This window comes from Microcoleus sp. A006_D1 (genome assembly GCF_036702805.1).
Lineage (GTDB): Bacteria > Cyanobacteriota > Cyanobacteriia > Cyanobacteriales > Microcoleaceae > Microcoleus.
Map to the genome: position 1 here is coordinate 1 of NZ_JAUBVZ010000014.1, position 57,671 is coordinate 57,671.

A 57,671-nucleotide genomic window follows, 5' to 3' on the forward strand; every position below is an offset into this window, starting at 1 on the left:
AATGCCCAATGCCCAATGCCCAATGCCCAATGCCCAATGCCCAATGCCCAATGCCCAATGCCCAATGCCCAATGCCCAATGCCCAATGCCCAATGCCCAATGCCCAATGCCCAATTCCCAATGCCCAATGCCCAATTCCCAATGCCCAATTACATCGGGATAACTTGAAGATCGACTGTAGCGGTAACATCTGCGTGCAGTTTGATTTCAGCTTTGTATGTACCAGTACCGCGAATTTCGGGTAGGGTGATGCCGCGTCGATCGACTTCTTGACTGGTAGAGTTGAAAATCAGCTCTGCTACTTCTTGGTTGGTGACAGTACCAAAAATCGCGTCTCCTTCGCCGACTTGCTTGGAGATGATGAAAGGCCCGGCTGCTTCCAGGGCGGTTTTGCGGACTTCAGCTTGCTGCTTGAGCTCTAGCTGGCGCAGTCTTTCTTCTTCTCTGCGGCGCGCTGCTTGCTTGAGAATGCCTGGAGTGGCTTTAAATCCCATTCCTTGGGGTACTAGGTAGTTGCGGGCGTAGCCTGGGGCTACTTCTACTACGTCGCCAGCTTTGCCGAGTTTGCTGACATCTTTGTTTAGAACTAATTGGACGCGCTTGGCCATGATCTTTGCTTGTGGGTTTTAACTGCAACTTTCTATAATAGCGAAGTTTGTGTGGCGATCGCAAGGGAGAAGGAAGAAGGTTCGGCAACGGATTTTGTAACGGATTTAACGGATTTAACCCTCCGAAAGTGTCAGCAACCAGGTTAAACGTAGTTTCAGTCTACTGTCTGACGATTAGGGCCTCGATCCCCCCTAGCCCCCCGAAAGCAAGGGGGGGACAAGAAGCGCTCAAAGTCCCCCTTTTTAAGGGGGATTTAGGGGGATCTGGACTCGGATAAAAGCGAGATTTTTCTATAGTTTCAGGCGATTGTTGACACTAATGCTCACTACGAACCTGATTAAGAAGGACTGAAGTCCGATCGATCGAACCTACGATCGATCTTTTGCCCGATCGCCGATCGCACGCACTACAGTTGCAACTAACTCACTCGGATCGATCGGCTTCGATAAGTGTTTGTCAAATCCGGCTTGCAAAACTTGGCGCTCGTTCGCTTCTCCAGCATAGGCCGTTACGGCGATCGCCACCAACTCCCGAGCCTGCGGTGCAAGCTGAGTGCGGATGCTATGGATCAGCATATATCCGTCCATCTCCGGCATTCCGATGTCGCTGACGAGCAAATCCGGTGCAGTTTGGGCGATCGACAGCAACGCCTCAGCAGCAGATGACAGGGAAATCACCTCCGCACCCGATTCCTGTAGCACGAAGGCGACAAAATCTCGCGAGTCCGGCTCATCATCTACTACCAAAATTCTCAATCCAGCGAGCGGCAAAGATGAAATATCGGGACTCAGAGACGAATTGACGACTGCCTCCTCCTGCCTGCTAGAATCATCATTTAATAGTGGCAATCTCACCGTAAACGTCGCTCCTAGACCTTCTCCGGGGCTTTCTGCAAACACGGTTCCGCCGTGAAGTTCGATCAGTTGGCGGACGATCGCCAATCCTAATCCCAAGCCGCCAAATTTGCGAGTAGTCGCGCCGTCTTCTTGTCGAAAATGCTCAAAAACATAGGGCAAGAAATCGGGAACAATGCCTTTACCCGTATCTGCGACTTGAATTTGAACTTCGTGTTCAATTTGTGTTAATCTAACTTCAACTCGACCGTTTTCGGGCGTGAATTTCACCGCGTTTGATAACAAATTCCACACTATTTGCTGCAAGCGACCTGTATCGCCGACAACTTGCCCGACCTGGGGAGTTAAGATTGTTTGAATTTGAATTTTCTTGGTTTCGGCTGATAATTGCACGGTTTCCAAAGCAGATAAGATAATGGTTGCGACATTCACCGGAGCGACGGTTAATCTGAGTTTTCCTTGCAGAATCCGAGACACGTCGAGCAAGTCTTCGATTAGTTGAGATTGCAGTCGGGCGTTGCGCTCGATCGTCTCGTAGGCTTTGGTGGTTTTAGCGGCGCTCAGCTTGCCGCCTCGCAGCAGTTGCGACCAGCCTAAAATCGGATTTAAGGGCGATCGCAACTCGTGAGAAAGCACCGCCAGAAACTCGTCTTTAATCCGGTTAGCTCGCTCGGCTTCGGCACGCGCCGTTTGTTCCAATTGCAGAACCATATCGCGCTCGGTTTCCACTTGTTTGCGCTCTGTAATGTCGATCGCAGAACCGATAAAACCCTCAAATTGTCCGCTTTCAGTAAATCTGGGAGCAGCCGCATCCAGCACCCAGGAATATCGGCCATCCTTGCGCCCCACGCGAAATTCCGTGCTGTAAGCTTCGTGGCGTTCATTGGCCCTCAAAAATACATTCATGGCCTGTTCTCGGTCTTCTGGATGCACTGCGTTTATCCAACCAAATCCCAAAGCTGTTTCCTGAGTTTGACCTGTAAATTCATACCAGTTGTCGCTCCAGAAAGTGCAGTAGCCTGTGGAGTCTGTTACCCAGACCATAAATGGAGCGTTGTTTGCCATATAGCGGAATCGTGCTTCGCTCTCAAGCAGCGCTGCTTCTGATTGTTTGCGTTCTGTGATATCCCGACAGACAATCACTCCGCCTGTCATTTCGTTGCTAGTATCAACCACCGGATAACCGCTGATACTGATCCAGCGATCTTCGGAATTTTCGCGGCGGACAAATACCCCTACATCATTGACATATTCACCTTTGATTGCTCTGGCTAGAGGTAGTTCATTGTCGGGGAAAAGGGTTTTTTGGTCTGCCAAAAATAGTCCGTAGGTGCTCGACCATTCCTCAGAGGATTTTTCATTCGTTAGCTGACCGAACATTTTCACCGCTGCTTGGTTAAACAGCACAAACTCCCCTTGTTGGTTGGCGAGAATCAAACCGTCACCAATACTGTCAATAATTACTTGGAGTAACTTAGTTTGTTCTTGCAGCGCGACTTCGGATCGTTTGCGATTTGTGATGTCGTTGGAAATGCCAATCAAGCCGATGACTTCTCCCGCTTCATTGCGGTAGGGAGCTTTCATTCCCAGGAATGTCCGAATGCCATCGGGAGATTCTTCGACTACTTCTGTTTGGCCAGATTCCATAATCCGCCGATCGTTTTCCGAGACGACGGCTCCCAGTTCAGCTATTGGGTATAAATCGCGATCGCGCCGGCCAATTACTTCAGCAGCAGGTTTTCCCAGTGCCTCAAGCGTGGCTGGATTGGCATAAATAATACATCCTTCTCGATCTTTGACAAAAATTGGCGTGGGCGCTGACTCGTTAATCACGTTCAAAATTGCATTTTTTTGCCGCAGTTCTTCTTCAGTGCGTTTGCGATCGCTAATATCGCTCCAATAAGCCGTAAGTCCTTCGGCTGCTGGATAGGCGCTGACTTCTATATACATTTGGAGCGACGGCGAAAACTCTTCAAACTTGACAGAAACTTGCTCGTTAACGACTCGATGAAATTCTTGATATAGCATCGAATTGGATTCTGACTCGGCGGAGAATAGCTCCCAGATTGATCGACCTAACAAGTCGTTTCTCGATCGACCGAGCAGTCTTTCAGCAGCGCTATTAACGTAGGTATAGCGCCATTGTGCGTCGATCGCGATAAAGGCATCGGTAATACTTTCGATAATATTGCTGACTTGTTGTTTGGCCTCCGTCAGGGCGAGTTCAGCGTTTTTGCGATCGGTGATTCCTTCGCAAAAAATCATGATCCCGCCAATCTCACCGCTGTTGGTTCGCCAAGGGTGAATTTCCCAGCGCAGCCACTTGATCGAGCCATCAGCGCGGAGCAACGGATCTTCTTTGCACATTTCGACTGCTCCCGCCAGACAGCGCTGGTGGATTTGTTTTAAACGATCGGGTAAATTGGGAAAGATGTCGTAATGCGATCGACCTAAAACGTTTTGAGCGCCGAGCCCGTAATTTGCCAGCCAGCGATCGCTCACCAGCATATACCGCATCTGGCGGTCAAACATCGCCACCCCCACAGGCGAATGTTTGACGAATAGCCGCATTTGCTCGGACTGTTGCAGCAGGAGATTTTGTGCCTGTTTGCGATCGGTGATTTCTTGGAAAAGTATGGCGACTTTGCGGCTGTGCGGCTCAGGAGTGCGGAAGGCCGAAACCTCAAACCAGCGGTTCATCACTTCCGAGACGTGTTCAAAGCGCACTGGTTCCCCTGTCAGCACGACTTTGCCGTACATCTCAAACCAATAATCTTCGAGTCCTGGAATGAGCTCTAGCGCCGTTTTCCCCGCCGCTTCTACGAGTCCGGTTTGTCTCTCGAAGGCCGGATTGACTTCCAAAAAGCGGTAATTTATCGGCTTTTCGTTGTCGTCAAACAGCATTTCGATGACGCAAAAACCTTCGTCTAGGGACTCAAACAAAGTCCGGTAGCGTTCCTCGGAGTCGCGCAAAGCTGCTTCTGCTTGTTTGCGATCGGTAATTTCGTACACTGTCACATTCACGCCCAGCACGCGATCGTCCTCGGCTTTGAGCGGATAGAGACTCAACAGCCAATCGCGTTCTACTCCAGGCTGTGCCGAGTTTTCCCCGTGAATTTCGAGCTGTTCGAGGGGAACTTTCGTGGCAATAACTTGTCGGTAAAGCGGCTCTAAATCATCTGCTTGTTGTGATAAGATTTCGCGCAATGTTTTACCGATGTGAGCGGCGGCTGGAACTCCATTAATTTCTGCGAGGCGCGAGTTGATGCGGACAAATCGCAAGTCGGTATCAATAAAGCAAAGTCCGATCGGCGCGCTAGCATAAATCGCCTCGATTTCTGCTAGTTGTTGGTGTGCCGCTTGCGCTTGGGCGATCACAGCAGCCCGATCGGCTTTGTGTTCGGTGACATCTTGAAAATAAACGGCAAGTCCCGATGCGATCGGATAAGCTCGTACCGCATACCAACTATTCAGCGGCGGATAAAAAGATTCAAAACTAACTGTAACTTGCTCCCTGGCGCAGCGCAGGTATTCCTGCTCGAACAAACTGCCCGCAGATTCGGGAAACTCTTCCCAAACGCTGTTGCCAATCAAATCGGACGGGAGTCGATTCAGCCACCGCGCCGCTTGGGAATTAACGTAGGTAAATCGCCAGTCTCGATCCAAAGCAAAGAAGCCGTCGGAAATACTTTCGAGGGTGTCTGACAGTTGTGTAGCGGGCGCGTGAGTGACTGCTTGTGGCTGAGGTTGAGCGATCGCCGTGAAGGTGGTAACTACAGCGTAGGGAGTCGATCGATCTCCCTGAAATAAAGGTTGAGAATTCAGCTTCAACCAAATCAATTCTCCCTGCGGCTGATAGAATCCCATGATGATATTTGAGCATGGCTGCCCGGTTTGCAGCGTCACCATCGCCGGATGCGTCTCCCCGGGAAAATCCGAGCCATCTTCGCGCACAGTTTGCCACGGGCAGTTTATTGAAGAGTTGCCCTGCATCTGTTCTGCTGTCATCCCCAAGAGTTCCTGGGCGCGAGGATTGCAGCCCTGAATGCTGCCGTCTGCCAATTGCAGAACCATCCCTAAATCTGTTGGCAATAACGCGTTTGGATACAGCGCTTTGTTAGAATCCGTTGACACAGAGGGGTCGATTTGCGGTTGGGGTTCAGTATTGCCTGGATTTTGCATCAGTTTCTAACAACGGTCGTTTTAATTGTGGTCTAGGCGATCGCGCTCATCAATAATTATAAGGAGATCGTAAGTCAGGAGAACTTTTGATGTCAGCAGGGCGACAATTCATACTTCAGGGGGATGTCAATTGTCCTAAAGGAATGTAAATTTCTTGAGTGTTTATTTTATACCAGAGTCCGACTTCTTCACCAGTTGCCAGATGCAGCAAAGATGAGGCAATTTTCTGGCTGTTTCAACTCAGAGATCGGTCTCACCTGCTAGGGTGAGCCCCTCGAACTTGCGCGCAGGTAACTAGAAACCCGGTTTCTTGAGAGCCACCTGAGCGACGGTTGTGGCACGGTTATCTTCGTCTGGGCGGTTAATTGGCGATCGGTTTTTATCCCCATCTATGACCCCCTACTTGCCACCGTACTAGCATTTTTGCTAGGTTTGAGTCGGCGCCTTTGACTTTTATTACTTTCACAATATTAATTCAATGCACCTATTCATGGCCGGCGATCGCAACTACATTCTGGGATTGGCAGCACTGCTCAAATCTATAGATCTCAATGTTACCAAATCTGGGGAACACCAGGTAAAAATTAGCATTGTCTGTAGCGGGATAGACGCACAGCAAAAGGAACGGTTACAGAATTGCTGCAAATACGAGATTGACTGGCAAGAATTTCAATCTAATTATGACAAACTTCTGTCACTGTTTGGTTCTAAACTTAGTTACGTGAGATTGGAGCCGGGAAAATATACCCAAGCAACAGAAAGGCTGATTTGGCTCGACACGGACACGATTGTGCTGGGAAGCTTAGAGCCGCTGTGGAATTTAGATTTGGAAACAATGCCGATCGCCGCCGCAGCTAATGTCTGGGGAAATCCCAACAATTCTCTAGATCGAAATCCTTATTTCAATGCTGGCGTTTTAGTTTACAACATGAAGCTGTGGGAGCAAGAGCAACTTTCCGAAAAGCTGCTCCAAAATTCTCATGCAAATCTTTGGGGCGATCACGATCAGGGTGCATTAAATTCAGTGTTAGCCGGAAGGTGGAAGCAATTAGATCGAATGTGGAACAACGACAATACAGAAGATATGTCAACTAAAGTGATGCACTTTATGTCGAAACCGAAACCGTGGGAAAGCTCTACTCCCAATCAATTATGGCTGGATATGTTGTCTCTGACACCGTTTAAGGACGAAATGCCAAAGATTCAAAATAACTCTGATTGGCTGTCGAGCTTTCAGCAAAAATACAGAAGGTTAGAGCCGTGGTTGAGGGAGCCGACAATCAAGTTTAAGAGTTACCTGAAGAAGCAAAAACATTAAGATCAAAATCGATCTTTCATGCCGCGCAATCGAGCGAAGGTTTGGACTGGATCGCTGGTGTTGGCGGCTGATTGGAGGTTGGGAAAATCCCAGCGCAAAAATGGGTTTGTGCTTTTTTCCAGGCCGATCGATGATGGTACTGTAGGTTGCTGGAGGCTGCGGGCTGCTTTGACTTCGCCCCAGCGCCGCTGCAAATCGAGATTGTCGCTGTCTACGCCGATCGCAAATTCCAAGTTTTTCTGCGTGTATTCGTGGGCGCACCAAACTCTGGTATTGTCCGGCAAGTTTCGCAATTGTTCGAGGGAGGCTACCATTTGAGCGGGAGTGCCTTCAAACAGTCTGCCGCAGCCTCCGGCAAATAAAGTGTCGCCGCAGAACAGTTCGCCGGTTTCCCCTGGGTTGCTGGGCGGGAAATAGTAGGCTATGTGAGCTTTTGTGTGGCCGGGTACGAACAAGATGGAGGCGGTTCTGCCAGCAAATTCAACTCGATCGCCCCCGTGTAAAAATACTTGTTGTCCGGGAATTCTGCCTCGGTCTTCGGCGCCGCCGTAAACTTTAAGTTGGGGATAGCGAGCGATCAGTTGCTGGTTGCCGCCTACGTGGTCGCTGTGGTGGTGCGTGTTGAAAATTGCTGTCAATTCGGCTCCGAGCGATCGCACTTGCTGCAAGACCGGTTCTGCTTGGGCTGGATCGACGACTGCTGCTATGTTGCGATCGGCGTCGTGCAGCAAAAAAATGTAATTGTCCGACAGTACCGGAATCCGATAAACCTGCATCGAAAAATGCCTCTCTAGCAAAAATATTATACACTTGAATTAGGGTCAACGGTATCCCAAAGCACAACGCTGAATTCTCAACTCCGCGCATCTATCTTTGGATGTAAAACTCTCAGACATTTCTGCTGTTGAACAAATTGGTGGCGGTGGTATGCACCATTTTGGGGTCAACAACTGCCATCGAGTTTGACTATTGTGACACAAGTGCGATCGAATAAATGCGAACATCTCAAAACAAATCCAACTTAACAATTTCTCAAATGGTCGAGCGGATTGTAGCGTCTGGCAAGATTGCTCGCCGCGAACATTTAGTTTTGACCTCGACCATCCTGTCTGATGATAAAATTTCCGAAGAGGATCGACATCAAATCAATCGGATATTTGATTATATCCAAATTGGTCGCCTCAAGTTTATCGATTGAACTTTTCAGTTGACAGTTGACAGTTGACAGTTGACAGTTGACAGTTGACAGTTGACAGCACTTAATCTGGAAGTCCGAGGATTGAAGCAATGAATAGTCTTCTTTTAATTTCTTCCTCAAAGGGTTCCGGCTTTAAACCAATTCTTTGTGGTAAATTTACAATATAATCGACAGTTGCAGTGACAAAACAACCCCGAATAAAATGAGTACAGAAAAACCAACTATTTTGGTGACGGGCGGAGCAGGATATATTGGATCTCACGCAGTATTAGCGCTAAAAAACGCGGGTTACGGCGTGGTAATTTTAGATAATTTAGTGTACGGGCACCGAGATTTAGTAGAGCAGGTTTTGCAGGTAGAGTTGGTAGTTGGCGATACCAACGATCGCGCTCTGCTCGACAACCTGTTCGCCAGCCACGATATTGCTGCGGTAATGCACTTTTCGGCTTACGCTTACGTGGGCGAATCTGTTACCGATCCAGCCAAATATTACCGCAACAACGTCATCGGCACTATTACACTTTTAGAAGCGATGATGACTGCTGGCGTGCAAAAATTTGTGTTTTCTTCTACTTGCGCGACCTATGGCGTACCTGAGCAAATCCCGCTCACAGAAAACCACCCACAAAATCCGATCAATCCCTACGGTGCTACTAAGTTAATGGTAGAACGGATTTTATCGGATTTTGACGCTGCTTACAATTTTAAGTCTGTTTGTTTCCGCTATTTTAACGCGGCTGGAGCCGATCCGAACGGGTTGTTGGGAGAGGATCACAATCCAGAAACTCACCTGATTCCATTGGTGTTGTTAGCTGCTTTGGGGAAACGAGATTCGATCGCAATTTTTGGCACGGATTACGATACTCCAGACGGTACTTGCATCCGCGATTACATCCACGTCAACGATTTGGCGTCGGCTCACATTTTGGGATTGGAATATTTGCTCAATGGCGGCAAATCTGATTTCTTTAATTTAGGTAACGGCGGCGGATTTTCGGTGAAAGAGGTGATCGAAACGGCTCGCCAAGTGACGGGAAAAGAGATAAAGGCCGTTGAGTGCGATCGGCGTCCGGGAGACCCGCCTGCTTTAGTTGGCAGCAGCGAGAAAGCCATCAAAACCTTGGGTTGGTCTCCAGAATATCCCGACATTAAGGATATTCTAACTCACGCTTGGCACTGGCACAAAAAACGCCATCACGCTTAGTCTTGAGGGTGCGCGCATTACGCGCACCTTAATTTAACAAAAAATATGTTAATCATCTCTGCCAAATCGGGACAACTCGGCAACAGACTGCTGCTGTTCGCTAATTTCATCGCTTGGGCGATCGAGCATAACTTGACTGTAATCAATCCGGCGTTTGAGGAATATGCAGAATACTTTACAGGAACTGCGAAAGATTTATTGTGCTGTTATCCTCCGCCATATTTTACCGCACCTGGCAACAAATTTATCAGGAGTAAATATTATAAGTTTATCAAGTATTTAAGCAATAAGCAAGTATTAAAAATCCAAGAAATTAGCCGAGAAAAACCTTTTAGTTGGAGCAAATATCAAGCCAGCCAACAAATCAAGCCCGGTTCAAATGTTTGTTTTCAAGGCTGGCTATTTCGAGATGGCTGGTTTGTCGAAGATACGCCCCAGTTGTGCAAGTACGCCGACCAAATTCGAGCGTACTTGACGCCATTACCGCGATATACAACTCATCCAGACAATCTGATTTCAAATATCAAAAACAGCGCCGACACAATCGTCGGAATTCACATCCGTCAAGGAGATTACGCGCAGCACCAAAACGGGAGATACTTTTATACAATCGACCAATATATCGAGGTGATGAACGCAATCGCTCAGCTATTTTCACGAAATAATATTAAATTTTTAATTTGTTCTAATCTCCAGCAAGAACCGAGTTTATTTAAAAGTTTTAACTGTGTTTTTGGTAGCGGTGATTTAATCGAAGATATTTATGTTTTGTCAAAGTGCGACTATATTGTCGGGCCGCCTAGCAGTTATACGATGTGGGCTGCTTTTTACGGGGAAAAACCTCTTTACATGATTAGAGATGTCGGCAAAACAATTAACATAAAAGATTTTGTGCAGTTTTATGATTGGCAAGAATTTTTTAATTATCGAGATAACTGGAACGAGAGTTTTTGGGATTGGACGCAGTGAAGGAAGTAAAATAGAATATAGCTAGTTTTCAATCGCATGAAATACCGTAGGGACACGGCACTGCCGTGTCCTGCCCCCTTGATAAATAAGTGCCCAATTGCAGGGTGGATGGAATGAATGAGAGTTTACCACCGATTTATTTTTATATTCCTAAAAGCCAGTGGCCTGTGGGAGATTTGCCGCAAAGTCCTGAGGAATACTGGCAGTGGATGAGTTTTTGGGGCAGCAGGTACGGCCGAGGAAAGTATGATTGGACTCTGCAAACTTATCTTTATTTGAAAGCGGACGGATTGCCGTGTCAATTAATAGATTTTATGCCGGATGAAGGCATCGTGGTATCCCATCGAGATTTTTTATCCGATAATTTACAACCTCTGCCAAATTTGCTGATTGTTTGTATTAAAGTAGATAGAGAACCTCACCCTTATGCTCAGTTGCAATTGGTACAGAACGATCGCGATCCGCTATTTAGTCGATCGCCCAATTTATGGCATTGTCATCCGCTCAAATTTTGGCTGCAACCCGGGTTGATTCCCCGCGACCCCAGCCGGGGCGAAATCTTTGAAAAAGCGGCTTTCTTCGGCGTTGCAGGAACTCTAGCACCCCAATTGCAAGCACCTTGTTGGGCAGAAAAACTCGGCGCTTTGGGTTTGGGCTGGGAAGTCGTGGCGTGCGATCGCTGGCACGATTACAGTAAAGTAGATGTCATCGTGGCTGTTCGCAGTTTTGAGGCTGCACAGACTTTTGACTCGAAACCTGCCTCGAAATTGATTAACGCTTGGCATACAGGCATTCCCGCTGTTCTGGGACGCGAATCTGCATACCGCAGCGAACGCCAAAGTGCACTCGATTACATCGAAGTAGCTTCGCCAGAGGAGGCAATTGCTGCTGTTGAGATGCTGCGGGGCGATCGAAATTTGCGGCGGGCAATGATCGAAAATGGTAGAATCAGAGCGCAGGAAACAGGAAATCCCCAGATTACTTGGCAGTGGCGCAATTTTTTGACAAACGTAGCTGTTCCTGCTTATTACCGCTGGTGTACCGCGTCAATTTGGCAGCAGCAAATATTTTTAACCCGCCGCTATCTAATTTTGAAAGCAAACCGCCTACAAAGTCGCATGAATCAATTTGTCTCTGAGAAATAGCCGTGAAAATTTGCTATTTTATCCAAACCCATCAAAATCCCCAACAAATTTATCGCCTGATTCGCACCATCAAAAAATCGAGTCCTAATTCTCAAATTCTGATAAATCATAATTTTAACAGGTGCGATTTAGACTTAAATCCGCTGCAAGATTTGTCAGATATTCATTTATTGAAAAATCAAAAACATTTAATTCGCGGTGATTTTTCTTGTCAAGTTCAACCCTATTTAAATGCTGTCAACTGGTTGTTTGCAAATAATTCTGATTTTGACTGGCTGATTAATTTGACCGGCCAAGATTATCCGACTCAACCGCTATCAAAAACCGAGGATTTTCTCGCGAAAACTGACGCGGATGGTTTTATCCGGTATTGGGATGTTTTGGCTGAGGGAATACCTTGGGACAAACAGAAGGGATTCAAGCGGTATTATTGCCGTTACTGGCGAATTCCTGGGCGCTGGAGTTACAGTTTTTTGAAAGAGTTTCAGCAATTGCGGGCGGTAAAAACATTGACTCCGCTGCAATTTTACCTGACTTACGGCCCGCTGGTGGGGATACCGCGCCGATCGCCCTTATTTAGCGATCGGTTTATTTGCTACGGCGGCTGGGCGTGGTATACTCTTTCTAGAAAGTGCGTTGCATATATCAAAAATTTTGTGAATAATCGCCCAGATTTTGTGGATTACTACCAAAAAACAGTAGTTCCCGAAGAGTCTTTCGTGCAGACTATCTTGGTCAACAATCAAAACTTAAATTTAGTGAATGACGACAAACGTTATATTGATTATACCAATGCAGTCGCAGGTTCGCCCAGAATGCTGACCGTGCAAGATTATGCGACAATTACTAACGGCAACTTTCACTTTGCGCGCAAATTTGACATGAAACAAGATGCGGAAATTCTGGACAAGCTAGATTCTTTAATTTTTTGATGAAATTAGAAAGCAAGGGATTTATCACTATTTTAACCGGTCTTTACTCGTTCCAAGATTGCATCCATTTTCTGGCTTCTGTCAGGAAGTTTCACAGGGAACCAATTATTATTTTAATCGATAGAGTACCTCAAATTTTATATCCTTTACTTCAGGTATTTGGAAATGTCATATTGAAACCTGCACCCTCTCACGAAAATCCTGTTTTAGCGTCGCGGCAAGCTAAGCTGGCTTTGTACGGGGAATCTGTGTTTGACAAGACTATTTATATGGATTGCGATATTTGTTTGCTGTCGCCAATAGATGAGGTTTTCGACTATCTTGACGAGGTGGATTTGTTGGTGACGGAAGATGTGCAGCCAGCGATTGCTAAAGCAGCCAATTTATTAAGAGTTAAGCAAGATATTCTGTCAACTTTGCAGTCTGTCGGATTGCCGCTAAACGAAAATAGCATTCAATACAATGGCGGATTTATCGCTTTTACGAAAAGTAGTAAAAATTACGAATTTTTCCAAAATTTCCAGAAATATTTCGAGATAGTAGTTGCCCATCAAAATGTGCTACTGTTGAAAGATCAAGGTGCTTTTGCTGCTGCTGTTGAATCAGTCAAACCGAAAATGAAAACTTTATCCCCTGTTTACAACTATTTGGATAAGTGGAAAGATGTTTATGCGGCTACCGACAAACCGATTAAAGTCATGCACTGCACTTATCCCTACCGCCCGCAGTACGCAAAGAACGTCACGCGATCGCTTTTTACTCGAATAGTCGATCGCACCGCTAAAATATTTTTACCAAATCAAATTAATAACCCCTGGCGCTTAAAATAAAAAGACGGCGGTTTCAACCGGTCTCCTACATTTATCTAATGTTTATTTGTACTTAGCTGCCGTGCAACATTATAGCAAAGAATTATATCAATACTTGCAAAAAACCTCCCAAGAATCAGCCAAAGAAATCATTCCGATTCTTTGGGAATTCGTGCAGCCAAAGCGAGTAATTGATGTCGGTTGTGGCACAGGTACTTGGCTGTCAGCATTCCAAGAATACGGCGTTACAGATATCTTGGGAATCGACGGTGATTGGGTTGACCCACAAATGTTAGAAATCCCCGCTGCCAACTTTTTAGCATTAGATTTAACCCAACCTTTGCCGATTGAACAACAATTTGATTTAGTAATTTCCTTAGAAGTGGCCGAACACTTACCCTCTGAATGCGCCCGGGTATTTGTAGAGTCTTTAGTGAAGCTAGGCCCAGTTATTTTATTCTCTGCCGCCGTACCATTTCAAGGGGGAACAAATCACGTAAACGAACAGTGGCCAGACTATTGGGCGAAACTCTTTCAAGCGCAAGGATATGTGGCGATTGACTGCGTGAGAAGTAAAATATGGCAAAACGAGCGAGTTAAATGGTACTACGCCCAGAATATACTTATATTTGCCAAAGTGGAATATTTAACAACAAATCCAGTTTTACAAAAAGCAGCCGAGAGAACTAACGTCTTTCAGCTTTCCTTAATTCATCCAGAGCTTTATTTGCGAACTGCGTCAGCAGCAACCAAATTAAGACAAGAAATCACAGATGCTTTAGCCTTAAAAGATCCGAGGATTTCCCTGAAAAAAGTATTTTTTGCTTTGCTAACCTTGACAAAAGCTCGATTAAGTAGGAGAATAAAGCAACTTTTTTAATAAAAATTGCCAAGTGAAAGTTTCATTAGTGGTGAGCGATTTGTCGGGAGGAGGTGCAATTCGTGCTTTTCTCCTAGCTCAAGTCCTGATCGAGCTTAATTATGACGTTGAAGTTATAGGATTTCTGTTTGGCAAGGAATTGTATGCTATTCCTCCCAGAGGCATCCCGCTACGTGCAATACCGGGGAGAAACTATCCGGGGTTTTTGCTGGATGCTCAAAAAGTTTTGAAAAACATAGATGGGGATATTATTTATGCGGTAAAACCTAAACCTACAAGCTTTGGTTTATCTTTGCTAAAAAAACTAGATACTCGCCGCCCTCTCATTTTAGATATAGATGACTGGGAACTTAGCTGGTTCGGTGGAGATGAATGGAAATATAGTCCTTCTTTTAAACAACTTTATCGAGATATTTTCAAACAAAATGGTCAGTTGAGAAAACCAGATCATCCGCTATATGTCAAGTGGATGGAAAGTTTAGTTTCTCGCGCTGATGCCGTCACCGTCGATACTGAGTTTTTGAAACAGCGTTTTGGTGGTGTATATTTGCCTAATGGCAAGGATACTGAAATGTTCGACCCTGCTAAATACAATCCTGAATTGAGCAGACAGCGTTATGGCTTGTCTGGGTATAGAGTTTTGATGTTTCCCGGGGCGCCGCGACCTCACAAAGGTGTTGAGGATGTTTTGATGGCCCTGGAACAGTTAAATGAGCCAGATTTAAAATTAGCGATCGTCGGCGGAAGTCCTTATGATGATTATGATGATAAACTTGTGAAACAATGGGGGCGTTGGATTGTTAAACTGCCAAAGTTTCCTGTCGAGACGATGCCTGAAGTTGTGGCGGCGGCTCACGTTGTCGTTGTTCCTCAGCGAGAGACTCTCACAGCGGTGGCTCAGTTTCCGCTCAAGCTGACAGATGGCATGGCAATGGCTAAGCCTGTTTTGTCTACGCGAGTGGGGGATATTCCAGCAATTTTAGGGGGAACCGGTTATTTAGTCGAGCCGAGTTCTCCTGCTCAAATTTCCCAAAAAATTCAATGGATATTTCAACATTTGCCATCGGCAAATTTGCAAGGAATGAAAGCTCGGGAAAGATGCGTGAAAAAATATAGCATTCAAGCAATGGCACCGATACTTTCAGATATAATTGCAGGTATATTGATGTGACATTTAAGCGACTGAATGGAGAAAGAAAAACTGGCTGTAATTAAAGAATATTTTGAGATGCCGTACTGTTTAGCTGGGAATGCTTCATGTCTGCCAATAAGCTACTCCTAAAATTTGCCAGACGATATCCCGGCAGGATTCTGTCAACTGTGATGCTGGGCTTTTCTGGGGCTTTATTCAGCGGTATCAGCACTACTCTGATTGTACCAGTGCTTTTAAGTTTTTTGGGTGAAGCTATCGAGCTGCGCGGCGCTCCACCTCTAATTAAAACTTTGATGTATCCCTTTGAGGGAATGCCCCAAAATCAGCGTTTGATGTTGATGACAGGGGCGATTGTTCTCACAATTATTTTGAAAAATATTGCGAGTTATATCAATACTTTAGTAGCTACTTCTCTGACACGCTCTCTGACTTTTGATTTGCGAGAAGCAGGTTTGCGGTTGTTGTTAGAAGTAGATTTAGATTTTTACTCTAAAACTAAAGTCGGGGATTTAATTAATAGATTGGGCGGAGAAATTAGCCGGACTGCTGGTGCAGTTGGTACGGCGACTGGAATGTTTACTACCTCAATCACCGTTTTGGTGTTTGTGGGCTTGCTGCTTTCTATTTCGTGGAAACTGACGGTGACAGCTACAGTTCTGCTAGCGTTAGTTGCTTGGACAAATCAATATATTATTAACCGTTCCAAGTATTTTGGTCATCTGCTTTCTGAAATGTCGAAAGATTATTCGGTTAGGGTGCTCGAAACCATGACTGGGATTCGGCTGGTCAAGTCAACAGGGAACGAGGAAAGGGAATATCAGCGGATCAAGCATTTGATTCAAAGGCGAGAACAAGCGGATTTTCAGGCTCAGGTAAACTATGCGGCAATTGCCCCAATTAACGAAGTTGTTAATTTGATAGTTATTATTTTGATTGTTTTTATAGGTCGCACAATATTTGCAAATGAAATCGAGTCTATTTCTACTGTTTTGCTGACCTATTTATTGGTACTTTTTCGATTGATTCCTTTGATTTCTCAGTTGAACAGCGGGCGCAGTCAATTTGCAAATACGTCGGCTAGTGTAGAGGTGGTCAATGATTTTTTGAGCTGCGATGATAAGCCGTTTATGCTGAACGGTTCTGTGCCATACACTCATTTGCGATCGGGAATTCATTTTAATAAAGTATCTTTTAGTTATCCGAATCACAAAACTTTAGTTCTGCAAGGAATTGATTTATTTCTACCTCACGGCACTACTTTGGCTTTGGTAGGAACTTCGGGTTCTGGTAAGTCAACATTGGCAGATTTACTGCCGAGATTTTACGATCCTACTGAAGGTTACATCTCAATCGATGGTATAGATTTGCGCGAATTTGAGCTGAAAAGTCTCCGAAAAGCGATGGGTATTGTTAGCCAGGATACGTTTTTGTTTAATGCTTCAGTGCGCGAAAATATTGCTTATGCTAGGCCCCAAGCGACTGAGGAAGAAATTGTGGAAGCGGCGAAGGGGGCGAATGCTTATGAGTTTATTGAACTGTTGCCGGAGGGGTTGGATACTCAAATTGGCGATCGCGGTGTGATATTATCGGGAGGGCAGCGTCAGAGAATTTCCATTGCTAGAGCTTTGCTGCAAAACCCGGAAATCTTAATTTTAGATGAGGCTACGAGTTCGCTGGATACGGTTTCGGAAAGATACGTGCAATCGGCGATCGAGAAACTGAGTTGCGATCGCACAACCTTAGTGATCGCCCACCGCCTCTCCACAGTCCAAAAAGCCGATAAAATCGCCGTGATCGATCGCGGACAAGTAGTAGAAATTGGCTCCCACGAAGAATTGCTCGCAAAAGGAGGTTACTACACTCGCTTGTATTCAGTGCAGTTTGCCGAAGAAACCGCCCGCGATGAAGCTTTAATTAGAGGTTCTTACGAAATTCGCACTCGCCTGACTCCGATGATAGCTTACCTGAAATTGCTAGTAGATGAAATGGTAGATTCTCCCGAAGAAAGAGATGAGCTAATCAGAGAATCATATCACTCGGCTGCTAATATTTTCAAGACTTTAGAATTTATAGAAACTACGATTAAGCGTCAGACAGTTAACAAGTAGAAAATCAGTTAAAAATTCATGTCTAAATATTATGTATTTTTTACCAGAAACGTTTTACCGCAACCCAATGTAGCCAGCTTAGTTCAAGTTACGCACTCTGCCAATGCTGCCGCCAATCTCGGTTATCCAGCAGTTTTGGTATACCTCCGCAAAGGCTGGAGTGCTTTGAATCCGGTTGATTGGCTTTTTCCTTTTCGACCAAGAAAACCGGACGATCAACTTGCCAAAATCTACAATCTTCAGGACAAGTTAAGAGTAGCAGATTTGCCCGTACCGTGGCCGATAGATTTTTGGGACAGCAAATGGACGAGTGCGAGTACAATAGTTTGCAAATACTATTTACCGATTCACCTGCTTAAATCCACTAAAATCGTGCACACCCGCGACTGGAATTTTGTCAAAGCTGCCATTAAAAATGGAATTCCCGCTATCTACGAACAACACCACCACGAAGATAAGAAATTTGAGCCAGAAATCGTTCGCAATCCTCTATTTCAAATTGCAGTAACTGTTGCAGATACTGTGCGACACAGCATGATTCAACATGGGATGCCGCCGGAAAAAGTAATTATGCTGCACAATGGTTTTAACCAGTTGTTTCTGGCGAGACAAACAGCAGCAGCCCAGAATTGGCGGCAGCAATTATTAGCAGGTGACAGACAGCATTTAGCCGTGTATGCGGGCGGACTTTACCCGTTTAAAGGCGTGGATATGCTGGTGGATGTGGCGCAGGAGTTGCCGGAAGTTCAATTTGCGATCGCGGGTGGCAACAAATCGCAAGTAACAGCCTACCAGCAGTTAGCCAAAGACAAGCAAGTTAACAACATTAATTTTCTCGGCTACCTGCCTCAAAATCAACTAGCCAGCTTGTTGCAAGCAGCGGATGTTTTGACTCACCCTCACTGTTTGACAGAGGCCGCGACGTTCACATCTCCTTTGAAGTTCTTTGATTATATGGCATCGGGAACTGCAATTGTAGTGACGGAGATTCCATCTTTAATGGAATTCAAATCGGGAAATATCGCAGCAATTTGGTGCGAACCGGATAACCCATATAAGTTCGCGCAAAGCATTCGAGATAGTTTAACCAAATATCCCAGGAAAATCGAAGGTTATGCACAAACATTAGATTTTGTCAAGCAGTTTTCGTGGGAAAATAGAATTGAGAAAATTTTGGGTTATGTGGATGCGGATGTGCGATCGCAAATGATGAATTAGTCCTATTCCAATAATTTTAAAATCCCGTAGGGGCGGGTTTTACCAACAATCATCGCCTCAAATAAATCATCTCATAAACCCGCCCAGCCCACACGCGAAAACCAGATTTATTATTAGATATGAACCCAAAAATCATCGGCACAATCACCACCTACCCCGGCATGAATCAAAGCGATTGGCTGTGGCAACAAACCCCTCACAACTTTGGGAAATGGGGCAACATTCAAATGCTCGCCAACCACCCAGAACCCGACTTTTTACTCATGTATCAATTCGACTTTCCCCGACAGCCCAAACAGCAGTCATGGCTCGACAAAATACGCCAATATAGGCATCACAACCCAGAAAATGATATTCAAACAAAATTCCGTAACGTCCCCAAAGAACGGATTATTTACCTAATAAGAGAACCGCCTTTAGCAGAAGTAATTGAGATTACGAAAGCCAACTACGAACAAGCAAAACTTGATTGCGGTTACGTTTCCGGCCCTGACGATTTTGCACCCAACCCCGATTATATGCCCGCGATTTGGTATCACTCTAACTCATTTCGAGAACTCAACGAAATGCCACCACCAAATAAAACTAAATTCTGTTCTTGGATAACTTCAGGCGTTAGCCGCACAACCAATCATCGGCGCAGATTAAATTTTATCAAATTGCTGCAACAACAAGAATTAGATTTTGACCTTTACGGGCGAAACTTGCCAACTTGGGCGCAGGGAAACGGCACGGTTAACAATAAATGGCACGCCCTCGCGCCTTACTATTACAATTTGGCTATTGAGAATTATGCAGAAAATGATTGGTATGTCAGCGAAAAACTTTGGGATGCTTTGTTAGCTTGGTGTTTGCCGATTTATTACGGCGGTGCGGCGGCGGATAAGTTGTTGCCGGCGGGAAGTTTTTTGCGCTTGCCTAGTTTGGATGAGAAGGGAGTAGAATTTATTAAAGAAGTAATTGCTACGCCGGATTATTGGCTGGAAGCGAGGCAGAAAATTGCCGAAGCTAGGCAAATCATTCTCCACGAATTAAACCTGCTGAATTGGCTGTCCAATTTTGTATCTTAGGAAAAAGTTAAAATTTTGGTTCGTAGTGAGGACTTTAGTCCTTCTTTGATTGAGGCGGACTAAAGTCCTCACTACGAACCTTTTATTAGGGTCATTTGGTGGAGATAATATGAATGGAATTTGCACGCTAGCCAATGATACGGTTTCCGATCAATTAATTGCTTTACTTAACAGTATTGAAGTAATTTTAGGTTCAAATATTCCTGTTTGTATTTATCCTTTTGATGAGGATGTGCAGCAAATTCAAGCTGAAATAGCTCGGCGTCCTAATGTTTTTATGTATGAAGATATCGCGTCAATTCAGCGATGGGATAAATTTATGGAGGCAGCCGCGCCTGAACGCTTGAATCGCCAAAAGTTTCGGCTTTATGGCGCACACCGTCGTTTTTGCGCTTTCGATGGGCCTTTTGAAAAGTTTATTTATATGGATGCGGATACTTTAGCTATGAACTCGCTTGATGCGGTTTTTGATAAGTTAAATGAATCCGATTTTGTGGTTTATGATTTCCAATTTACCGCTCCAACTAAAGTATACAATTTTTTGTCTCCGAAACTGCTACAAATATTCGACCAAAATCGCATAAATTCAGAAATCTTTTGTTCGGGTTTTTACGGTAGCAAGCAAGGACTTTTTGAGCGCGATACTAGAGAATGGCTGTTATCTCAACTGCAATCGGGCGAGGCGGAAATTCTCTATGCAGGTGCGGGAGAACAGCCGTTGCTCAATTATATGGTGATGAAAACGGGGATGAATAGCTATAATTTTGCTTACAGTCTCCCGGATGGCGAAAAAACTGGGTGCAGCGTCACTTCCAAACATTTCCAAGCACGAGATAACATTTTGTATGATAAGGGAAATCGGCTGACTTATATTCATTATATTGGGGTGCAGCCGGATTTGATTCGGAGGGTTTGTGCTGGTGAAAATATTGAGTTTCCCTATCGCGATTTGTTCCTGCACTATCGCTATCTGCGGGAACCGTCCAAGCGGCCGATTTTTACGGAACCGCTAATGTCTTATGCTGATATTTCTTCGCTTAATTTGCTACAAAGAGTGTTGAGAAGGTTGAGGATAAGTTGATGAATCGTGGTATTTATATTGTTGCTAATGATAAGGTGATCGAAAGTGCGATCGCCCTTGCATCCAGCATACGTCTGTACAATTGTCAAGTACCAATTTTTTTAATCCCGTTTGACGACAATTATCAGCAAGTAGCGGCCGCACTCAGCAGCATCTACGGGGTGCAATTGTTCCCAAATCTGGGGTTTGTCGAACAGTTTACCAGAGAAATTGGCCAAACGTTCGATCGTACTTTTTTAGCCCTTCCCAACAAAATGCGGAAACTCTGCGCGTGGTTTGGCCCCCTCGACGAATTTCTGTACATCGATACAGACATCATCGTTTTTGAAGACATCGCAGCCAACTTAAACAAACTCTCAGAAGTAGACTTTTTTTGCTGCGACTATCACCACCTCAGCGAAAAACTGCGAAATATATTTTCACCTGTGGTAAAAGAACAAAATATCTTTACAGACTCACAACTTCAAGATGTATTCAACAGCGGTTTCTGGGCTTCGAGAAAAGGAACTATTACAGAATCGCAAATGTATGAAATTTTGCGAGAATGTTCCCAACATCGAGAATATTTTGACTTTACTCAAAATGTTACCGACCAACCTATACTCAATTATATGATTCTCAAGTTAATTCCCAAGCGCTGCAATCTTGTTAAAAGTTCAGCAGCAGAACCTGGAAGCTGGGCGGGTTCTCAACATTTTGAAGAAATAGATTATGTGCTTTATGACGGAGGGAAAAGGTTAAAATATATTCACTGGGCTGGGATACCAATTAAATCTGGTAGTCCTTATTGGAAACTTTGGCAACATTATCGTTATTTGCATGAGGAAAAACCTAATTTAATGCAAAGAATCTTTCGGGCTTTCAGTAGGTGAGAATAAACTGATATGTTGTATAATCAACAAGCTTTTAGGAACAGGCAAGATGCCTGTTCCACAATTAATAATTTTGATGGTTTTGAGCTCAAACCAGCTTTTAGGAACAGGCAAGATGCCTGTTCCACAATTAATAATTTTGATAGTTTTGAGCTCAAACCAGCTTTTAGGAACAGGCAAGATGCCTGTTCCACAATTAATAATTTTTCTTGTGGTGTGGGCATCTTGCCCGCACCTAAACAGTTACTTATTAACTAAAAAACTATGACTGATGGCATTTATATTCTGGGAAACGATGTGGTTTTTGACCACTTAGTCGCTTTATTGAACAGTCTCGAAGTCAACGGGGCGAAAAATATTCCTGTTTGCATCATTCCATACAATGATAACTTGCAAAAAGTGCGAGTAGAAATTGCCTCGCGAACCAATGTCACCCTGTTTGAAAATACCGATTCAATCCAATTCTGGGAAGACTTCGCGACTCAAGCTTGGACATCTCACCAAAAAGCTCAAAAAGTTTGCCAAGCAAAAGGTTGGCCGCCAGTTCGCTGTTTGGGAATGCACCGAAAATTTTGCTGTTTTGACGGCTCTTTTGACAAGTTTGTCTATTTTGATGCGGACACTCTGTCAATGGGTTCTCTCGATTACATCTATCAAAAACTCGATGAATTTGATTGGGTAGTCAACGATTTTCAATACAAATCAGACTTCAATTATGTGTTTGATTTATCATCGGAAAAACTCGCCGAAATTTTCAATCTTGAACGACTCGACTCTCAGATTTTTTGTGCGGGTTGGTTTGCTTCAAAAAAAAATATTTTAAATCGCCATAACTCAACCGAACTCTTAAACAAATTGACTTCGGGAGAAGCAGAAATTATGTCATGGCGGGGAGCAGACCAACCTTTATTTAACTATTTAGTCGCCCGCAGCCCTATCTCTTTTTATAACTTTGCTTATCATCAACCTGCACGAGTAACGGGCAATCATTGGTCTTCTCAATTTGATGTGATAGACTATGTTCTGTACGACAAAGGACGGCGGCTGACTTATTTGCACTACATGAGTATTGCGGCGGCAAAGTTTACTCGATTGTGTGCTGGCGAAGATGTTGATATTCCCTACCGAGACGTATTTCTGCACTACCGCTATTTGCATTCGCCGGAAACACAGCCAAAACTCGCGTCTCCAAATTTGCTGGTTCGCTTGCAGAGATATCTCAAAAGTTGGGCAATTCAAAAGTTTAATAATGTTCGATTGAAGTTGCGAAATTTCTGGGATAGATAATTTTTAACTGTACAAAGACTGAATCCACTCCCATTCACGCCTTAAACCTTGTTCTAAAGTAACTTGCGGCTGATAACCTAAGATTTGCTTGGCTTTAGAGACATCAGCGCTAGTGTGGCGCGCGTCTCCCCTGGCGGCTGCTGCAAAATTAATCCGAATTGGTCGATCGACAATCCTCTGTATTGTATCAACAACTTCCTTCAAAACTACCCGACTGCCGCCACCAATATTAAAAACTTCCCCCGCCGCTTCAGCAACCTCAGCCGCCGCTAGATTTGCCGCCACGCAATCGCTGATAAACGTAAAATCGCGGGTTTGCAATCCGTCGCCAAAAATTGAAATCGCCTCGTCAAACAAAATCGCCTTAAAAAACTTGTGAAAAGCCATATCGGGGCGCTGTCTCGGCCCGTAAACGGTAAAATAGCGCAGCGAAGTAGTCGGAATACCAAAATTTTTGTAATAAAGTCCGCACAAACGTTCGCCCGCTAACTTCGTAATTCCGTAGGGAGAAACAGGCTGCGGACAAGCATTTTCACTCGTAGGGAAAGCTTCAGCATTACCGTAAATTGAAGACGAAGAAGCATAGACAAACTTTTGTAAATTCGGCGCATCTTTTGCCGCTTCTAACAATACTTGAGTGGCGTTAATATTGCGTTCCGTATAACTGCGGAAACCGTCTCCCCAACTGGCGCGGACTCCCGCTTGCGCCGCCTGGTGAAAAATTACTTCTGTATCGGATAAAAGCACTCGCCAATTCAATGATAAAATATCACCCTCAATCAAGTCAAAACCGGGATATTTTTCTAATTGTGCAATATTCTTTCGCTTCAAAGCCGGATCGTAGTAATCGTTGAACTCGTCAACGCCTATTACCTTGTCCCCTCGATTTAACAGAGTTTCTACTAGATTAGAACCAATAAATCCTGCTGCACCCGTAACAATAAAATTACCCATTCGATTTGATATTTAAGATTTGATATTAGAATTTATCTACAGAAATTATTGCCTAAGTTGTGAGTCTCTTCTTTCTCTTCCTCTGTGTTCTCTGCGCCCTCTGCGGTTCAAAAAACCTCAAATTAAGAGCGTCTATGAGAAATATCAACCCCCCTTGTTTGTCAGAAAAGAGGGTTGATACTTAACTCTCATCCTTCAAAAGAATCCAGATCCAGCGCTTGGGAACCTCCGCGTTCTAGCTCGATCAAAAGCTTGCCTAGCTGAGTCCAAACCAGCCAGGCCGTTAGTAGCGTCAGGGGCAAAGCTAGAGCATAGGAAAGTAATTTTGGGAAGCCGAAAATCTCCATCCCTGAAGCTAAAAATATGCAAATTCCCCCGGCCATTCCCAGAAAAGGTAACTGCAATTGTAGACCTTTTAGGTTTGACAAAGTACGACTAGAACGATTTTTAGACCAGAGTTGCACGGCTTGTTTTAGCGTTGCTTCAAAGGCTAAGCCGGAGGCCATACCTGCTAATAATCCAGCAGTCATTAAAAAATAGGGAGGTTCTGGAAAATAATACACGAATAATTCCTTAATTTTTGGGTAATTGAAAAGTCAGTAGTCAGTGGTCAGTAGTCAGTAGTCATTGGTCATTAGTCATTAGTCGTTAGTCGTTAGTCATTAGTCATTAGTCGTTAGTCCTTAGTCCTTAGTCCTTAGTTAGTAGTTAGCAGTCAGAAGGAATTTTCGCCTGTGCTTTCTGCCTTTGGAAATCCTCGTATCCGGGACTTCCCTGTGGTCAAGAAAGGTAATTGGTAATTAGTAATTATCTTTTGACCAATGACCAATGACCAATGACTAATGACCAATGACTAATGACTAATGACTGATGACCAATGACTGATGACCAATGACTGATGACCAAAAATTAAAGCCGAGTCAGCGCGGCTGTTCCTGCTGTGGAAAACTCTGTCAAAGCGCTGAGAGCAACGTTGAACAGGCGGCTTGGTTGCAAGTCTTCCTTGATTAAGTTCCACAGGCGACGAACTTCTTCGGTGTGGAGCCGATCGTCCTCAATCAATGCCAATATCAATTGGCGTCTCAAAAACGACCCTTCCTCTGACAGCAAAAATTGCAAGCCTAGTTGGGCGGTGGGTAGCAGGTCGAAACTGCGATCGGATCGGGCGATCGCGATCATGTCCTCTAACCTATTCCACTGAAATTTGCCATCCTTGAATAATACCTCAATCAGGCGACGGCGCAATGCTGGAGATTCCCCGTTCAACAAACGGCGCGCGACGTAAGGATACGCCACCTCGACTATCTTGAAATCGGGATTCAACGTCAGGGCTAAACCTTCTTCTGTTACCAGAGACCGAATAATTAAGGCAAATTTTGCTGGCACTCGGAAAGGATAATCGTACATCAACTCCGAAAACTGGTCTGTAATCGTCTTGAAGTTAAAATCTCCGACATTTTCGCCGACAATATCACCGAGGACAGATTCCAATGCCGGGACGATCGGCATAATATCTGTATCTGGTGTCAAAAAGCCAAGTTTGATAAAATCCCGGGCTAACTGTAAATAATCTTTGTTAATCAAATGAACGACAGAATCAACTAAATTTTCTTTAATTGTTTCCTCCATCTGATCCATCATCCCAAAATCAATGTAAGCCATGCGGCCGTCAGCTAAGGCAAACAGATTTCCCGGATGGGGGTCAGCGTGAAAAAATCCGTGTTCCAGCAACTGCCGCAAACCGCTGCGGACTCCGACTTCAATTAAAGTATTGGTGTCCAAACCTGCGGCTTTTACACGTTCCATATCTGTCAGCTTGATGCCGTCAATCCATTCGAGAGTCAGAACGCATTTTGAAGTATAGCGCCAGTAAATACTCGGAACTTTTACGGTTGGGTCATCGGCAAAATTTGTCGCAAATTTCTCCGCATTTCGCCCTTCATTGATATAATCAATTTCCTCAAATAGTTTAATACCAAATTCATCGACTATTAAACAGAGGTCGTGACCGAGATTCAGTGGCAGCAAGGGGCCAATCCATCCAGCAGCCCAGCGCATTAAGTAAAGGTCAAGGCTCAAGACTGGCAGCAAATTCGGTCGCTGAACCTTAACTGCGACTTCTTCTCCGGTGATTAAACGGGCTTGATATACTTGACCGAGACTGGCGGCGGCGACGGGTTCGGGAGATATTTCGCTGTAGGTTTCGCTAATTTTGCGATCGAGTTCTGCTTCAATAATCTCGAAAGCTCGCACGGAGTCAAAGGGCGGCAACTGATCCTGAAGTCTGATCAGTTCTTTGAGAAAGTCTTTGCGGATTAAGTCTGGTCTAGTAGAGAGTGCTTGGCCGACTTTAATGAAAGTGGGGCCCAAGCGAGTGAGTATTTGTCGCAGGTGGACGGCGCGTTCCGGCTGGTGTGCTGCGACTTGGTGCTGCCAACTGTCCCACAGCATCCCGATGACGAAGCCCGCAAATGACCAAATAACGGTAATTGCTCGCCAAATTGCTTTCCAAGGACGGTTGCGGTAATATTGGGCGATCGCTTGTGGATCGTAGCGTCTAGCCTGAGTGAATTGATACTGAGGCACTCGTTTATTTTCCTCTGATTTTATGAAAATTACAGGTTAAAGTGAGAATTGGGCATCGGGCATCGGGCATCGGGCATCGGGCATCGGGCATCGGGCATCGGGCATCGGGCATCGGGCATCGGGCATCGGGGATTAGAAGTCGAAAGTTCCAACATTCTTTATTCTTCCTTCTTCCTTCTTCCTTCTTTATTCTTCCTTCTTCCTTCTTCCTGAAATCCGTTACATCCGTTACATCCGTTACATCCGTTACAGAATCCGTTGCCGAACTTCCTTCTTCATCATTGACCGATCGCATTGCAAGTTTTAGGCGAGCGGAAAATGCACCCGTTCGAGGCGGATTGCTAGCCTAAATTTGTTTCTTTTCATTAAATATAGTACATAAAAGTACAAGTGATCAGTCAAAATACTTAACCTCTCTCCCTGACCGCTGCACATTCTCACAACCCTGCAACCCTGCAATTCTTTTATCCTCCTGCGTTTGCCGTAGCTGTTGCCCTCGCACGAAGCTACTAAATCCTATCCGCCCTGTGCCAAACAATCTTTCAGCCCATAAATCGCCCGCTCTTGTTGATCCCTGGTCAGTTCCGGGAACATCGGCAAAGACAAGACCTCGCGACAAACTTGCTCAGCCACAGGCAACTGACCAGCTTGATAGCCCAAAGATTTATAAACAGGTTGCAGGTGCAAAGGTAGCGGATAGTAAACCATCGAACCGATGCCGCATTCCTGCAACTTAGTCCGCACCGAGTCTCGGAAATTGCCAGAGGGATTTGGCCCGTCTACTGCGCTTGTCAGCCGGATTGTGTATTGATTCCAAACACCTTTGGCTGGCGGCAACTCTTTGGGGACAGCAACTCCGGGCACGCGGGAGAGAAATTCGCCATAAACGGCTGCGATATCGCGCCGCTGGGAATTCCAACTGTCGAGATACCGCAATTTAATGCTGAGAATCACCGCTTGCAGGGCGTCTAAACGGCTGTTGCAGCCGATTTCTTCATAAAAATACCGAGAAGATTGGCCGTGTTCTTTGAGCATTCGCATGGAAGCTGCGAGGGCTGGGTCATTTGTCGTCACCGCGCCGCCGTCACCGCAAGCGCCTAAGTTTTTAGTCGGATAAAAGCTGAAACAGCCGACATGGCCGATGCTGCCGACTTTTCGAGACTCCCATTCAGCGCCGACAGACTGGGCGCAATCTTCGATTACGGCTAAATTATGCTTGGTGGCAATGTCCATCAACCGAGTCATATCTGTGGGTTGTCCGAAGATGTGAACCGGCATAATTGCCTTAGTTTTTTGGGTAATTGCCGCTTCGATGAGTTCGACATCCAGATTCAAAGTCGCGCTGTCAATATCGACAAACACGGGAGTTGCACCCACAGCGCTAATTGTCTCAGCCGAAGCGAAAAAGGTAAAAGGAGTGGTAATCACTTCATCGCCGGGGCCAATTTTGAGGGCTCGCAAGGCCAAAATCAGCGCATCGGTGCCCGAGTTGCAGCCAACGCAGTCGGAAACGCCGATGTAGTCGGCAAACTCTCGCTCAAAACTCTTGACGGCGGGGCCGCCTACGTAGCCGCCAGAGGCGAGCACTTTTTGTACCGCAGCGCCGATTTCGTCGCCAATCTGGGCGTACTGCTGGGTTAAGTCGAGGGGGGGAACATTATTCACTCTTGACACCACAAATTGCAACCATCATCAAAGCAAATTTTTACAGTAAAAATGTTTTTCAGAAACCATTATTCAAATATCTTATAGTTGGACGGGCAAACAATCACTTTATCGAAAGGGTGCGCGTGTGTTAATTCAGCTAGATTTTATGGATTTGGGTTGGGCTTTGGGGATGGTGGCGATCGCGATCGGGCTTTCGGCGTGGCAGGGATTGGGCTTGGAAGGGGCGCTGGCGATCGCGGCGGGGCGCACCCTGATCCAGCTCATCGGAGTCGGCTACGTGCTCGCTGTCGTGTTTGCCCCGGAGGGAAAAAATCCTTGGCTGGTGGTAGCAGTTTTAGCAATCATGCTGACAACGGCTAGCATGGTTGCCACTAACCGCATCAGCAAAAAAATCAAGCACCTACTGCCGTTAGTTTCTGGCTCAATTTTTATCAGTACGGCCTTGACTTTGGGCTATACAAACTTGCTAATTTTGCAACCTGACCCCTGGTACGAACCGCAGTATCTGATTCCCTTAGCGGGGATGATTTTGGGTAATGCGATGAACTCTGGGGCGATCGCGGGCGAAAGACTTGTGAGTACAGTTAACAGCAGCCAGTTAGAAATAGAAACCCATTTAAGTCTAGGTTCAACCCCGCAGCAAGCAGTAAAACAGTACCGCAAAGATGCGATCAAAGCTGGATTAATCCCGACATTAAACACAATGACAGTCGTAGGAATCGTCACATTACCGGGAATGATGACAGGTCAAATGCTGAGTGGTGTCAGTCCTCTCGATGCAGCATCTTACCAGATTTTGATTATGTTTGTGTTAGCGCTGGCAACATTAATCGCCACTCTGTTGTTGACTGAGGGATTGTGTCGCAGGTTTTTCAATCAAGATGCACAGTTGATAAAATGGTAATTGGGCATGGGGCATTGGGAATTGGGCATTGGGCATTGGGCATTGGGCATTGGGAATTGGTAATTGGGCATGGGGAATTGGTAATATGATGTAGGTAGGAACTTGCATTTGGCATGATTTTTTTGAACAGGCAAGATGCCTGTTCCACAAAGAGTGAGCTTATCTTGTGGGGTGTGCTTCTAGCCCGCCCTGCCCTAATTCAGGAGAATAACCATGATTCAAATAGCAACTAAAACACTAACGTTTGAAGAATTTGCGGAATGGAAGCCCGAAAACGGACGTTATGAACTGCACAATGGAGAGATTTTTGAAATGTCACAGCCAATAGGAGACCATGAAGAAGTTATCAGTTTTTTAGGCTCAGAGTTAAATGCTGAGTCCAGAAGGCTAAAACTTCCGTATATTTTCCCCAAACAAGCATTAGTTAAAAATATCGAAAGTGGCTCTGCTTATTCTCCAGATATTTTGATATTAAATCGCCCCAACTTAGCATCAGAACCTCTGTGGCAAAAATTCTCCACTGTGACTCAAGGAGCATCAATTCCGCTGGTTGTGGAAGTCGTCAGTACGAATTGGCAAGATGACTACATCAAAAAAGTAGGTGAATACGAACTAATTGGGATTCCTGAATACTGGATTGTGGATTATCTCGGTTTGGGCGGCCGCAGATTTATTGGTAATCCTAAGCAACCGACTATTTCGATTTATCAGTTGATTGATGGCGAGTATGAAATTAGTCAATTTCGGGGAGATGACAGGATTGAGTCGCCAACTTTCCCAGAGTTGAATTTGACGGCGCAACAAATTTTTCAGGCTGGATTGACTACGGCTGAAATTTCTGGAAATACCGATATCGGGTAGGGACACGGCATTGCCGTGTCCTGTATTAACTCTTTTACTCAGCAGATTCAATGATGGGAATTAATCGTTCCTCGATTTCATCAATATAGGCTGTTAACCCTGTCTGAACACCTTTTTTTCGCAGAATTTCCAGATCCGTTTCTTCCCAGCACTGTTGTTCGCGTTCCATCTTGCCACCTGTGAGCTTTTCCACAACAATTTTAGGATTTCTAATGCGATCGGGTTCTTCCAATGAATTAGAGCGTAATCTGTGTGATTCTTCGCAAGAATTAAACGTCAATTCGGTGGTTATCTCTTTAAGGATTTGTGCTTCCTCTTGATTAGATGGAACAAACCCATTCAAAACCCAGGATTCCCGCATTCTGTCGGCTGTACCAATAATAATGGCTAATTGAGTTTGTTGATTTATCTGTTCTGAACGTACTTGATCGATATATTTTTTTCGCTCAGGTTGATTATCTAAATCATGCATAAAAATAACTGCTTTAATCTCTCTCTTTTGTTTATGTTGTAGAAAGCTGATTAATTTTATGATTTTATTAGCTGATTGACCATCACTTTTGAATTGGCCATTGGATCTGATGGTGGGAAACTTGAATTTATCGGCAAGACGTTTAGTTATATCATCGATGTTTTTCCAGCAAGAATTCTCTGTGCCAGCTTCTAAACCACTCCATCGATATAGATGTTGCAGCATCTCAGCGTCTAACCAGTCAATTTTTTGCACTAAAGTGCGATCGGCTAATTTAGTAGCGGTGCGTGCGTCGGCGCTACTTTCGACAATCACCACAAACTCAATCATTGATTTCTGCTGCAATCACCCAATCTTCTCCCTCCGCATCCCAGAATTCTCCGGTGGTCAAAGTTTGTTTTGCCCATTCGACATCAGGATGTTCATCTAATCTTTTACAACGAGTCACACCGGAGTTGTTGTTACTTAATACATGGACTTGAGACGGAATAAGTTCATCGACAATGTAAGGAGAATGGGTAGAAAAAATAATTTCCAGGTTGTTGTTTTGTTGAATATTTTCCTTAAAAACAGCGATTAATTCTCGTTGCGCTTTTGGGTGGAGTCCCTGTTCGACATCATCTAGTAACACTAAATTAGGTTGATTGGGATTTATCAAAACAGTCAATAATCCGAGGGCGAGCATTGTTCCTTCGCTAATGGCATGGGCTGGAATGCGCTTACCAGTATTCATGTCTAGGACAACTTCTTGCCCTGTCATTTCCTGACTTTCTTCGTAGGAGATAGATTTGCCATCGACTTCGATTAAGCGTTGGCGATTTACCATAACCTTAGCTCGTTTCACGCCTATTTCGTGTACACCTGGTACAATCCGTTTCAACATTTCTTGTAAAGATTGAAATTTATCTGGAGCTTCGTCACGAAGATAGTCTAAGGTAGGTGCTAAGCCTGAACCATCGAACTCAACTCGCGGGGTAATTGCATCGCTGTAAGCTGCTTTAGCAAGATTAGTAGCTACTAGCTTAAGATGAACTGAGTATCTCAAAGATTGACGAATGGACTCGGGAGCATACATGAAGGAACTTGCCTCTCCTTGCATACTTTCCGGCTGTTTATCTGCCTCCCATAATAGTCTAGGAGACCAATAATCATTAACTATTTGTCTCCAGTCATAAGAAGCTTCCCAATCATTTCTATCTGGGTTTTTCCAAAAACCACTTGCAGTAACAGACATATTATTTTGCCCAATTGTTGTAATAAATTGAGGCGCTCTTTCATACTGAAAAATATTTGCAAATGATGAATTAGCAAGCCGACTGAGATAATGCAATGCTTGCAAAACTGATGTTTTACCAGAACTGTTTTGTCCTACGAGTGCGTGTAAGCGTGAATTGTCAAAATTAAGTTCTGTATCTTGATGACTTTTGAAGTTATGAAGTTTTACCTTTTCTAGCATTTGATTGCTAACCTAATTTTATACTTTTTGATCGCCGATATTGTAGTTTGTGTTAACGAAGTATAACTCAATACGTTTCAGATAAAGCCGATCCCCCCTAGCCCCCCTTAAGAAGGGGGGGACAGGAAGCGATCGACATTCCTCCGTCTTAAGGGGAGCCACAGGAAGCGCTCAAAGTCCCCCTTGCTTTCGGGGGATTTAGGGGGATCTGGCCTCGCATCAAAGCGAGATTTCTCAGCGGATGTTCTACTTCGGTTCGTGACTAGCAATCCGCTTACCATCGCCATCGTAAACCTGCATCGGAATTTTCGCGTTTTCGGCGATCGCCTCCAAGGCCTTTTGCAAAGTTTCAACGTGCTTTTCCACAGCTTGGCGACTCTTCACAGCATTGTTGTTATTTGCTTGAATGAAAGTTTGTTGCAACTTCTGCACGTAATCGGGAGTCATCTGCACCGCAATCAAACCGTTGCTAACAGTATAGTCGCAAATTTTGGGATTCCCTTTGCAAGTTTTATCCAAATCCGTGCGCGCTTTTTGCAAGTTTCTTTCTTCCCGCAACTTTACTTCTGCTTGCTGCAATGATATTTTGTAGGAATCAATCAGCGGCTTAGCTTTCTGGGAATATGAAGTAGCCGCCGGAACTTGCTCCGCGTAACTCAAAGCTCTGCGCCAGTATTCCGATGCTTTAAACCAGCCGTTTTTGCCCTCAAAAATTCGAGCTTCCGCTGCTAAAGTCACAGCTTGAGTGTACGCATTTTCCGAAATCCCTTCAACATTTTTGCGCTCCCGAGCTTGTGAAAGCTTGGTTTCGTATTTCGGAACTAACAGTTTACCTAGTTGATAAGATTGCGTATTGCTGGGAATTTCTGCTAGCGTGTCCAGGGCTTTTTCCCAACCTGCTTGCACTTGTCCCCATGTCTCGGCTGTCTGAGCTACTGCTTCGCGAGCTTCTGCTATTTGAGCTGTACTTTTGGCTGCGAGCAAGATTTTTTCGGCTTTTGTTTCTGTGCCCAGGAGCCGATTTCCAGTTGCTAAATTTTTCCGGTATTCCTTCGTCTTTTTCTGAGCATACGGATAAACTAAGCTGTCTTTGGGGATTTCTCCGAGTTGGGCGATCGCACTTTGCCACAGAGCTTGTGCTTCCTGACCGCTCTCGGCAGAATAAGGCGGATTTTGGGTTTTTTGGGCGGCTGATTGTGCGAGGCGCGCTGCATCGATCGCAGACTGGACATTTTGACTTTGCTCCCGATATTTTTCCATAGCGGTTTGAGCCTCACCGCGATGAATTGACCAAGCGGGAATCGGTTCCAAAAGGGCGATCGCCCCTTTTAGCTGTTCCTGCGCTTGGAGCGGGCTGTTAGCAACTTTTGACGTTTTCAGAGTCTTCGCCGAATTGTCGCTTAACTGTTTAGCATTAGCTAATGCAGTGCATTCTCCGACGACGCAAGGGCGGCTCAACAGGTAATAACCGCCTGCCAAAATTACCGCCGCCAGACTGACGATTCCGGCCGCAGCCAGCATCGCAAGCGGTGAATTCTTGGGTGTTTGGGAGACTGTTACCGCTTCCATATCCAGCGGACTGAAGGGATTGTCTGCGATATCTGCCGGGATTGCAGCTACCTTAAAAGATACAGGATCGGAATTGCTGGAACTCTCAGAAAAATCGGGCAAATATTCATCGCCGCCCGCATTTTCAACATCCGTTTCTAACGGCATCTCCTCCACTGCATCCGCCGTCTCTGCGGCATTGGCTGCTAGCACCATCCCCGTTTCTGCTGCGGGAATAGTCTCCGGTTTTTTCAGCACCTGCACTGTTCTTGGTCTTGACAAAACCGGGTGGTGCATGGTGAAAGAATGGAAAGCATAAGGCTGTTTTTGCCCGGTAATTTTTAGGCAAAGTCCAATCTGTTGAATAGCTTCTGGTTCTATTTCCAGAATCGCTGCTTCTAGCACTGTAAAAGTCGGTTTGGCTTTGAGAACTAAACTGCGCGGGTGTTCTCCCACCACCGTTAAAGATTCATCTTGAAAATCGCAACTGATATAAAGCGGTAAATTTTTAAATCCGGCTGCTTGCAAATATTTCTGCAACTTTACTTCTAAAATTTGTGCCTTGCTTTGTCGCGCTGCTACTGTCATATTTTCTCCTCTGTCTACTTTCACCACGTTCGATTTTAGATTTTAGATTTTAGATTTTAGATTGCGAAATTGTCGGTTTTTTTTGATTTATTTGAACTTTTGCACCGACCAATCCAAATCTTAACTCTTAAATCTCAATTTGCAAATTTTATTGCGATTTTAGACTTTATATTCTCAAACGCGAAATTGTCGGTTTTTCTCATTTGTTTGAACTTTTGCACCGATTCAGGCAAATCTCAAATCTCAACTTAACTGCTTCCTAGACTATGAGCCTGGTAACGAGTAATCTAAAATCTAAAATCTAAAATCTAAAATGATATCACCCCAAGCCCAACTCGCGCTTGAGCAAATTAATCGACTTAGAGCCGATGTAATTTTCGCAGCATACCAGTTGCGGGGGACGAATAATATCCTCTCTGGCAGCGTTAATCGCCGCTTTGACTGTAGCAACACTCGGTTGGTCGCAGAAAATTGTTCTCGCCGATCGCACGATCGAGTTAATCTTGTAGTCATCGGACAGCAAAGCCGTCATCACCAGCAAATCCTCACCCCGGAGGCTGTGAATGATGACTTCGGTCGATCGCAACATTCCCGGGCTCAGGCTGACTAAACCCAAATAACTATCCTTCGGCAAACCCGCCACCAACTGAATTTCCTGAACATAATCATAGATGTCTACGGGAATCACCCGCACCGAACGCGGTGCCGAAATCAATTCTGCTTCTCCGATAAAATAGCGGCTAGTGATCACAGTTCCCGAAGAAATTTGATCCAGAAAAGTACCTAACTCTTCCATCGGTACCAACTGTATAGGAATCCGCAGAGCTTGTTCGAGTTCTTTCGCCATCAGCTCGCCCACACCGATGTCTTCTGCGGGGGCTGTAACCACCACTCGGGCGCTGCACCGGAGACGCCAGTCAATTTCTGCCAAAAATAATTCCCTCGCTTGGTTGAGCGTACAGCCCTGTCCCAGCAGTTGATCCATACTTTCTTGCACTATTTTGTTGGCAAGGGGATATTCATCGAGGATCGCAGATTTTAGTTTGTTGCCGCCTTCGTGGCCTTGAGCGCGGACATAAATGCCCGATCCGGCTTGGGCTTCTACGAGTCCGGTATTTTCGAGTTGTCGATATACTTTGCTGATCGTGTTGCGGTGCAAACCCGTCTGCATGGCTAGCTGTCTGGTGCTGGGCAAGCGGTGCCCGGGCGGAAACTGGCGCGAGGCGATCGCAAACCTGATTTGATTGAATAATTGGGTAGATGCTGGAATATCGCTATCTGTTTGAATATGAAATTGAACCATATTAAAGGCTCCGACGACTTCTAATTAGTTTTTTTATAGGGTCGAGTACCGAACCTAGGATGGTTCGGATATCTCTGTCTATAGCATAATCTGATTTGGTTCATCTGCGGCGGGGGTTTTTGTTGCCTTGCGATCGGGGCTGATTGGCGATCGATCGCAGCCTCCCGAATTCCCCTGAATATTCAGGTACTTTCAAGTCTTAATTTTATAGCAACCGCCATCATCGTGAGGACGTTCTTAATTGCTGAAATCCATGCGGTAAATTCCCTATTCCCTCTATCCGTGACATCCGTTAAATCCGTTAACAAATCCGTTGCCGAACTTCCCTCTATCCGCGACATCCGTTAAATCCGTTAAAAAATCCGTTGCCGAACTTTCCGCTATCCGCGACATCCGTTAAATCCGTTAAAAAATCCGTTGCCGAACTTTCCGCTGCTACATTTACTCTCCGATTTCCATCTCGCTTCCTATCTTTCTACCCTTCAAGAAATAAGTCCGCATTTCGCCTTTACCTTTAATCTCAATCAAGCCCCGCTCTTCAAATTCATATTTATCTTGCAGCAAATCATAAGTATAAAAGCTAACTTGAATGCGGCCGGGTATGCCGTGAGATTCCATGCGGCTGGCTGTATTTACAGCATTTCCCCACAAATCATAAATGAATTTTTTAGTACCGATTACCCCCGCTACAACCGGGCCGCTATTAATCCCGATACGGAGCTCAAAATTCGCGTCTAGCTTCACATTCAATTCCTGAATTGCTACCAGCATATCCAATGCCATTTCGGCGATCGCCTCTGCGTGGTCTGGGCGTTCAATGGGAATCCCACCTGCTACCATGTAAGCGTCCCCGATCGTCTTAATCTTCTCTAACCCGTGCTTATCAGTCAATTCGTCGAAAGTTGAGAAAATTTCATTCAGCAAGTATACTAATTTGGTTGCGGGCATGGTGGTAGAAATTTGGGTAAAATTCACCAAATCAGCAAAAAGAATTGTGGCTTTTTCAAACTTGTCGGCAATTACCCCCGGTTCCTGCTTCAACCTATCTGCAATAGCTTCTGGCAAAATATTTAGCAGTAAACCCTAAGTTTTCCTCTGTTCTTTCCTGAGTGCCGATTCCATCTGCTTGCGCTTACTGATGTCATGAAAAAACACTGAAATACCGTCATGAGAAGGAAAAGCCCGCACTTCCAGCCACACTTTTAAGGGACGATAATATTTTTCAAAAGTCACTCCCACTTGTTTGGCTACAGCTTCATGATACTCTTCATAAAATACCGTATTTACAAATTCTGGAAACTCTTCCCAGAAATTTTTCCCAAAAAGTTCTTCCGGCGATCGCTGCAAAAATTGCGATGCTTTATAATTGACGTAAGTAAACCGCCACTGGGGGTCGAGAGCAAAAAAAGCATCGCTCATTCCTTCTAAAAAATTGACAATTTGCTCGTCACTAGAACGGAGTTTTGCTTCAACTTGTTTCTGCCGGAACTGCGCGCGCTTTAATTTAGCATAATTAATTCGCAACTCCATTTGGCTAATAATTTGCCTTCCTAAAGTCCGCAGCGCTTCTAGCTGTTCTGGGGTGAGATTGCGAGGAACTGTATCTATGGCGCACAAAGTGCCGATCGGGAAACCGTCAGGAGTTACCAGCGGCGCTCCAGCATAAAACCGAATATTTGGATTGGAAGTTACTAGGGGATTCCCCGCAAAGCGATCGTCTTCTAAAGCATTGGGTACAACTAGCAATTCGTTGGGATTTAAAATAGCGTGAGCGCAAAAAGCTACCTCTCTCGGAGTTTCTGGCGCTTCAGTACCTACTTTTGATTTAAACCACTGTCGGTTAGCATCTACTAAGCTGACTAAAGCAATAGGAGTGCCACAAATATAGGATGCTAAAGCTGTTAGGTCATCAAAAGCTTCTTCAGCCTCTGTATCGAGAACATTGTAGCGGTGAAGTGCTTTTAGCCTCTCCTCTTCGTTGCTGGGCAAAGGTGCAGATTGCATCGGGGGCGGCGCGACTACACGTTTGCGAAAAAGGCGCGCAAGTCTCCGTGCTGCGAATTTTTGGACTTGCGCTGCCAGTTTTTCAACGAGTACAAAAAGACCTATTTGCCAAGCTTTATTCATATTTCTTTATGTTAGTCACAAATGATGGAACTGCGGGCAATCGATCTAATGCGATCGATACTTATGCACTTACCGCAACTAACTCCTCAATCTCCAGAGCTTTTGTTGGCAATTTCCCTGTTAATACTTCTCTACCCCCTTCGCTGACAAGTATATCATCTTCAATGCGTATTCCCCGCACATCTGCGAATTTTTCCAACTCGTCCCACTTTACATAATCTTTATATTGGGCGCGAGTTTCTGGGTTATTTAAGATTGCTGGAACTTGATAAAATCCCGGTTCGATCGATACCAGCATTCCCGATCGCAAAACTCGATTCAGCCGCAAAAAACCCAACCCAAACCGACTGCTTCTCGCTCTCCCCGCTGCATAGCCAGCCAAATCCCCCAAATCTTCCATATCGTGAACATCCAAACCGATTAAATGTCCGATTCCATGCACAAAAAACAGCGCGTGAGCATCCATTGCTACCAAATCTTCAACATTCCCCCGCAAGATGCCCAAATCTACCAATCCTGACGCCATAATCCGAGCAGCTAACAGGTGAATGTCTTGATATTCCACCCCCGGACTAATTTTGTCAATACAAGCATCATGGGCTGCCAAAACCACATCATAAATTGCTCTTTGAGTCGGCGAAAACTTACCAGACACAGGCCAAGTGCGAGTCACATCAGCCGCCCATCCCATTGATGTTTCGGCACCGACATCTGCTAACAGCAAATCTCCTGCTTGTAGCGGATGGTGATAATGCTCGCTGTGCAGAACTTCCCCATGCACCGTCACGATACTGGGATAGGCATAGGTCATATTTTCCGAGATGATAACACTTTCCATTGCAGCGCGCACACCCGCTTCAATCTTAGCTGTTGGAGTTGCAGCCATCCCCGCTTTGTGAGCTGCCACGGTGACAGCCGCAGCTTGACGCAATTCGACCAAACTGGCTGCATCGTGGCTCAGGCGCAGAGATATGACTGCGTGAGTTAACTCTAAATCGATACCTGTTGGCGATTTGGGCGGTGCTAAAGGGCGATCAAGAATTTGAGACTGTTGCAACAGAGTCAAATTATCCTGAAGGGCGATCGTTGCTGCATTTGTGGATCGCGCTTTCAACTCACTCATTGTCCAAGCAGCATCAGCGCCAATTAGTTCAGCAATTTCTGCTCTTTTGGGCATTTCCCCGTGCCAAAGTGTGCTGCTAGGATCTGCGTCATCTAAGAACAGTTCTAATTTGCCCGATTCTAAGCGAATCGCGGCGTTTTCTAAAGGCAAACCAGCAAAATATAGAAAGTGACTGCTGGCGCGAAATGGATAAGTAAGTGCTGGATAATTGCGAGGAATGCTGCGCCCCGACCACAAAATTACCGGAAAATTAATTAAACAGGCCAGTTTTTGCCGCCGTTGGTGTAGAATATTTCTTAGCAAATCGTAGTTTTTATTTTTCATCAGTTACCAGTTAAAATTTTGAGTTTGGTTCGTAGTAAGGACTTCAGTCCTTTAATTCTCCGCACTAAAGCACTAAAGTCCTAACTTCCAACTTAGCAGCCATTTTCGCAAAAAGTCTAATCTTTATCTTATTTCCTGCTGTCATGTTTTTCACAGTCTTTTTTATCGTCTTTGCCGTCATCTCCAGCATGATTTTGTTCAGCATGAACTTTGCCAGACTGCAAGCAAAAAATGCTGAAAGCATTACTGCTAAAGCAATGCAGCAAGGATAATCCCCCCGCGAGCGGATAAATTCGTTGGTCTGGTTTTTGTTGATTTGGTGACAAGGGCGATCGCCTCTATTGACGGTTTTATCTTTGAGACTTTAAAGTATAAGTAAATTCACTGAAAAAAATATGAAAACTTCTCAGAAAGCTCCTAAAACTTCCGTGCAAATACGGGACTGGCCGATCGAACACTTACCGGGTGTGAGCAATGAAAACCAGTCTCAACTGGAAAACTGCGGCATCACCACAACCGCCCAACTAATTCGCATGACGAAAACACCCGCTGCGAAAGTGTTGCTAGCACATCAATTACAGATTGACATTCGATATGTTAATAAATGGGTAGCGATGGCAAATTTGGCTCGAATTCCGAGTGTAGGCTGTCAGTATTGCGGGCTGTTACTCCACGCGGGCGTTGCTTCTGCGGCTCAATTGGCTCAAATGCCCGTCGAAAGATTGCACCAACAAATCTTAAGACTGCACGTAGCGACAATGCAGCGCAATGACTTGACTCCTTCGGTCGATCGCGTGCAAAAATGGATTCAACAAGCTAAATTAGTCATTAGTCCTTAGTTATTGGTTATTAGTTATTGGTTATTGGTTATTTGTTACTTGCGGTGCCCTGAGCCCTTCGGCTACGCTCAGGATAAACTCCGCCGAAGGGTTATTAGTTATTTGTTATTTGTTATTTGTGTTGATTCTAATGCCCAATCCCTCCGCTTCGCTTCGCCCAATCCCTCCGCTTCGCTTCGCCCAATGCCACATTTCCCATTCCCAAATATTATGTCAATTCAAGTTTACGGAATTCCCAACTGCGGCACCTGCAAAAAAGCTTTCCAGTGGCTCACAGATAGTGGTGTTACTTACGAGTTCATTAACACAAAAGAACAGCCGCCCACTCGCGAAACAATTCACAACTGGGTAGCTGCGTTAGGTTTTCAACCAATGCGAAATACCTCCGGTCAATCTTACCGCGCTTTGGGCGACGAGAAGAAAGATTGGACTAGCGAACAGTGGGTGGAAGCTTTTGCTAAGGATGCAATGCTGCTGAAACGTCCTCTTTTTGTTAAAGATGGAACGGCTGTTTTAGTAGGTTTCAAAGCAGAAGTAATTCGAGAAAAATTGGGGCTTTGAGTTGGCTGAATTCAGGGTTTTAGCCGCCGCATATACTTCATTTCTCCCACGTTACTCGTGAAACCCCAACGCTCGTAAAATGGTATCATTTTCGGTAAACAGTTAAGACTAATATTCTCCACGGATTGGAGTTTGGGATGATTAGCAACTGCATCCATCAACACCCTACCCAGTCCACTCTTTCTCTGTGTCGGGTGGACAATCACATCAAAAATCATCGCCCTGTACACAAAATCGGTGATGACGCGGGTAAAACCAATTAGCCGTAGCTCGCGGGGCGGGACGCCATCGCCCTCATCGACCAAACCAATGGTAACATCAGTAGCGGCCAGCATTCTCACCACATCCTCCCGCTTCCGGTTGTCGCACCAAAACTCATTTTTGTACAAATCCATCAAGTCAGAAACCTGATTTTCGGTCAAAGTTGCGACTATGCGGTACTTATCCATGTTGTCGGTCATACTCAATTTTACCGTAATCTAGTTTAATTGCGCGATCGGCTAAATCAAAATAGCGGTCATCGTGACTGATGACAAACACCGTTTTCCCTCGCCGCTTTAACTCCGGTAACAACTGCTTGTAAAAAATATCCCGAAAAAACGGGTCTTGATCCGAAGCCCACTCATCAAACAAATAAATCGGCCTATCTTCCAAATAAGCAGTCAGCAAAGCCAACCGTTTTCGCTGTCCCTGAGACAAAGCAGTAGTAGACAAAACACCATCTTTCACCTGAACTTTATTATCCAAATGAAACTCTCGCAGATATTCAGCCGCCTGATTGTCCAAATCGTGATTAGTCATCCCCAAAAGCCTTTCAAACAGATAGAAATCCGAAAAAATCGCCGAAAAATGTTGCCTGTACCACTCTCTATTTTCATTGCCAATCGGCTGTCCATCTAGGAGAATCTCTCCCGATTCAGGAATGTACAAACCAGTAAGTAACTTAGCAAAAGTAGACTTACCGCTGCCATTACCACCGACAATAAACACCAATTCACCCGGATGAAATTTTAAACTAATTTCGCCCAAAACAAAATTACTGTCTTCCTTATCTCCCGGATAGCTGTGAGTAGTCCCCTGCAACTCCAGCATTTTCCAATCAGCATTTTTCACTGGTTGAAGCGCAGCAGTTATCTCAGATTGACTCGCCAAAGCCAATCCCATTTTTTCAATCTTCTCCACAGAAGTATTAGCCCGAAAAATCAGTGGCAACCTTTGCAAAATATTCTGAAACGGAGACATCAAATAGGTACTTGTCAGAATATAAGCTGACAAAACAGAAGTAGAAACTGGCACAAATTTCGGCAAAGCAAACAATAGCAAACCAATTAGCATGAAAAATAGCAATTGTCCGACTCCCGTCGCCACTGCTGCGGTATTCAGCGCCTGCAAATTGTAATTCCGAGAATCAGCAGCACTTACCTGCAACTCTTCATCAAAAAACTCCTGACGGCGCAACGAATGCAGTTTCAGTTCCTTAATTCCTTCAGTAATGCTCCGAAAATGCTTGAACAATATATCTTGTTCTTCCCGCGCCAAATCGAAGAATTTCCGCATTTTGTTGAGCAGCAACTGCACCGTGCCAATCATCAATCCTAAAAAAGCAAATACGACAACAAAAACCGCGCCCGAAATCGTACTTAAATAAAATAAACAGCCGACAACAACGGCCATATCAACGCAGATAAAAGGAATCAGAAATATAGTATTAGAAAGCGTTCCCACGTCATCTGTGAGAGTAGCCAACAAGCGGTTAGCGCCCAATTCTTCCAAGTGCCGCAAAGGAGAAGACAGAATCCCTCGGCTCAAACTCAGCCGCAGGTTGTAAACAGCTTCTTGAGAAAGGTAGATTAACAAAAATTGGGAGATAACGCCGGTGACGAGAGCCAAAACTGCTAATCCGGCAAAATACCAGACTAAATTCTGATTTGAATTGTCGCTGATGGCGCGGTTGATGAGAGCAATTAACTGAGCGCTGCAACCGCCGCTAATTAAGCCGGTGAGGATGGCGATGGAAACATTTACCCAAGAAGCTTTTAACAGTAGCCAGATTACATTCATCCGATTTTATTCCTATTTGGTAGGTGTTTGTAGTGAGGGCTTTAGTCCTCTGTAAAAGAAGGACTTTAGTCCTCACTACGAACCTATTTTGTTTTTTTGTTACAGGGTTTGCTTTTTCTGAGGACTAAAGTCCTCACTACGAACCTAATTACTGCTGCACTTCTATTTCCTCGGTTTCAAATACTACTTTATTGTAAATCTCGCTCATAGACATTTGCACTCCCAGCGCTGCGAAAGAAACTATTGCCGCTTCTCCCTCATATTCCTGAAACAACCATTGATTAGATTCATTTTTAATATACTGTGCGACTAAGAATTCGGATTGATTGACTAATACATACTCGCGGAATTCAGGAATCGATCGATAAAACCGAAACTTATCCTCTCGATTAACATCCTCGCTATACTTAGAAAGCACTTCTACAATCAACACAGGATTTAGTATTTCATCATTCCGTCCTTCCGTCAAAGCAGGTTCTCCTTCAATTATCATAATATCAGGATAAGTTCCCTGTCGGTATCGAGGAATCCACAACCGCAAACCGCTGATAAATACTTCTGCATTCTTCCCCTGCAAATCAGTATCCAAACCAGCAAAGATATTGCCTTTAATCTGGCTGCGATCAATCGTGCTGCCTGCAATTGGTACAATTTCTCCATCGCGGTATTCATTTCTAAACTCAGCAGTTTCCTCTAACAGTCGATACTCATCTGGAGTATAAAACTTTGGCTGATTTTTTACTAACATTTTTGCCTCATGCAGCACCGGAAAATTCACCGAATTAGCAATAAAACAAACATGATGTGCGTTGTCATGCAAACTGCGGGCTTTTTCCAAATCGTCACCAGCTTCAATTGTGACGATGGGATGCAAAATCACTTCAGTAAACCGAATCTTGCCATTTTTTTGTGCCATCTTGCCCGTCGCTGCATCCGAGTAAGAAATCACCCGAATCCCAGCACGAGCGCATAAAGCAAGATAGCTTAACATATGGCAAGCTGACAGTGCCATCAAAAGCAAATCTTCGGGATTGTACAGCGCAGCATCGCCCCGAAAAGTCGGGTCTGCTGAACCCACAAATGGCGGCTTACCTTCAATATTTATGGCATACTCGCGAGAATAAGCCTCGTAAGATGAAGTAGAACCTTGAGTGGCACCAGTCCAAACAGTATTGATGCGGTATAGGTGTTCTTTAGTCATTCTCAATTACCCACTTTTATCGGCGTTAATCTGCCTACATCTGCGGTTAAAAATCATAACTAACAGTATATCACAACAATAAAAAAACGCCCAACTTCACATAGTTAGGCGTTTTTAAGCTTTCAAAACCAGGTAAAATTAATCCTGGCTAGAAAACGAATTAGATTCGATTTTCGCAGCAGTAGCTACAACAGGTTGGACGTGACTCAATGCCGACTGCAACATGGGAGTTTTGGTAACAGCATCATTAGCCAAATTAAACAAAGGATTCGACAGAATACCCGCCAAAGTTGTCGCAACCAAAGTCAGTACAACGCTGACTTGCAAAGGCCGCATTCCTTGAAGGTTCCAGCGAACTTCGGGATAATTCTTCACCGCGTCCGACATCTCTTGAGGTTCTTTTACTACCATCATCTTGACGACGCGGATGTAGTAGTAAATCGAAATTACGCTGGTAATTAATGCCAAGATAACTAAGCCGTAAAGTCCAGCTTGCCAGCCAGCCCAGAACAGATAGATTTTGCCGAAAAATCCAGCCAAGGGCGGAATTCCGCCGAGAGAAAGCAGGCAAATACTTAAGGCTAAAGTTAGCAGCGGGTCTTTTTGATACAAACCCGAGTATTCGCTAATTTGGTCGGTTCCAGTCCGCAGGGAAAACAGAATGATGCAGGCGAAAGCGCCCAAGTTCATAAACACGTAAACCAACAGATAAAATATCATGCTGGAGTAACCGGCTTCTGTGCCTGCAACTAAACCAATCATCACAAATCCGGCTTGGGCGATCGACGAATAAGCTAAAAGCCGCTTCATGCTAGTCTGGGCGAGGGCAACCACATTGCCCAACACCATGCTGAGTATGGCTAAGGCTGTAAATACGAAGTGCCACTGTTCGATAAGTGCGGGGAAAGCTGTTGTTAACAACCGGATTGCTAGGGCAAAACCGGCGGCTTTGGAACCGACAGAAAGGAAGGCGACAACGGGTGTTGGCGAACCTTCGTAAACGTCTGGTGTCCACTGGTGGAACGGAACTGCGGAGATTTTGAAGGCGATACCGGCGATCGCAAAAACCAAAGCAACCACCAAACCGAGAGATTGACCGCTATTAACAGTAGAAAGGTTGGCTGCGATCGCACTTAGCTTAGTTTCACCACCAGACAACCCGTACAGCAGCGACAAACCGTAAAGAAACACCGCCGAAGAAGACGCACCAATTAACAAATATTTCAAAGCAGCTTCATTGGAACGCGGATCGCGTTTTGTGTAACCCGTCAGCAAATAAGACGAGATACTCAGAGTTTCCAACGAAATATAAATCATCACCAATTCATCAGCGCCGCTGAGGAACATTCCCCCCAAAGTAGCGGTGAGCAAAATGCCGATAAATTCCGCTAAAGCAGTACCCGTTTGTAGTACATAGCGGACGGATATCAAAATAGTGACAGCCGCAGTCAAAGCGATAATGCCGCGAAACACTAAACTCAAGGCATCGCTGTTAAAACCGCCCAGAAACGAGATGGTATCAACGTTATCCCACTGCAAACACAAGGCAGCGACGGCGGCCAGCAAACCCGCAACGGCAACGTAGGGAGTCCAATTAGAGGAACTGCGGCCTACGATTAAATCGCCGACGAGAACCACCAAGAGGGTGATGATGACAATTCCCTCTGGCAAGATAGTTCCAGCATTTAGCTGGGCGGCAAGAGTAGCAAAATCCATATTTTCACGCAGGTTGGGTAGTACAGGTCGAAACGGCTGTAATGGGCAGTGAACTTGTAAAAATTCTTTACCAAACTGGATTGTAGCGGATTACAGCTTCCCGATCCCAGTTGGGCGGGTGTTTGTTGCCGGGGAGGTGGCGGGCCCTGCGGTGCAGGAGTTCACAGGTGGCGATCCTGGGCTGGCGCGATCGCTCAACAATATGTATTAACAGTGGACAGTTGACAGTGGACAGTTGACAGTTGACAGTTGACAGTGGACAGTTGACAGTGGACAGTTGACAGTGGACAGTGGACAGTTGCATAACCCGAATCAAATCATTGATGCAGTAAGGGTATCGGCTCTATTCATGAAGTTATTTATGTCCTCACCGACGTGGCGGTTGCTATATCAACAGGAAGCAGCAGAGGTTGTCACCCAGGGTGCACGCTGATTGTGCCGTGTCTGAATATATCGGCGAGCGACGAATTTTTGATTTAAGAGCTTGCTCAACCACAGATGAAGCAGTTAAAAATCCTATATAATTGTAAGCTAATTAGCATTTTAATTTAGGGTTAATGCACAAGTTCGCGGCGGCTTCGGAGCATGAATTAATTGTGTTTGGTGCGGCAAAACCGGGATACCGCGATGAGGAAGTTGCTCGATGGATTGATTTTATGCGGTGCCAGAAGGTCGATCGAGTTTGCTGCTTGCTTCCTCATCGTAAGCTCATCCGCTACTCAGACTTGCTGGGAACCTACCGAAAAATCTTTGGGTGCGATCGCATCTGCTGGGCACCGATCGCAGATTTTGAATTGGCCGATCGCGAAATTTTAGTCGATCGCATTTTACCGTTTTTGGCATCTGCAAATAGCACGGGCGATCGGGTGGTAGTTCACTGTGGCGGTGGGATTGGGCGCACAGGACACGTCTTGGCTGCTTGGTTGGTCTGCGGGCGGGGTTTTTCTAACCAAGAGGCGATCGCGGCTGTCAAAAAAACTGGTAGAAATCCCTATGAAGCTGCAATTTTTGCTGTTTTCAAAGGTCGAAATCCGTGGAAAGTTGCTGAAAAACTTGATGCTTTGTTGGATGATTGCCGGATCGGTTTTGGGAATGAGTTATTTGAATAGATAAATCTTCGATCGATCGGTCAACCGCAGATGAAGGCTGACTAACGCAGATAATTTCAATGGACTTATGACGACTGACAACTGACAACTGACTACTGACTAATCAAGGCCGCTGTCACGGCTTCCGCGAAGGGAACAGGCGCATCAAGTTGCAACCAGTGGCTGGTTTCTGGTATGACGGTGGTGGCAATTTGGGGGCGGAGTACGTGGAGGCTGAAAGGCCAGGAGTTGGACGGCGCGAGGACTGCTGAGATTTGGGTGCCAGGAGTTACAAGGATGCGATCGATCGCACCGACGGCATCGCAGGCAAACATACCTTTGTACATACCGATCAGGCGATCGCGCGGCGTGGCTGCGAGGCGTGCGATCGTGGTTTCGCGCGTCGCAGGAGTACCGCCTTCGAGGGCTTGGGCGAATTTTTCCTCTGCTGCGGCGCGGTAGCCGTCGCCCGCCAGCGCTGCGAGGAAGGGAACCATCTGTGCTTCGTACACGGAGGGCGGCAGGTAGTTAAAGTCACCGGGAGGATCGGCGAGGATGATGCGCGTCACCCGCGTTGGGGCGGCGGCTGCGGTGGCGAGGACGACAAGGGCGCCGAAGCTATGCCCGACAAGGGCTACTTGCGGGATCTCCAGCTTGTCGAGGACGGCGAGGATGTCGGCGGCGCAGCTATCGGGGGTGTAATCGCCGTCTGCTGGGGGATCGGAGGCGCCGTGGCCCCGGAGGTCGATCGCCAGAATGCGCTGGTTTTGGCCGAGATTGGCGCGCAAAAGTGCGATCGTCTCGTTCCACACTCCGAGATCGTATGCCATACCGTGTACTAACAGGAGGGGGACGGCTGGTGGTGCTGCGCTGCTTGCCGCGCCCGTGTCGGTGAGATTGAGTCGCCCCGTTGGGCCGATCACAGTTGCAATGTGCATAAAATATCTGGACTTGAAGGTTGTGTTCTTAAAACGGTTTGTAGTGCGTCCTGGTGTCCGCTCTCCGGTTGCGGACTGTGATCGGGCACTACGAACGCACCGGTTTGTAGTGCGTCCTGGTGTCCGCTCTCCGGTTGCGGACTGTGATCGGGCACTACGAAATAGAAACGCGGGGTATTAATAATTGAATGTCGGCGCTCAACTTATTTTACTCAACTATCGCCTCATTTAAGCAAACTTTTCTTAAGTCTGCTCTCCCTAAATTTGCACCTCTTAAATCTGCATTTTTAAAGTTAGCATTGCTTAAATCTGCATAACTCAAATCTGCACCTCTGAGATTGGCATCTGATAAATTAGCTCCCGCTAAATTAGCCCTAACAAATTGCGCTCCACTCAAGTTGCTGCCACTCAAATTTGCTACTTTCATCTGTGCTGCTGTTAAGTTTGCTTTGCTTAAATTAGTGCCGCCCAGGTCAGCCAAATTCAATTTGGCATAACTCAAATCAATGTTTTCCAAGCAAACTTCACGCAATTGGGCGCATCTCAAGTTAGCATTAATAAAAAATCTTTCTCCCAGGGCGTAACGGCGCAGAAATTCGTCAACAGGCAGCCGAACTAAAATTGTTTCGCAAGCATTTTGGTAGCACCACGATGTCTCCAGCAAACTAGCGGCTGCTTCAATTGCTACCTTGTCACATTTAGGAAGAACCAAACTATTGCACCCATCCCACTCACCGTTGAGCATAAATGCCATGTCAGAAGCTGCTGCAATTGAGTGGCACAGCAAAACGGTTTCTGGTTTGGGTTGCAGCCAGTTGATCAAACCGAGCAAACTCTGGTTTTTCACTGTATATTCATGATTTGTTTGTCTTTGTTAATTATAGGTGAAATTATTTTTATAGCAACCGCCACATCGGTGAGGACATAAATAACTTCATGAATAGAGCCGATACCCGTACTGCATCAATGGTTTGATTCGGGTTATGCAACTGTCAACTGTCCACTGTCAACTGTCAACTTATAATATCTTGAAATGGGTAAGGTGCGCAGCGCGCACCTACCGTTAGAGTTCTGGGAATTAGTCCTAGATATCGCCGCAGGCAGAAGGCACTTGTCAGAATCTGACTGATGAGTGATGACTGATGAGTGACGACTAATCCGTTGTACTTACGTGGTCGATTCTCTCTAATTGCCAGAGAATTTGGTTGCCCTCGCGGCGCACCCGCGAAACTACCCAATTGCGCCAAACCCAGTTGTCTCCGCGACTGGTGACAGCGCTGGCATTTACATCCATCAAATCAGCCAGTTCAGAACTGGTAATCAAGTAGCCTTTGGTGGCCACTTCATCGGCGATGTGCAAGGTTTCGATCAGATTGCGAAGTTCCTGAACCCTCACCTCGCGGGGCAAGTTCTCCAGGGTATCGGCAGTTGAATCCATCATGGTAGAGTTGGAGATCGGAAGGTCAGAAGTTATGACATAGGATTCTATCGTTTTGTTACCAGTTGCGTCCGTTTCTGCCAAAACAATTGGGTTTTCCGAACCGAGGGGCGGTGTCGCCGCGCTCGCCCCAGCCTCGTCTGCTGTTGGTGGATGCTGTTGCAGTTGGGGAGTGAGATTGTGGGAGAAGTTGCGGGCGATTTCGTCGCACCTGTCGTTATAGAAGTCGCCGGAGTGGCCGCGGACGTGTTCCCACTTGACTTGTCGCGAATTCAGCTTATCTAGCAGGTGCCAGAGGTCTTGGTTGACGACATCTTTGCCTGTCGAAGTTTTCCAGCCTTTATTTTTCCAGCCTTGAATCCATTTGGTGATGCCGTTTTTAACGTATTCGCTGTCCGTGTAAAGGGTGACTGGTTCCGTTTGACCGGAATTGGCAAAAAATTCGAGGGCAGCGACGGCAGCCTGCATTTCCATGCGGTTGTTGGTGGTTTGAGGGTCTGCGCCCCCGAGTTCGTGACAGTTGCCGTCGGCGAAGCAAACGACTGAACCCCAGCCGCCGGGGCCCGGGTTGCCAGAACAAGCGCCGTCTGTGTACAAGCTTTTGATTTTGGGAGTTGTCATGAGCAATTAATTTGTTACTTGCGATTATTCTGTTCGCGGGTGCGATAATTGAGGAAAATTGCGATCAACTGTAGCTGCCATGAAAAACGCCAACTTAAAGATTAAAAAGGTCGGGCTATTTATTTGTCCGTTTTCTTTGTTAATTTTTAATACTTTCGCGCAGGCGCAAACAGTCGTGCCTGCTGCTGACGGTACTGGCACGGCTGTCACCCGCACCGGCAACCGCTACGATATCAACGGCGGCAGTTTGTCGGGAGACGGGGCGAATCTTTTTCACAGTTTTGGGCAGTTCGGCTTGAATGAAGGTCAGATTGCTAATTTTTTGACTAATTCGGCTATTCAAAATATATTAGCTCGCATTGCTGGCGGGAACCCTTCGCTAATTAATGGTTTAATTACTGTCACGGGCGGCAATTCTAATCTGTTTCTAATTAATCCTGCGGGGATTGTGTTTGGGCCGAACGCGAGTTTGAATGTGCCGGCGGCTTTCACTGCGACTACTGCTAATGGTGTTGGTTTTGGTTCTAATTGGTTTAATGCTGCTGGTACAAATAATTTTAGCGCGTTAGTTGGCACGCCAAATGCTTTTTATTTTGGAGGGACTCAACCGGGAAGTATTGTTAATGCTGGCAATTTGGCTGTGAGTCCGGGGCAGAGTTTGAGTTTGCTAGGCGGTACGGTTGTGAGTACGGGGCAGTTGTCGGCACCGGGCGGGCAAATTACGGTTGCTGCTGTTCCGGGTGAGAATATTTTACGGATCAGTCAACCGGGGCATTTGTTGAGTTTGGAAATAGCAACGGGCGGAAATTTTGGTAATTCTCAACAAACTTTAAATCCTGTTTCTTTGCCGCAGTTGCTGACAGGTTCTGGGCAAAATCAGGCGGCGGGTGTTGCGGTTGCTGCTGATGGTAGCGTGCAGCTTGTGGGTTCTGGTTTGCAGGTGAATTCTGGGGATGTGGCGATTGCTGCTGGGAATATGTCTGTGCTGCCGCAGGTGAATGCGGGAAGTGCGAATTTATGGGCTGCGGGAAATCTCACGTTAGCGGGTGCTAGGCTGCAAACTGCGGGGGATTTGAGCTTGTTGGCACGGGATGCGGTGCGGGTTCGCGACAGCGTGCAGAATCCGTTTTTGGCGAGGGCTGGGGGGAATTTAGAGATTAGGGCCGATCGCGCGATCGACATTCTCACCGTAAACGCCACGGGCGGCTTATCTCTTCCCGCGCAATTTCAAAGCGGTGGCAATTTGAGTTTAGTTAGCAACGGCGTGATTTCGGGGGATACTCACTTTGCTTCGAGGGGCAATTTTTCGGTGCGCAATCTGTCAGGAATGCCGGGAAATTTTGTGAGTTTATTTGACCCGATTATCAGTTCCGAAGGTGATGTTTTCTTTGGAGATTATACCGGGGTTTCGCTGAAAGTGGAGGCGAGGGGGAGTATTATTGGTGAGGATATTACAATTACTGGCCCGGATGTGGCATTGCGGACTGAAAATGTCAATTTCGACGACCCGGATATTGCGATTTTAACCAGGAGTCCGGCTTTGATTCTGCGGGCGGGTGTGGCAAATTTGACAAACCCTGTTAATGTTTCTCCTGACAGTTTAGGTGAGGATACAAATTTCACTGCGGAACCTGTTTTTAACAGAAATTTGATTGCTGTGGAAAATATTGTAGCAGGCGGGCCGGTTATTTTGTCGGCGACGGGAGATGTGGCGACTAGAGATATTAATGGCGGACAAATTAGCCTCGAAAGCAGGGAAGCTGGAGTAGTGGTTGGGGGCAGATTAACGTCGAGTTCGACAATTAATATTCAAGCTGTTAACAATATTATATTGACAAGTGACATCTCTCGCGGTGATATCAACGGCAATATTACTCTGAATACGACTGGGGGTAATATCGTAACGGGTGCGATCGACACTGGGAATGCTGGGGCGATCGACATTACAGCAGCCGGCAATGTGAATTTTGGGACTTTGCAGGGTTCTCAAGTTAATGTTACCAGCAACTCGGGCGCTGTGGGAGTGTTGAGAGAACCCAATACAATTGTCCCCAATACAACACCCGTCAACGTTACAGCCAGCGAGAATCTCACTTTGGCAGCTTCGGGCGACTTAACCGTAGGGGATCTCAGGGGTGCGACTGTCAGGGCTACCAGCAGCAACGGGAGTGTCGCTACGGGTGCGATCGCAAGTACGGGAGATGTGAGAATTTTAGCAAGACAGCAAATCAGCACAGCGCCAATAACTGTTAATCGGGCCGCCGGAAGTGCAGTTAGTGCGATCGTTCCGACAGTCAATCTAGACGCACAAACTAATATTAACGTGGCATCGGTTAATGCTCCCACTGCTACAATTGCTTTGAGAGCAACCAATAACTTAAATGCCGGAAATTTGCAAGGGGGAGCCGTTGATGTTAGCAGCAATACGGGGAATATTACCACTGCGAATACTTCGTCAACGGGAAATATCAATGTCAGGGCTGCGGGAAATGTAAATTCTGGAACTTTGCAGGGTATCGGAGTTAATGTTGCCAGCAATTTTGGAACTGTTGCTGCTGGTAATACTAATGCTACAGGTAATGTGGATTTGACCGCTTCTGGCAATTTAAATGCAGGGAATTTGCAGGGAGTTGGGATTAATCTTAATAGCACTACCGGAAATGTCACCGCTGGTAATATAACCGCTTCCGAAAAACTTGTAATTTCGGCGGGGAACCAAATTCAAGCAGGGATAGTTAATATCACTCGCGCCCCCACAGGCGCAGTCAATCCCCTGTCGGCGGTAACTCTGAGCGCCCAAAATAATATTAGCGTGGCAGCGATTGATGCTCCTGCTGCCAGTATTGTTGCGAGAACATTAAGTAACTTTACTGCTGGGGATTTGCAAGGGGTTTCTGTTGATGTTAATAGCGGTGGAAATATTGCGATCGGCAATACTTTGTCAACGGGAAATGTCATTTTACAAGCTGCGGGAAATGTGACTGCGGGTAATTTGCAGGGAGTTGCTGTTGATGTTAATAGCCGCCGGGGAAATGTCACCACGGGGAATATAAATGCTGCGGAAGTTGTGGGGATTTTAGCGGGAGGGCAAATCAGAACTGAGGCAATAAATGTTAATATTTTTGGACGCAATCGTACTTCTACGGTAAATATTAATGCTCAAAATGATATTAGCATTGCATCGGTCAATGCTCCGGGCGGTACGGTGAATATCGGGACTCCGGGTTTAGTGCGAGTGACTGGTACTTTTGACCAAAATGGCACTCCTGTGAGTATCTCAACGCTTGGCGGCAATCAACCCGGTACTGTTACCATCCGCCACGGGGGCGGCGATGTCAATCCGCCGATACCTTTTGGGGTGGGAGATGCGACGGTTAACGGGACTGCTGGGGCGATCGCCAGCAATACTTCTGGTACGATTACTGAGGGTCAATCTTTCATAAATTCTTACACTCAGGGCAATAGTGCGATCGTCACTACCAACCAACCAACTATTCCCGGCAATCCGAATAATCCCGACAATCCGAATAATCCCGACAATCCTAACAATCCCAACAATCCGAATAATCCGAATAATCCAAATAATCCGAATAATCCGAACAATCCGAACAATCCGAACAATCCGAACAATCCGAACAATCCGAATAATCCAAATAATCCCAATAATCCCAACAATCCGAATAATCCAAATAATCCCAATAATCCCAACAATCCTAACAGTCCGAATAATCCAAATAATCCCAACAATCCGAATTCGCCATCAGATAGAGGGCGGATTTTTCCCGAACCCAACCAACCCTTTACCCCCGAACAGCAGCAGAACCAAAATAGTATATCGCGAGATATAGGAAAACCCGGAGAAAGGATGCCGCCGGAAAGAATGCAATCTCCGAGAGGATTGAAAAATTTAATCGGTGCAAATGCCAGAGAACCAGTTTTTCAATCAGCATTTCGCAGCGACATCGCCAAGAACATTGATGCTGGCAAAATATCGGCAGCTTTGTCTCTGCTGGACAAATCTTTTAGCCAAGAATTCCAGGAATATTTCGGCCTTAACAGCAGCGACGAGTTGCTGTCTCCAGACGACATCAAAAAAAAGTTAGCATCCGTGGGCGCAGAAACGGGCACGAAACCTAGTTTAATTTATCTGTTTTCGCGATCGGACAAATTAGATTTAATGTTAGTAGATTCTTGCGGTGCAGTGGTTCACAAAAGCGTGTCGGAAGCAAACCGGGAAGAATTGCTGAAAGTTGTCACTGAATTCAGGGGTGAGATTACTAAGCCTGGGGTGCGGGCTACTACGAGTTATCTACCATCAGCCCAAAAGCTTTATAAGTGGATGGTTGAGCCTTTGGAGAAGGATTTGACCAAGTGCGAAACGGATACTATTTCCTTTGTGGTCGATCGGGGTTTGAGAGGTATGCCGTTTGCTGCTTTGCACGATGGAAAGCAATTTTTGGTGGAAAAATACAGTCTCAGCCTGATGCCCAGCATTAATTTAACAGATACTCGCTACGTAGATATCAGAAAATCTGAAGTTTTAGCAATGGGCGCGTCGCAATTTTCGGAGTTGAATCCTTTACCAGCGGTTCCTGCGGAAATAGCAGCTATTTCGCGAGAGTGGCCTGGAGTTAGTTTTCTAAATGAGGGTTTCACTTACGATAATTTGAAACGACAGCATCAAAGCCGACCTTTTGGGATTATTCACTTAGCTACTCACGGCGAATTTCGGCCTGGTGCACCGACTAATTCTTTTATTCAGTTATGGGATAGTCGGTTGAGGCTAAATCAATTGCCTGATTTGAGATTGAATAATCCGCAGGTGAATCTATTAGTTTTAAGTGCTTGTCGGACTGCGGTGGGTGATGCACAGGCGGAGTTGGGTTTTGGGGGATTGGCGCTGCAAGCGGGGGTGCAAACGGCTTTGGGGAGTTTGTGGTATGTTTCGGATGAGGGTACTTTGGGATTGATGAATGAGTTTTATCAGCAGTTGAAAACTGCGCCAATTAAGGCGGCGGCGCTGCGACAAGCGCAGATTGCGATGTTGCGGGGAGATGTGCGTTTGGAGGGCGGCCGATTGCGGGGTTCGAGTCGGGGTGAGGGGGTGGAGTTGCCGCAATCTTTGCAAGGATTTGCTGATTTGAAGTTGTCGCATCCTTATTATTGGTCGGCTTTTGTGATGATTGGGAGTCCTTGGTAATTGGGTTTGTAGCGGTTGAAGACGGCGATTGAAAAAGATTGAAATAGAAGAGTTGGCGGTTGAAGATGTCGGTTGAAGATGCGATTGAAGACGGCGATTGAAATCGCGTCTACACAGACAAAACCCGCCTCCGCGGGTTGAAGAGTGGGCGGTTAAAATTGGCCGTGTTATCTACGAACCTGTTTGATTTTGGTCGTTTTTTTTCGGTTTAGTCACGCACCAAGTGATGCCGGCTGCGAAAAGGGCGATCGCACAACTCAATAAAAACGAGAATGCAAACGGATGCAGGTGCATGACAACTGGGATTTGATGGTTTTGGACTGTCTCGAAGAGTTTGTCTGTACCGCTGGATGCTGCGATGCCTCCGGCTGCTAAACCTACGCCGATCGCCTGTACTGTGCTTTCTAGGCGATCGTCCCGATCTTTCTCTTCTTCCTCGCTTTTGCGGAGTGCGATCTGGTTTGTGCGATCGTTCTTGGCTTGTTCTATTTCTACTATGCCGCGGATTGAGGCGATCGCCTGTTCGATTAAGTCTGTCCCGTGGCGGAAGTATCCTAAATCTCCTGCAATTTGCGATCGGAAATAAGGAGCAGTTTTTATACTGAAATTATTTAATATAGATAGTTCTTCCTTATCTATTTTTATACTGACATCATTTAATATAGATAGTTCTTCCTTATCGGTTCCTAGTATATCACAAATTTTCTGCAAAATGTCAGTGTAATTGTTAAGATTTATCGCAATACAATTATCATAATCTTCAAGTTTTCGCAGCAGGCGAGTATATGACAAGCCTTTGCGGAGGAGAACTTTTAGCTGTTCCTTAAAACTCTGCAATTTTTCCGGTGCCAATGAACTGAACCCTTGGGTGAGTTGCTGCTGGAGATATTCTATATCGTCCTCTATTTCGGCGTATTCGCGATCGAGTTCATGGTAAACTTTGCGGCTGTCTTGAAAAGCTTTGATGATTTTGTTGCGGTGAAAAAACAAATCTAGTATTTCTTCTTGACAGGTATTAAAATCCTTATCTGTTTGTTTCTCGGCTAGCAGCCAGACAATCAGGTGGCGGTAATTCGCAATATCGGCAATTGAACCGTATTCAAAAATTGGACTACCGAATAATTTACCCGAACGGTAGAATGGAGGTAGTGAATTACCTTGGAATAAAGCATTGCGGCATTTATCGGCGAGGGGTTTTAGGAGTTTTAAATCATCCGATGAGTTTTCGGGAAGCCATGCGGTGATGAGGAGAGTTTGACCTAAAAAATTGTCATCGCCGCTGATAAGTAAAGCTTGATTTGGGTTGAATTCCTTGATTAAATCGACATCTTCATTATCAGCCGTGCCGTCTTCCGGGCAACCTATATTTAAGCAGAAAGCATAGCTATCTTGAATTTGTAGCGGCTGGACAAAACCTTCTATGGGCGGATTGCTGGTGAATCCCAGGAGGACATTTGGCAGCAAATCGTTGCGGTAGCTGTGAGATTTTTGGGGGAAAACTAGATTGGGCGTTACCGTTTTATCCGTGAAGTTGGCGAGGATGTTGTCGCAGTGTTTCCACAGAGGATTATTGCTGCCCTTACTGTCATTTTGCAGTTGGAAAGCGTATAAATAAACATTGGGGGCAGAAATTTTGTAACTCATGTTATTGGCACAGTGGCTAGGATTTGGGAATTCGTTTTTTTAGATTTTCGGGTAATTCTGGGTAGCGGTTTGATAATCTTTCGTTTTGTCCTTCTATTTTGGTGGCTTTCGGCTGGAGTTTTCTATCTTTTCCATCTTGTCTATCAATTAAAATGATCTCATTTGTTATTTCAGGATAGTCTTCACACCAATTGCCAATGGCATCGGCTACTTCCTGATTGGATGAATCCGCCATCTGGGATATCGTGTTGTTGAGATTTGCTAAAGCGTCAACCGCCCCGAATTGTTCAAATAATTCGGGTTTAGTTTCAAAGACTTGCAGGAAACCTGAAATAAACTTTTCGTCGTCTGTCATGGTTGATTTCTCTTTGAATTATAGTAAGGTTATCGTTTTCTAAATTTAGCACTAAGGTCAAAGAAACCGGGTTTCTTGCGATAAATCTCAAGTGGAACAGAAAATCTAGGAAGAAACCCGGTTTCTGAATCCTGGTGAGTAAGCCCTCAACTCGGTGGCCAAGAAACCGGGTTTCTTGCGATAAATCTAAAGTGAAACAGAAAATCTCGGAAGAAACCCGGTTTCTGATACCAACGCTTATTGTCCAACCGCGCAGAAAGGTGCCCAGTACATAGGAGATTGGTAAGGTTGATAATCCTGTTTGAAACCGCGCCTGTATCTGTTTTGAATTTTCTCCTTGTGTGCGCTATTCAGCAACTCCGAGGCTGCTACCCATTTTAGCAAATCTCCGACGCTTAAATCCCGCAGCCACAACTGAGACTCGCGCAAAGCGATAGACACAGCGGGCCGACTTTCTGAACCCAAAAGTTCATAAAATTTTATCATTAAAATCGCCGTAGATACGTCATTGACAGCCCACAAAGTGCTGAGTACACTCGTCGCCCCGGCATAGAAAAAACCGCTAGTCAATCCGATATACTCATCTGTGGTATTTCTAGCATCGGTTAACGCTGTTTCGCAGGCAGAAAGCGCTACTAAACGGCACTTACTTAACTGCAAATCAAAGATTTCTGTCAGAGTCAGGCATTCTGTGATGTCGAAGGTTTCGCCTCGGCGGGAACGAATGTAACTTTTATTCTCGGAGGGAACCCCCCCCAGCCCCCCCTTGCTAAGGGGGGGAGTTTGATTACCTTCTGTCTCCTCACTTACCAAGGGGAAATCTTCTGTTGTATCGCCACTTACCAAGGGGAAATCTTCTCTTGTCTCCCCCCTTACCAAGGGGGGATTAAGGGGGGTTATCTTTGCGCCGGCTAGGATTAATGCGGATTTTTCGGGATTGAGAAAGTCGAAGAAGCCGTGACAGGAAAAGTGGGCGATGTCGGCATTTTGCAAGCTGGCAATTTGTTGTTGCAATCCTGTTTTGCTGGCGTTTTGCCTACTCAATACTTCGGCGGGAGTGAAGGATTTGGCAATGGCTTCGACTTCGATATCGGTGAAGTCTAAATCTTCTGTGGGGTTTTGGATGGCAAAAAATTTGCGGGGTGATGTGTCTTCTGCTGTCAGCTTTACCCGCTGAGATAATTGCAAAAGTTGGCAACTGGGAGT

General features: G+C 45.5%; 47 protein-coding genes and 1 pseudogene (1 of these 48 running past the window's edge). 23 read left to right on the plus strand and 25 right to left on the minus strand.

The window, feature by feature from the left end:
* Positions 1-149: 149 nt before the first annotated feature.
* Together rplI and QUB68_RS22035 are read right to left on the minus strand one after the other, a co-directional pair.
* Positions 150-608: a 50S ribosomal protein L9 gene (gene rplI, locus QUB68_RS22030; protein ID WP_332996434.1), complete on the minus strand. Its 459-nt coding sequence runs from the start codon at positions 606-608 to the stop codon at positions 150-152.
* A 369-nt stretch (positions 609-977) separates the two neighbouring features.
* Positions 978-5,645, minus strand: coding sequence for a PAS domain S-box protein (locus QUB68_RS22035; protein ID WP_442923114.1), 4,668 nt, complete (start codon positions 5,643-5,645; stop codon positions 978-980).
* A gap of 478 nt (positions 5,646-6,123) precedes the next feature.
* Between QUB68_RS22035 and QUB68_RS22040 the strand changes: the two genes are divergently transcribed.
* Complete coding sequence (locus QUB68_RS22040; protein WP_332996438.1) at positions 6,124-6,963, plus strand: glycosyltransferase family 8 protein; 840 nt, start codon at positions 6,124-6,126, stop codon at positions 6,961-6,963.
* A 2-nt stretch (positions 6,964-6,965) separates the two neighbouring features.
* Here QUB68_RS22040 and gloB read toward each other — a convergent pair whose 3' ends face one another.
* Positions 6,966-7,739 carry a hydroxyacylglutathione hydrolase gene (gene gloB / locus QUB68_RS22045; RefSeq protein WP_332996440.1) on the minus strand — a complete coding sequence of 258 codons (774 nt, stop codon included), beginning with the start codon at positions 7,737-7,739 and terminating at the stop codon, positions 6,966-6,968.
* A 218-nt stretch (positions 7,740-7,957) separates the two neighbouring features.
* Here gloB and QUB68_RS22050 point away from each other — a divergent pair, with 218 nt between their 5' ends.
* The 15 genes from QUB68_RS22050 (at position 7,958) to QUB68_RS22120 (ending at position 22,889) form a co-directional block, all read left to right on the plus strand.
* The gene (locus tag QUB68_RS22050; protein WP_332996442.1) at positions 7,958-8,161 is read left to right on the plus strand and encodes a hypothetical protein; all 204 of its coding nucleotides are present in this window, start codon (positions 7,958-7,960) and stop codon (positions 8,159-8,161) included.
* A gap of 202 nt (positions 8,162-8,363) precedes the next feature.
* Positions 8,364-9,365 (plus strand): UDP-glucose 4-epimerase GalE, encoded by a 1,002-nt coding sequence (gene galE, locus QUB68_RS22055; protein WP_332996444.1) that lies wholly within the window; start codon positions 8,364-8,366, stop codon positions 9,363-9,365.
* Positions 9,366-9,410: 45 nt separating this feature from the next.
* Entirely contained in the window at positions 9,411-10,334 is a 924-nt protein-coding gene (locus tag QUB68_RS22060; RefSeq protein WP_332996446.1) for an alpha-1,2-fucosyltransferase, read from the plus strand.
* A gap of 113 nt (positions 10,335-10,447) precedes the next feature.
* Positions 10,448-11,479 carry a glycosyltransferase gene (locus QUB68_RS22065; RefSeq protein WP_332996448.1) on the plus strand — a complete coding sequence of 344 codons (1,032 nt, stop codon included), beginning with the start codon at positions 10,448-10,450 and terminating at the stop codon, positions 11,477-11,479.
* Between the two features lie 2 nt (positions 11,480-11,481).
* Positions 11,482-12,411, plus strand: a complete 930-nt coding sequence (locus tag QUB68_RS22070) for a beta-1,6-N-acetylglucosaminyltransferase (protein ID WP_332996450.1) — start codon at positions 11,482-11,484, stop codon at positions 12,409-12,411.
* Positions 12,411-13,241, plus strand: coding sequence for a hypothetical protein (locus tag QUB68_RS22075; RefSeq protein WP_332996452.1), 831 nt, complete (start codon positions 12,411-12,413; stop codon positions 13,239-13,241). The genes QUB68_RS22070 and QUB68_RS22075 overlap by 1 nt, the downstream gene beginning before the upstream one ends.
* Positions 13,242-13,302: 61 nt before the next feature.
* Positions 13,303-14,100, plus strand: coding sequence for a class I SAM-dependent methyltransferase (locus QUB68_RS22080; RefSeq protein WP_332996454.1), 798 nt, complete (start codon positions 13,303-13,305; stop codon positions 14,098-14,100).
* A 13-nt stretch (positions 14,101-14,113) separates the two neighbouring features.
* Positions 14,114-15,271 carry a glycosyltransferase family 4 protein gene (locus tag QUB68_RS22085; protein WP_332996456.1) on the plus strand — a complete coding sequence of 386 codons (1,158 nt, stop codon included), beginning with the start codon at positions 14,114-14,116 and terminating at the stop codon, positions 15,269-15,271.
* Between the two features lie 86 nt (positions 15,272-15,357).
* Positions 15,358-17,361, plus strand: a complete 2,004-nt coding sequence (locus QUB68_RS22090; RefSeq protein WP_332996459.1) for an ABC transporter ATP-binding protein — start codon at positions 15,358-15,360, stop codon at positions 17,359-17,361.
* An 18-nt stretch (positions 17,362-17,379) separates the two neighbouring features.
* The gene (locus QUB68_RS22095; RefSeq protein WP_332996461.1) at positions 17,380-18,579 is read left to right on the plus strand and encodes a glycosyltransferase family 4 protein; all 1,200 of its coding nucleotides are present in this window, start codon (positions 17,380-17,382) and stop codon (positions 18,577-18,579) included.
* Positions 18,580-18,698: 119 nt separating this feature from the next.
* Positions 18,699-19,649: a glycosyltransferase family 10 domain-containing protein gene (locus QUB68_RS22100; protein ID WP_332996463.1), complete on the plus strand. Its 951-nt coding sequence runs from the start codon at positions 18,699-18,701 to the stop codon at positions 19,647-19,649.
* Between the two features lie 109 nt (positions 19,650-19,758).
* The gene (locus tag QUB68_RS22105; RefSeq protein WP_332996465.1) at positions 19,759-20,730 is read left to right on the plus strand and encodes an Npun_R2821/Npun_R2822 family protein; all 972 of its coding nucleotides are present in this window, start codon (positions 19,759-19,761) and stop codon (positions 20,728-20,730) included.
* Entirely contained in the window at positions 20,730-21,602 is an 873-nt protein-coding gene (locus tag QUB68_RS22110) for an Npun_R2821/Npun_R2822 family protein (RefSeq protein WP_332996466.1), read from the plus strand. The genes QUB68_RS22105 and QUB68_RS22110 overlap by 1 nt, the downstream gene beginning before the upstream one ends.
* Before the next feature lie 12 nt (positions 21,603-21,614).
* Positions 21,615-21,860 carry a hypothetical protein gene (locus QUB68_RS22115; protein ID WP_332996468.1) on the plus strand — a complete coding sequence of 82 codons (246 nt, stop codon included), beginning with the start codon at positions 21,615-21,617 and terminating at the stop codon, positions 21,858-21,860.
* A 6-nt stretch (positions 21,861-21,866) separates the two neighbouring features.
* A complete protein-coding gene (locus QUB68_RS22120; RefSeq protein WP_332996470.1) occupies positions 21,867-22,889 on the plus strand; it encodes an Npun_R2821/Npun_R2822 family protein in 1,023 nt (340 codons plus the stop codon).
* A gap of 3 nt (positions 22,890-22,892) precedes the next feature.
* On the opposite strand, the gene QUB68_RS22125 is transcribed toward QUB68_RS22120, so the two are convergent.
* The 5 genes from QUB68_RS22125 to QUB68_RS22145 form a co-directional block, all read right to left on the minus strand.
* Complete coding sequence (locus tag QUB68_RS22125; RefSeq protein WP_332996474.1) at positions 22,893-23,843, minus strand: NAD-dependent epimerase/dehydratase family protein; 951 nt, start codon at positions 23,841-23,843, stop codon at positions 22,893-22,895.
* Between the two features lie 188 nt (positions 23,844-24,031).
* Positions 24,032-24,406, minus strand: a complete 375-nt coding sequence (locus QUB68_RS22130) for a hypothetical protein (protein WP_332996476.1) — start codon at positions 24,404-24,406, stop codon at positions 24,032-24,034.
* Between the two features lie 346 nt (positions 24,407-24,752).
* Positions 24,753-26,429 (minus strand): ABC1 kinase family protein, encoded by a 1,677-nt coding sequence (locus tag QUB68_RS22135; RefSeq protein ID WP_332996478.1) that lies wholly within the window; start codon positions 26,427-26,429, stop codon positions 24,753-24,755.
* Positions 26,430-26,433: 4 nt separating this feature from the next.
* Positions 26,434-26,724: a hypothetical protein gene (locus QUB68_RS22140; RefSeq protein WP_332996480.1), complete on the minus strand. Its 291-nt coding sequence runs from the start codon at positions 26,722-26,724 to the stop codon at positions 26,434-26,436.
* Between the two features lie 221 nt (positions 26,725-26,945).
* A complete protein-coding gene (locus tag QUB68_RS22145) occupies positions 26,946-28,094 on the minus strand; it encodes a DegT/DnrJ/EryC1/StrS family aminotransferase (RefSeq protein ID WP_332996482.1) in 1,149 nt (382 codons plus the stop codon).
* Between the two features lie 127 nt (positions 28,095-28,221).
* On the opposite strand from QUB68_RS22145, the gene QUB68_RS22150 reads away from it, so the two are divergent.
* Together QUB68_RS22150 and QUB68_RS22155 are read left to right on the plus strand one after the other, a co-directional pair.
* Positions 28,222-29,001, plus strand: coding sequence for an ABC transporter permease (locus tag QUB68_RS22150; protein ID WP_332996484.1), 780 nt, complete (start codon positions 28,222-28,224; stop codon positions 28,999-29,001).
* Positions 29,002-29,214: 213 nt separating this feature from the next.
* On the plus strand, positions 29,215-29,862 hold the full coding sequence (locus QUB68_RS22155; protein WP_332996486.1) for a Uma2 family endonuclease: 648 nt from the start codon (positions 29,215-29,217) through the stop codon (positions 29,860-29,862).
* Positions 29,863-29,896: 34 nt separating this feature from the next.
* On the opposite strand, the gene QUB68_RS22160 is transcribed toward QUB68_RS22155, so the two are convergent.
* The 7 genes and pseudogenes from QUB68_RS22160 to QUB68_RS22190 all read right to left on the minus strand — a co-directional run bounded on the left by QUB68_RS22160 (position 29,897) and on the right by QUB68_RS22190 (position 38,803).
* A complete protein-coding gene (locus QUB68_RS22160; RefSeq protein ID WP_332996488.1) occupies positions 29,897-30,664 on the minus strand; it encodes a hypothetical protein in 768 nt (255 codons plus the stop codon).
* Entirely contained in the window at positions 30,657-31,790 is a 1,134-nt protein-coding gene (locus tag QUB68_RS22165; protein WP_332996490.1) for an AAA family ATPase, read from the minus strand. Before QUB68_RS22165 ends, QUB68_RS22160 begins: the two co-directional genes overlap by 8 nt.
* Positions 31,791-32,036: 246 nt before the next feature.
* Complete coding sequence (locus QUB68_RS22170; RefSeq protein ID WP_332996492.1) at positions 32,037-33,926, minus strand: hypothetical protein; 1,890 nt, start codon at positions 33,924-33,926, stop codon at positions 32,037-32,039.
* A gap of 319 nt (positions 33,927-34,245) precedes the next feature.
* Positions 34,246-35,229, minus strand: a complete 984-nt coding sequence (locus QUB68_RS22175; RefSeq protein ID WP_332996493.1) for a GntR family transcriptional regulator — start codon at positions 35,227-35,229, stop codon at positions 34,246-34,248.
* A gap of 182 nt (positions 35,230-35,411) precedes the next feature.
* Positions 35,412-35,570: a hypothetical protein gene (locus tag QUB68_RS22180; RefSeq protein ID WP_332996495.1), complete on the minus strand. Its 159-nt coding sequence runs from the start codon at positions 35,568-35,570 to the stop codon at positions 35,412-35,414.
* 100 nt (positions 35,571-35,670) lie between these two features.
* Positions 35,671-37,233: pseudogene (locus QUB68_RS22185) on the minus strand (adenylate/guanylate cyclase domain-containing protein).
* 184 nt (positions 37,234-37,417) lie between these two features.
* Positions 37,418-38,803, minus strand: coding sequence for an aminopeptidase P family protein (locus tag QUB68_RS22190; RefSeq protein WP_332996497.1), 1,386 nt, complete (start codon positions 38,801-38,803; stop codon positions 37,418-37,420).
* 143 nt (positions 38,804-38,946) lie between these two features.
* Between QUB68_RS22190 and QUB68_RS22195 the strand changes: the two genes are divergently transcribed.
* The 3 genes from QUB68_RS22195 (at position 38,947) to QUB68_RS22205 (ending at position 40,203) form a co-directional block, all read left to right on the plus strand.
* A complete protein-coding gene (locus QUB68_RS22195) occupies positions 38,947-39,075 on the plus strand; it encodes a hypothetical protein (RefSeq protein WP_332996499.1) in 129 nt (42 codons plus the stop codon).
* A gap of 123 nt (positions 39,076-39,198) precedes the next feature.
* Positions 39,199-39,642 (plus strand): DUF4332 domain-containing protein, encoded by a 444-nt coding sequence (locus QUB68_RS22200; protein ID WP_332996500.1) that lies wholly within the window; start codon positions 39,199-39,201, stop codon positions 39,640-39,642.
* Between the two features lie 210 nt (positions 39,643-39,852).
* Positions 39,853-40,203, plus strand: coding sequence for a Spx/MgsR family RNA polymerase-binding regulatory protein (locus tag QUB68_RS22205; RefSeq protein WP_332996502.1), 351 nt, complete (start codon positions 39,853-39,855; stop codon positions 40,201-40,203).
* 11 nt (positions 40,204-40,214) lie between these two features.
* Here QUB68_RS22205 and QUB68_RS22210 read toward each other — a convergent pair whose 3' ends face one another.
* From QUB68_RS22210 to QUB68_RS22225, 4 genes are all read right to left on the minus strand, one after another.
* Positions 40,215-40,664: a GNAT family N-acetyltransferase gene (locus QUB68_RS22210; protein ID WP_332996504.1), complete on the minus strand. Its 450-nt coding sequence runs from the start codon at positions 40,662-40,664 to the stop codon at positions 40,215-40,217.
* Positions 40,645-42,264, minus strand: a complete 1,620-nt coding sequence (locus tag QUB68_RS22215) for a cyclic peptide export ABC transporter (protein ID WP_332996506.1) — start codon at positions 42,262-42,264, stop codon at positions 40,645-40,647. The genes QUB68_RS22210 and QUB68_RS22215 overlap by 20 nt, the downstream gene beginning before the upstream one ends.
* A gap of 148 nt (positions 42,265-42,412) precedes the next feature.
* A complete protein-coding gene (locus QUB68_RS22220; protein WP_332996507.1) occupies positions 42,413-43,465 on the minus strand; it encodes a Uma2 family endonuclease in 1,053 nt (350 codons plus the stop codon).
* A gap of 138 nt (positions 43,466-43,603) precedes the next feature.
* Positions 43,604-45,181, minus strand: a complete 1,578-nt coding sequence (locus QUB68_RS22225; RefSeq protein ID WP_442923115.1) for an NAD(P)H-quinone oxidoreductase subunit N — start codon at positions 45,179-45,181, stop codon at positions 43,604-43,606.
* Positions 45,182-45,738: 557 nt separating this feature from the next.
* Here QUB68_RS22225 and QUB68_RS22230 point away from each other — a divergent pair.
* A complete protein-coding gene (locus tag QUB68_RS22230) occupies positions 45,739-46,290 on the plus strand; it encodes a protein-tyrosine phosphatase family protein (protein WP_332996509.1) in 552 nt (183 codons plus the stop codon).
* Between the two features lie 92 nt (positions 46,291-46,382).
* Here QUB68_RS22230 and QUB68_RS22235 read toward each other — a convergent pair whose 3' ends face one another.
* The 3 genes from QUB68_RS22235 to rnhA form a co-directional block, all read right to left on the minus strand.
* Positions 46,383-47,207 carry an alpha/beta fold hydrolase gene (locus tag QUB68_RS22235; RefSeq protein ID WP_332996512.1) on the minus strand — a complete coding sequence of 275 codons (825 nt, stop codon included), beginning with the start codon at positions 47,205-47,207 and terminating at the stop codon, positions 46,383-46,385.
* A 208-nt stretch (positions 47,208-47,415) separates the two neighbouring features.
* Complete coding sequence (locus QUB68_RS22240; protein WP_332996514.1) at positions 47,416-48,054, minus strand: pentapeptide repeat-containing protein; 639 nt, start codon at positions 48,052-48,054, stop codon at positions 47,416-47,418.
* 306 nt (positions 48,055-48,360) lie between these two features.
* Complete coding sequence (gene rnhA / locus QUB68_RS22245; protein WP_332996516.1) at positions 48,361-49,266, minus strand: ribonuclease HI; 906 nt, start codon at positions 49,264-49,266, stop codon at positions 48,361-48,363.
* 79 nt (positions 49,267-49,345) lie between these two features.
* On the opposite strand from rnhA, the gene QUB68_RS22250 reads away from it, so the two are divergent.
* Positions 49,346-54,466: a CHAT domain-containing protein gene (locus tag QUB68_RS22250; RefSeq protein ID WP_332996517.1), complete on the plus strand. Its 5,121-nt coding sequence runs from the start codon at positions 49,346-49,348 to the stop codon at positions 54,464-54,466.
* Positions 54,467-54,637: 171 nt separating this feature from the next.
* Here the strand turns inward: QUB68_RS22250 and QUB68_RS22255 are convergent, their stop codons facing one another.
* The 3 genes from QUB68_RS22255 to QUB68_RS22265 form a co-directional block, all read right to left on the minus strand.
* Complete coding sequence (locus QUB68_RS22255) at positions 54,638-56,110, minus strand: hypothetical protein (protein ID WP_332996518.1); 1,473 nt, start codon at positions 56,108-56,110, stop codon at positions 54,638-54,640.
* A gap of 16 nt (positions 56,111-56,126) precedes the next feature.
* Positions 56,127-56,465: a hypothetical protein gene (locus QUB68_RS22260; RefSeq protein WP_332996521.1), complete on the minus strand. Its 339-nt coding sequence runs from the start codon at positions 56,463-56,465 to the stop codon at positions 56,127-56,129.
* A 237-nt stretch (positions 56,466-56,702) separates the two neighbouring features.
* The coding region annotated (locus QUB68_RS22265) for a CHAT domain-containing protein (protein ID WP_332996522.1) crosses the window boundary (this coding region is incomplete at its 5' end): on the minus strand, positions 56,703-57,671 show 969 of its 1,967 nt. The annotated region continues 998 nt past the right edge of the window.

Excerpts from the sequence above, each read along its gene's own strand:
- rplI (WP_332996434.1), bottom strand. The coding sequence starts at position 608 with ATGGCCAAGCGCGTCCAATTAGTTCTAAACAAAGATGTCAGCAAACTC.
- QUB68_RS22035 (WP_442923114.1), bottom strand. The coding sequence starts at position 5,645 with ATGCAAAATCCAGGCAATACTGAACCCCAACCGCAAATCGACCCCTCT.
- QUB68_RS22040 (WP_332996438.1), top strand. The coding sequence starts at position 6,124 with ATGCACCTATTCATGGCCGGCGATCGCAACTACATTCTGGGATTGGCA.
- gloB (WP_332996440.1), bottom strand. The coding sequence starts at position 7,739 with ATGCAGGTTTATCGGATTCCGGTACTGTCGGACAATTACATTTTTTTG.
- QUB68_RS22050 (WP_332996442.1), top strand. The coding sequence starts at position 7,958 with ATGCGAACATCTCAAAACAAATCCAACTTAACAATTTCTCAAATGGTC.
- galE (WP_332996444.1), top strand. The coding sequence starts at position 8,364 with ATGAGTACAGAAAAACCAACTATTTTGGTGACGGGCGGAGCAGGATAT.
- QUB68_RS22060 (WP_332996446.1), top strand. The coding sequence starts at position 9,411 with ATGTTAATCATCTCTGCCAAATCGGGACAACTCGGCAACAGACTGCTG.
- QUB68_RS22065 (WP_332996448.1), top strand. The coding sequence starts at position 10,448 with ATGAATGAGAGTTTACCACCGATTTATTTTTATATTCCTAAAAGCCAG.
- QUB68_RS22075 (WP_332996452.1), top strand. The coding sequence starts at position 12,411 with ATGAAATTAGAAAGCAAGGGATTTATCACTATTTTAACCGGTCTTTAC.
- QUB68_RS22090 (WP_332996459.1), top strand. The coding sequence starts at position 15,358 with ATGTCTGCCAATAAGCTACTCCTAAAATTTGCCAGACGATATCCCGGC.
- QUB68_RS22095 (WP_332996461.1), top strand. The coding sequence starts at position 17,380 with ATGTCTAAATATTATGTATTTTTTACCAGAAACGTTTTACCGCAACCC.
- QUB68_RS22100 (WP_332996463.1), top strand. The coding sequence starts at position 18,699 with ATGAACCCAAAAATCATCGGCACAATCACCACCTACCCCGGCATGAAT.
- QUB68_RS22105 (WP_332996465.1), top strand. The coding sequence starts at position 19,759 with ATGAATGGAATTTGCACGCTAGCCAATGATACGGTTTCCGATCAATTA.
- QUB68_RS22110 (WP_332996466.1), top strand. The coding sequence starts at position 20,730 with ATGAATCGTGGTATTTATATTGTTGCTAATGATAAGGTGATCGAAAGT.
- QUB68_RS22115 (WP_332996468.1), top strand. The coding sequence starts at position 21,615 with ATGTTGTATAATCAACAAGCTTTTAGGAACAGGCAAGATGCCTGTTCC.
- QUB68_RS22120 (WP_332996470.1), top strand. The coding sequence starts at position 21,867 with ATGACTGATGGCATTTATATTCTGGGAAACGATGTGGTTTTTGACCAC.
- QUB68_RS22125 (WP_332996474.1), bottom strand. The coding sequence starts at position 23,843 with ATGGGTAATTTTATTGTTACGGGTGCAGCAGGATTTATTGGTTCTAAT.
- QUB68_RS22140 (WP_332996480.1), bottom strand. The coding sequence starts at position 26,724 with ATGCGATCGGTCAATGATGAAGAAGGAAGTTCGGCAACGGATTCTGTA.
- QUB68_RS22155 (WP_332996486.1), top strand. The coding sequence starts at position 29,215 with ATGATTCAAATAGCAACTAAAACACTAACGTTTGAAGAATTTGCGGAA.
- QUB68_RS22160 (WP_332996488.1), bottom strand. The coding sequence starts at position 30,664 with ATGATTGAGTTTGTGGTGATTGTCGAAAGTAGCGCCGACGCACGCACC.
- QUB68_RS22165 (WP_332996490.1), bottom strand. The coding sequence starts at position 31,790 with ATGCTAGAAAAGGTAAAACTTCATAACTTCAAAAGTCATCAAGATACA.
- QUB68_RS22170 (WP_332996492.1), bottom strand. The coding sequence starts at position 33,926 with ATGACAGTAGCAGCGCGACAAAGCAAGGCACAAATTTTAGAAGTAAAG.
- QUB68_RS22175 (WP_332996493.1), bottom strand. The coding sequence starts at position 35,229 with ATGGTTCAATTTCATATTCAAACAGATAGCGATATTCCAGCATCTACC.
- QUB68_RS22180 (WP_332996495.1), bottom strand. The coding sequence starts at position 35,570 with ATGTCGCGGATAGAGGGAAGTTCGGCAACGGATTTGTTAACGGATTTA.
- QUB68_RS22190 (WP_332996497.1), bottom strand. The coding sequence starts at position 38,803 with ATGAAAAATAAAAACTACGATTTGCTAAGAAATATTCTACACCAACGG.
- QUB68_RS22195 (WP_332996499.1), top strand. The coding sequence starts at position 38,947 with ATGTTTTTCACAGTCTTTTTTATCGTCTTTGCCGTCATCTCCAGCATG.
- QUB68_RS22200 (WP_332996500.1), top strand. The coding sequence starts at position 39,199 with ATGAAAACTTCTCAGAAAGCTCCTAAAACTTCCGTGCAAATACGGGAC.
- QUB68_RS22205 (WP_332996502.1), top strand. The coding sequence starts at position 39,853 with ATGTCAATTCAAGTTTACGGAATTCCCAACTGCGGCACCTGCAAAAAA.
- QUB68_RS22210 (WP_332996504.1), bottom strand. The coding sequence starts at position 40,664 with ATGACCGACAACATGGATAAGTACCGCATAGTCGCAACTTTGACCGAA.
- QUB68_RS22215 (WP_332996506.1), bottom strand. The coding sequence starts at position 42,264 with ATGAATGTAATCTGGCTACTGTTAAAAGCTTCTTGGGTAAATGTTTCC.
- QUB68_RS22220 (WP_332996507.1), bottom strand. The coding sequence starts at position 43,465 with ATGACTAAAGAACACCTATACCGCATCAATACTGTTTGGACTGGTGCC.
- QUB68_RS22225 (WP_442923115.1), bottom strand. The coding sequence starts at position 45,181 with ATGGATTTTGCTACTCTTGCCGCCCAGCTAAATGCTGGAACTATCTTG.
- QUB68_RS22230 (WP_332996509.1), top strand. The coding sequence starts at position 45,739 with ATGCACAAGTTCGCGGCGGCTTCGGAGCATGAATTAATTGTGTTTGGT.
- QUB68_RS22235 (WP_332996512.1), bottom strand. The coding sequence starts at position 47,207 with ATGCACATTGCAACTGTGATCGGCCCAACGGGGCGACTCAATCTCACC.
- rnhA (WP_332996516.1), bottom strand. The coding sequence starts at position 49,266 with ATGACAACTCCCAAAATCAAAAGCTTGTACACAGACGGCGCTTGTTCT.
- QUB68_RS22250 (WP_332996517.1), top strand. The coding sequence starts at position 49,346 with ATGAAAAACGCCAACTTAAAGATTAAAAAGGTCGGGCTATTTATTTGT.
- QUB68_RS22255 (WP_332996518.1), bottom strand. The coding sequence starts at position 56,110 with ATGAGTTACAAAATTTCTGCCCCCAATGTTTATTTATACGCTTTCCAA.
- QUB68_RS22260 (WP_332996521.1), bottom strand. The coding sequence starts at position 56,465 with ATGACAGACGACGAAAAGTTTATTTCAGGTTTCCTGCAAGTCTTTGAA.